This window comes from Streptomyces sp. NPDC050528, assembly GCF_044457795.1.
In the GTDB taxonomy this organism is placed as follows: domain Bacteria; phylum Actinomycetota; class Actinomycetes; order Streptomycetales; family Streptomycetaceae; genus Streptomyces.
In genome coordinates, this window is the sequence record NZ_JBITHH010000016.1 from 56378 (window position 1) to 112198 (window position 55821).

Consider the following 55821-nt stretch of genomic DNA (forward strand, 5'->3'; position numbering starts at 1 on the left):
CCACAGACCCGCAGCCAAGGGACGAACCGGAATGACCACACTCAACGAACCCCGCTCCCCCACCCGCATCCCCTTCCCCACAGTCGACGAAATCGCCCGCCACTGCCACCAGTCCACCGAACCGGAAACCGTCCACATAGAGGTCCACCTCCCAGGCCCCATCAACCCGGAACGGCTCCGCACCGCATTCACCGAGGCCCTGCACCACCACCCCCGCATCCTCATGCGCGAGGCCCCGGGCCCCTGGTACCGCCGCCGCTACGAATGGGAGTTGACCACCACCCCAGACATAGAGCCGGTCACCTTCCCACCCCCCACCCGAGACGCCCTGAAACAGGCCCGCACCCGCTCCCTGGACCACACCCCACCCCTGACCGCCTCCCCACCCATCCGCCTCGAAGCAGTAACCCACCCCCACGGAACCGCCCTGATCCTCACGGTCAACCACACCGCACTGGACGGCCCCGCCTGCCTCCGCATCCTCGCCACCGCAGCGGAGCTCTACGGAGGCAAGGACAACACCCCGACCGCCCCACCAACCCGCCCCCCAGACACCCCGGACCTCCCCGAGAACACCCCGTCCACATGGACCCCACCCGCCCGAGTAGCCCCCGGCACCCCCACCCTCGCCCCCACCCCCGGCGGGAACGGCCTCCTCCTCACCGAACTCCCCGTCCCCCACCGCCCCAGGAACTCCCCCTACACGGTGAACGACCAACTCATGGTCACCACGGCCCTGATGATCGCCCACTGGAACCGCGAACACGGCGAACACCCCCGCCCGATGCGCATCACGATGCCCGTGGACGACCGCCCCCGAGGCACGGACATGCCGATAGGCAACGGCACGAGACTCGTCGAAGTCACCTTCGCCCCGGACGAGTTGACCACCGCCCCCGACCACCACATGGCCGAACTGCTCCACCGCACGGCAACGAGAACCCGCGCCCTCAAAGCCCTCCCCCGCCCTCAACTGGGCCACGGAGCAACCCTGTTGACGACCCCGGTCGTCCCCGTCGCCTGGCGGGCCACCCTCACCCGAAGCCTGCGCAAGGCGGCGGCCCCCTGGACCTCGACCACCCTCCTCAGCAACATCGGCCGCATCCCGTACACCCTGGACTTCGGCGACCCGGCGGGCCGCGCGCACGCGGTGTGGTTCTCCGCCCCCGCCCGCATGCCCCGAGGCCTCACCGTGACGACGGCGTCCACCGCGGGGAAACTCCACGTGGCCCTCCGCTGGTCCCGCACCCTCCTCGGCCCCGCCGACGGAGCCCACCTCCGCGACCTGTTCGAGCACTACCTGCACACGACGGAGCAGACGGAGGAGCACCCGGTATGACGACCACGACCCCGCGCCCCACCGGCCTGCGCGACTTCTACGAGAACCCCACCACCCCCGTCGCCTCCGGCAACCCCCGCACCCTCCGCCAGGCCCACATCCTCGCCACCGCCCTCGGCCCGGCCACCCCCGAACACCCCCGCACCGTCCTGGACATCGGCTGCGGCGACGGCACCGCGGCCGCCACCGCCGCCCCCCTCCTCACCGGCCACCGAGTCATCGGCGTCGACTGGTCCCACGACGCCCTCACCCGCGCCCGCACCCACCTCCCGTACACGATCCGCGGCGAACTCACCGCACTCCCCCTCCACACGGCCACCGCCGACGCCGTCCTGTTCAGCGAGGTGATCGAGCACCTCGTCGACCCGGACACCGCCCTCGCCGAGATCCACCGCGTCCTGCGCCCGGGAGGCCATCTCATGCTGTCCACACCGAACTTGGCGGCCTGGTACAACCGCGCTCTACTGCTCGCCGGCGTCCAGCCCGTGTTCTCGGAGGTGAGCCTGCGCGCGATCCACGGCCGCCCGGGCAAGGAGGTCGTAGGACATCTGCGGCTCTACACCCCGCGTGCGTTACGGGAGTTCGTGTCGGCGGCCGGCTTCGAGGTCGTAGGGCTGAAGGGTGCGCCCTTCCACGGTGTACCGCGATCGCTCCGCCCCCTGGACCGACTGGCCTGTGCCAGACCGCAGTTGGCGTCGATCCTGCTGCTGCACGCGCGGAAGACGTAGGGGGCGCGGCCGTGTGGTGGGGAGTGGCGGCGGCCCTGTTGGCGAACGTGCTGTACAGCACCGGCTTCGTCCTGGAGAAACGGGCGCTCGCGGCCCTCCCGGAGGTGACGGTCCGTCAACCAGCAAGGCTGTTGCGGCTGGTGCTGGGCAGCCCGTTGTGGATCGGCGGGTCGATCGCGCTGGCGTCCGGGTTCGGCGCGCAGCTCGCCGTGTACCGGACGCTGCCGATCGCCGCCGCGCAGGGCATCTTCGTGTCCGGCCTCGTGCTGCTCGTGCTGCTGTCCGCGCGGATGCTCGGCGAGGAGACCAGCGGCCGCGAACGGTACGCGCTCGGGGCGATCCTCGTCGCCCTGCTGATGGTCGTGCTGTCCCTCAAGGAAGGCTCGGACCACGTCAGCCGCAACGCGCCCTATCCGCTGATCCTGCTCGTCTGCGTACCCTCGCTCGCCGCCGGCGTCTGGCTGTACCGGTCCACCGAGCGCAGCGCGGGCCACCGCCACCGGCTGCCCACCACGGGCGTCGAATACGGCGTGGCGGTGGGCCTGTTGTACGGGGTCAGCTCGCTCGCCATCAAGGGCGTGTCGAGCTACCTGACGACAAGTGACCTTGGAGGAGCGGTAGTCGGTCTGCTCCGGTCGCCGTACCCGTACCTCCTCCTCTTCACCGGCGCGTTCGGCCTGGTCATGTCCCAGGCGGCGCTGCAGCGTTGCCGGGCCTCGCTGATCGTGCCGGTCTGCACGACGGTGACGAGTCTGTTCACGGCGATACTCGGCACGCTCGCGTTCGGCGAGGCCCTGCCGCACGACCCGGTGCGGCTGGGCCTGCGGATCGGGGGCACGGCCCTGGCGGTCACCGTCCTGCTGACCATGCCGAAGCACGACGACGCGCCTCAACCACCGGTCGAGGCCAAGGAGTTGACACCCCCATGAACCCGGACGACCCCCTGCTGAAGATCCTGGCCTGCCCACTCGACAAGGGCCCGCTGCACCTGCTCCCCACGGACGCCCTCTACAACCCGCGCCTGCGCCGCCGTTACCCCATCGTCGACGGCATCCCGCAGCTGCTCCCCTCGTCCGGAGAGCAAGTGACCGACGACGCCGAGCACTTGGAACTCCTCAAACGGATGGCCCCATGACCCCCACGAACCCCGGGAAGCCCACTCCCCGCACCCTCACCGCCCGTCTCGCACCCCTCCTCCCCACCCGTCTGGTCGCCGCCACCGCCCGCGCCGTCTACCCCCGCTTCGAACCCGAACTGGCCCGCCTGACCGACCTGTTGCCGCCCGACTGCGGCACGGCGGTCGACGTCGGCGGCTGGTACGGCCCCTGGACGCACCGGCTCTGGAGACACGCCCGCGAGGTGGTGACCGTAGAGCCGGTCCCGCACCTGGCACGGCTCCTCACCGCCGCCGCCCCCGCGCACGCCCGGGTGATCCCGGCCGCCGCTTCCGACCGCCCCGGCACCGCCCGCCTGTGGCTGCCGCCGGACGACGAGGGCGACCGGGGTGTGTCCTCGCTGGTGCGCCGGGACATCCACGCCCGTGCCGTGCACGTCCAGTGCGTCACGCTCGACGGTCTGAACCTCCGTGACGTCGGCTTCATCAAGATCGACGTGGACGGCAGCGAACTGGCCGTCCTGCACGGCGCGACCGGCCTCCTGACCCGCGACCGCCCCGCGCTCTTCGTCGAACTGGAGTCCCGTATCCAGCCGATCGCGCCGGTGGTGCGGTATCTGTCGCTGCTCGGCTACGAGGGCTGGGTCCTCCCGGACCGGGACAGGGACTGGGTCCGGCTCGCGTCCTTCCCCTTGGAGAAGCATCAGGCCCGCAACTCCTACGTCGTCTCCCAGGGGTTGCTGCGCCGGGTGCTGCCCTTCGCGCGCGGGCCCCGTTACATCAACTCGGTGCTCTTCCTCGCCGACGGCCGCACCCCCGGCTCCAGGCCCGACGGCAGGCCCGATGTCAGTGCCGTGCGCGACGATGGATCACATGCCCGAAGCGAACCGTCCAGCCCGCCCCTTCAGCCCCCTCGACTTCCAACTCGTCCTGCTGCGCCGTATGGCGGACCACAACCCGGACCTGGTCGAGAACGCCCGTCATGAGCTGGGCGTCTCGATCGCCGACATGCGCGAGGCCAACAAGCGCTGGCAGGCGATGCTGCACTCCCCGCGCGGGCGGGCCGCCGCCTCCCGCTACCGGTCGATCCTCGGCACCCCCGAGTCGACCGTGAAGCGCAAGATCGGCGACCTGGACTGCGAGGCCTGGCAGTGGCCGGTCCCGCTCTGGCCCGACCTCCGCTTCGAGGTGCTCACCGCCCCGAACGGCGCCGTGTGGAACGAATGGCTGGTCCGCGCCCCGGGTGTCGAAGGACCCGCCCTCCACACCCTCGACGACCTGACCCCCTGGTCCTGCACGGTCGACGAGGCGGCCCGCGCGTTCGCCCCCGCCCGCCCCCTGGAGGGCACGGCCCCCACCCGCTGGGGCCTGGCCTTCACGGCCCCGGACGCGCAGGGCGTACGCCACAGGTGCGCGGCCGAGTTCACCTGGGGCCTGCTCCAAAGAACGGCGATCAGCGACTAGCGGCGGCGAGCACCGCGTCCACCACCGCGGCCAACGACGACTCCGGATGCAGATCGAGAAAGAGGTTCGGCTCGACGAGTTCCAGCTCCATCACACACGGCTGTCCGTCCGGCCCGTCGACGAGGTCCACGCGCGCGTACAGCAGCTCCGGCGCATCCGGTACGGCGGCCAACGCCCGCCCGGCGACGGAGAGTTCGGCCTCGGTCGCGGTCCACGGTTCCAGGTCGGGGTGGGACACCTTGTCGTCGTCGTACGCCGTCCCGCGCGCCAGCACGGCCCCCTTCCGCGAGGCGTGCACGAACCGCCCCCCGAAGTACAGCAGCGCCCGCTCCCCACTCACATCCACATTCGTCAGATACGGCTGCACCATCGCGGTGAGCCCCTCCGCATGCATGCGCTCCAGCTGTCGTACGGCCGTCTCGTGCTCGTCGGGCGTGTAGCGGGCGGCGAAGCGCGCGCCCGCGCCGGAGGTCGGCTTGACGACGTACTCGTGGTCGTCGGGGAGGTCGGCCGGGTCGCCGGGGGCGAGATACCGGGTCGGTACGACGGGCACACCGGCCGCCGCGAGGTCCCCGAGATACCGCTTGTCGGTGTTCCACCGCACGACCTGCACCGGGTTCGCCAGCCGGGTCGCCTTCGCGGTCCGCTCGGCCCACGCCACGAACTCGGTGGGCCGCCAGCTGTAGTCCCAGGTGGAGCGGATGAGCACGAGGTCGAACGCGCCCCAGTCGGTCCCGGCGTCGTCCCACGGCGCGGCAACCGCCTCGGCCCCGGCCGCCCGCAACGCCTCCACCAGCACCGGGAGGTCACGGTCCTTGCTGGGCCGGGGTCCGGGGTCGTAGGTGGCGAGGGCGATTCGGGGCACGGGGCCTCCATCGTCGTACGGACTGCGGACAGAACCGCAGGTTAACCGGCCGCCCCGCAACCGGGGCAACCGGATTGACCTTCCCCTTTGGTGAAGCCCCAGCATCGGTGACGGAACCGAAGGAGGCCGAGGTGCGCGTGAAGGGCACGGACATGCTGACGATCGGGGCCTTCGCGCGGGCGTGCAGGCTGTCGCCGAAGGCGCTGCGGCTGTACGACGAGCTGGAGCTGCTGCGGCCGGCGCGCGTGGACCCCGACAGCGGATACCGGTACTACGCGGTGGCACAGCTGGAGCGGGCGCGGCTGGTCGCGTGGCTGCGGCGGCTGGGCATGCCGCTGGCCGGGATCCGTGAGGTGTGTGCCCTCGAACCGGCCGCCGCAGCCCGCGAGATCCGTGCCTACTGGGCCCGGGTCGAGGCGGAGACGGCGGTGCGGCGGGATCTCGCCGGGTTCCTCGTCGACCATCTCGCGGCCGGACCGGCCGTACCGGGAAAGGACACCACCATGCTGGAACTGCGTTATGCCGCCCACTCGGACCGCGGCCGGGTCCGCCCCTCCAACCAGGACACCGCGTACGCGGGCACCCGGCTGCTCGCGGTCGCCGACGGCTTCGGCCCGGCGGGCGCGCCCGCGAGCGGCACGGCGGTGGAGGCGCTGCGCTTCCTGGACACGGAGGAGGTGCCGGCGGGCAATGTCCTCAACCTCCTGGAGGACGCGGTACGGGGCGCCACCGACGCGGTCCGTGACGTGGCCGATCCCGGCGAGAACGGCACGACCCTGACCGCGCTGCTGTGGACGGGCTCGCAGCTGGCGCTCGTGCACATCGGGGACTCGCGCGCGTATCTGCTGCGCGACGGCGGGCTGTTCCGGATCACGCACGACCACTCGGTCGTCCAGTCGCTGATCGACGAGGGCCGGCTGACACCGGAGGAGGCCGGCTCGCACCCCCAACGCGCGATGCTCCTCAAGGCGTTGACGACCGGCACCCCCGACCTGAAACTCCACGACACCCGCCGCGGCGACCGCTACCTCCTCTCCTCGGACGGCCTGACCGCCGTCGTCCCGGAGCACCGGATCCGCGAACTCCTCACCGCGAACCCGGACCCGGAGGAGGCGGTAAGGGCCCTGGTCGACGCGGCGAACGAGGCCGGGGGTCCCGACAACGTCAGCTGTGTGGTGGCGGACGTGGTGTAGGAACGGGGGTGTCCCCGGTACCTGGGGACCGTTGCCCCGACGGCTAAGGAGTGCGCCGCGTGTCCACCCTCTTCCCGGCCCTGACCAACCCGGGCGAGCAGCCCGCTCTCCGGTTCGGTGACCGGTCCCTGACCTACGCGGAGTTGGGCGCGGCGGCGGACGCCCTCGCGGCCCGGTGCGCGGGCACCGGCCGGGTCGCCGTGTGGGCCACCCCCTCGCTGGAGACGGCCGTCGCGGTGATCGCCGTACTGCGGGCGGGAGTCGCGGCCGTCCCCCTCAACCCGAAGTCGGGCGAGAAGGAACTCGGCCACATCCTGACGGACAGCGCCCCGACCCTGGTACTGGCGGCTCCGGGTGACGAACTGCCTTCTGCGCTAGGGCACTTGGAGCGCGTCGACGTCGACGTGCAGGGTGCAGGGGTGGACCGTCCGGACGTCTCCCCCGACGACGAGGACCCCGCGCTCGTCGTCTACACCTCCGGCACCACCGGCCCGCCCAAGGGTGCCGTGATCCCGCGCCGGGCGATCGCCGCGACGCTGGACGCGCTCGCCGACGCCTGGGAGTGGACCGGCGACGACGTGCTGGTGCACGGGCTGCCCCTGTTCCATGTGCACGGCCTGGTGCTGGGCATCCTGGGCCCGCTGCGGCGCGGCGGCTCGGTGCGGCACCTCGGCAGGTTCAGCACCGAGGGCGTGGCACGGGAGTTGAACGACGGCGCGACCATGATGTTCGGCGTCCCGACGATGTACCACCGCATCGCCGAGACCCTCCCCGACGACCCCGAACTGGTCAAGTCCCTCGGCCGCGCACGCCTGTTGGTCTCCGGCTCGGCCGCGCTCCCGGTCCACGACCACGAGCGGATCACCTCGGCGACCGGCCGCCGCGTCATCGAGCGCTACGGCATGACGGAGACCCTGATGAACACCAGCGTCCGGGCGGACGGCGAGCCGCGCGCGGGGACGGTGGGGGTCCCGCTGCCCGGTGTGGAGTTGCGGCTGGTCGAGGAGGACGGCACGCCTCTTGCCTTGTACGACGGCGAGAGCGTGGGCGAGATCCAGGTGCGCGGCCCGAACCTCTTCACCGAGTACCTCAACCGGCCCGACGCGACGGCCGCCGCCTTCACGTCCGACGGCTGGTTCCGCACCGGCGACATGGCCGTGCGCGACCCCGACGGCTACGTCAGGATCGTCGGCCGCAAGGCCACCGACCTGATCAAGAGCGGGGGTTACAAGATCGGCGCGGGTGAGATCGAGAACGCCCTCCTCGAACACCCCGGCGTCCGCGAGGCCGCCGTCACCGGCGAACCGGACCCCGACCTGGGCGAGCGGGTGGTGGCGTGGATCGTGCCGACGGATCCCCAATCCCCGCCGGAGCTGGGTGAGTTGGCCGACCATGTGGCGAGCCGCCTCGCCCCGCACAAGCGCCCTCGGGTCGTCCACCACATCACGGAACTCCCCCGCAACGACATGGGGAAGATCCTGAAGCGCTCCCTGACCCATGACTGAGCGCCACTCGGCCCGCGAGACCCTGGCCCTCATCACGGACGACACCACCTTCACCGAACTCCCTTACCCAGCACGGGAGTCCAAGCCGGACGGCCCCCTCGCCTGGCAGGGCTACGACGCCTCGCGCGCCCGCGCCGCCGACCGCACGGGTGAGTCGGAGTCTGTGATCTGCGGCACGGCGACGGTCGCGGGCACGCAAGCGGTGCTGATCGCCTTCGAGTTCGGCTACCTCGGCGGCTCGCTCGGCGAACGCACCGGGGACCGGCTGGAGGCGGCGTACACGTACGCCCGTGAACACCGGTTGCCGGTCGTGCCGTTGGTCGCCACCGGGGGCAGCCGGATGCAGGAGGGCATGATCGCCCTCGCCCAACTCCAGCGCGTGGCACGCCAGTCGGCACTCACGAGGGAGGCCGGCCTCCCCCAGATCGCGGTACTGCGCGACCCGACCACGGGCGGCGGCTGGGCCACGCTCGGCGCGGGCGCCGATGTGATCCTGGCCCTGCCCGAGGCCCAGGTCGGCTTCGCGGGCTCCCGCGTCCGGCCCCCGGACGCCGACCCGACGGCGTACACGGCGGAGGCGCAGGTGGCGGCGGGCGCGGCCGACGCGGTCGTAGAACCGGAGGAGTTGAGGGAGACCCTGGGGAGGTGGCTGCGGTTGCTGACCACGCCGTGGGTGGGGCAGGCGCCGGTGCCTGCTGCCTTCGGGGCGACCGATCTCCCGGCCACGGGATGGGAGGCGGTACGGCGTGCCCGTTCACCCCAACGCCCGCGTGCCGACGCCTACTTGGACGGCTACTTCACTCACCGGCTCGCGATCAGCGGTGACCGGTGCGGTGGCACCGATGCGGGGATGCTGTGCGGGTTCGGGGAGCGGGAGGGGCGGACGGTCGCGTATGCCGCGCAGGCCGGGACGGCGACCCGGCCCGCCGGTTATCGCACCGCCGCCCGGCTGATCCGGCTCGCCGACCGGCTCGGCATCCCGGTGCTGACGCTGGTGGACACCCCGGGTGCGGCGAACGACGCCGAGGCGGAACGGCAGGGCGCGGGCGCGGCGATCGCCGATCTGTTCGGCGCGGTGGCGTCCGCCCGGACTCCGCTGACCACTCTGCTGATCGGGGAGGGCGGTTCCGGCGGTGCGCTGGCGCTGGCCGCACCGGGCAACACCTGGGCCACACCGGACAGTTACTTCTCGGTGATCGCCCCGGAGCTGGCCGCCGCGATCCTGAAGCGCGCACCGGAGGAGACAGAGCCGACGGCTGACCAACTCCGCATCCGCCCACAGGACTTGGCGGAACTGGGCGTGATCCGCACCCGGCCCGCATGAGCAGGAGAGCGCCGCCCCCTCTCCCAAGGAGGCGGCGCCGGCTTGCGTCACGCGCCCCAAAGGGGCGCGGGGAACTGCGCGACCAGCCACAACGGCGCCGCACTGGAACGACGACACATCGCGGCACTTCCAGCGGAGCGCCCTAGCGGACTCCCACCGCTCGGGTGATCTCCTGCCGCACGGAGCCGCCCTTGTCATCGCCGGCGGAGGCCCGCAGCGAGATGTACCGGGCGCCGCGCGGCACGGTCAGCGTCCCGTGCCACTTCGCGTCCGCCCCGCCGAGCCGTACCGACCGCCACGACTTCCCGTCGTCGTACGACACTTGGAGCGTGCCGCCGACGATCGTCCCGGTGTCCGGCGCGCCCACCACGTACGAGGCGCTGATCCCGACCGGCACCCGGCCGCCGCCCCGGACATCGCCCGCGAGGTTGGTGTCGATGTCGAAGGCGAGGTTGAGGAGGGGCAGGAAGGTCCAGCGATCGGCGGGCGTGGCCGAGGAGTTGAAGGTCCACTCGGCGTGGCCCTTGGTCGAGAGTTCCCAGCGGTCGGGGTCGAGGGCGGTGTCGGTGACGACCTTGTAGGTGTGTTCGTCGGCGGGCGCGTCCCAGTCGTAGGCGCCGGAGCTGGTGCGGCTGTCGACCAGGGTGCCGTCCCGGTACACCTGGGTGGTCTGGGTCATGCCGCTGTCGGCGCTCCACGCATCGCCGAATCCGGTGTGGTCGGGCCCGGAGTCGCCCCACCCGGGAGTGTTGAACTGCAGCTGGTTTCCTGATCGTTGCTGCCCCCACCCGAGCCCGGTGCCGAGCCACGGATGCCACACCGGCTTGAACCAGTCGAGGGTGCGATGCTCCCCGGCCGTGTACTGCACCAGTCCGCTGCGTTCCTCCAGCGTGCCGTCCCCGACCGTCACGGACTCCGACCACCGCTGGCCAGGGCCGGTCGACACGTAGTCCGTCCGCTCGGCCGGGTAGTCGATCCGTTCCCGGAAACCGAGGCCGATGGGGAAGGCATCGGTGATCGAGTAACGGAACTCCCCGCCGCTCACCGGCTTTACCGCATGGAACTTCGTGTCCAGGACGGCGAGTTGACTGCGACTGGGCGCGTAGGTCAGATCGGCGTCCGGGATCGCGCCCTGGTGTCCGGCCGAAAGGTCGTACGTGTAGGGCGTGTTGCGCGTCCCCGTCATGTCGACCGTCTTCGCCGCGCGCAACCGTGCCGCGTCGGCCGCGTTCACCGAGGCGATCTGCAACGTGCGGTCGGAACCGTCGTCCGCACCCCACCACGCGCTGAGCCGCCCGGCCACGTCGTCCGTCACGAACAACGCCTTGACGCCCGCGTCTTGGGCGGCCTGCGCGAGTGCGACCGGATCAGTGCCGTCGCCATCGCCGTCGTCATCGGCGAGGTGGACGAGCACCGCGCGGCCCCGGACGGCACCGGTGATGGGACCGTCCCCGACATCCACCAAGGGCAACCGGCCGTGCCCCTCGATCAGCGTGCCGCCCGACTGGACGACAGCCTCACCGACCCCCTTGACCTCCAGCAACGGTTTCCCGAGCCGCCACACGGTCCGGTACTCGAAGCTGCCCTGGGTAACCTTGTCCGTCGGGGCGGCGAAGACGCTGTCGTACATCACCGGCACCTGAACCGCGTCGAAGAGATCGGAGCCGTTCGCGTTCCGGTCGTACTCCATGACCAACTGCCGTGTCTCGACCCGCTGTTGGACCTTCGCACTGACCTCCCTGAGCCGCCGCCCGTCGAGCGTGACCTCACGATCCCGGTCGAGGGTGATCTGCGGCGCCGCGAGGAAACCGAGCCCGAGGGAGTCCGCGCCGTGGCTACCGCGCACGTCGAGGAAGGAGGTGAGGCTGTAAGTCCCGGGCTGGAGAAGGAGTTTGAGCGTCCCGGAGTCGCCGACAGCCTCCGGGTACGGGTCGTAGCCCTGCGCCAGCCGCTGCACCACCAGGTCGGCGGCCGTGGCAGCCCCGTCCCGGTCCTTCACGTGGACGGTGAGCGTGTACCGCTCCTCCTCCTTGACCAGCCCGAATGCCGTGTGCGCTACGGGAGTTCCGGCGACGGAGGCGACGATCTGCCCGCTGGTGTTGCCGACCTCGGCCTGCGCACCGTCGCCGGTCACGGTGGTGGAGGCGGTGCCGTGTGCGGGCACGGTGAGGGTGGAGTCGGCGAGGGTGGCGACACCGGCCGGGGCACCCTGGGCCACAAGGCTCAACTGAACAGCACTGTCGGATGAGTTGGCGTAGGTGAGGGTCTTGGTGACCGGCTTGTTCGCGTCGTACGGCCAGCTGTAGAAGCCGAGGTCGGCGCTGCCGGTGGCGGTGATGCGGGCATCGACGGCATCGGGCACGTTCACCCGACCGGCGCCCAGCTCATAGACCGAAGCGTCGAGTTGCCTGGACGTGGACATCAGCGCGTCCTTGATCTCCGCGCCGGTCCAGTCGGGGTGTTCCTGGGCGAGCAGCGCGGCCACGCCCGCCACATGCGGGGTCGCCATCGACGTACCGCTCATGGAGGTGTAGTACCCACTGCCGGCGACGAGTTGGGAGCGGGCGGCGAGGATGTCGACGCCGGGGGCGGAGAGGTCGGGCTTCAGGGCGTTGTCGCCGTAGCGGGGTCCCGCGCTGGTGAAGTAGGCGGCCTGGTCGTTCGCGTCGACCGCGCCGACGGTGAGCGCGGAGTCGGCGGCGCCGGGTGAACCGATGGACGAGGGGGTGCCGGTGTTCCCTGCGGCGATGACGAAGAGCGCCCCGGTCTCGCTGCTCAGCGTGTTCACGGCCTGGGCCATGGGGTCGGTGCCGTCGCTGGGTTCGGTCGAACCGAGGCTCATGGACACGACCTTGGCGTGCACGTCCCGCGCGGCCCACTCCATCCCGGCGATGATCTGCGACTCGCTCCCGGACCCCTGGTCGCTGAGCACCTTGCCCACGGCGAGGGTCGCGTCCGGGGCAACTCCCTTCTCCTGTCCGGCGGATGCGGCTCCGCTGCCGCCGACGGTGGAGGTGACGTGGGTGCCGTGTCCGTTGCGGTCGGCGACGTCCTCACCGTCGATGAAGCTCTTGGTGACGGAGACCCGTTGGGCGAGGTCGGGGTGGGAGAGGTCGACTCCCGTGTCCAGTACGGCGACTGTGACGCCCTTGCCGGTCAGCCCGGCCTCCCAGGCGTGCGCCGTACCGATCTGCGCGTTGCTCTCGGCCATGTCGGCGGTGACCCGCCCGTCGAGCCAGACCTTCCGCACCCCGTCCTGCCGGGTGAACGCGCTCCAGAACCCGCGCCCCTTGTCCGCCTCGACGGCCGCCCCGCGCACACTCGCGAGGGTCCGTATCCGCTCGGCGTCGCGCGGGGTCGCGGCCTGTGCCCCCTTGTCGTAGGTCACGATCAGCGGCAGCTCGTCGGTCGTCCGGTCGGCGAGGCCCTGCCGCAGCAGCTCGCTCACGTCGAAGAGCCGACGGTCGAGGGTGCCCGCCCGTAGGTAGGGGAGCACCTCGTCCGGTACGACGGTGATGTCGCCGTTGGCCATCCGGGTGCGGACGGCGCCGGTGGCGCCCTGGGCGCGCTCGACGCTCACGGCCTTCCGGCCGCCCGCGAGGTCGGTGACGGTGACCTTGTCGCCGGTGACGAGGGTGACGGTGCGGGTGGTGTCGGTGGTGCGGGTGATGTTCGCCGTAGGAGTGGCGGTGGTCGTGGGAGTCGCGGTGGCCGCCTGCGACTGTGCGGCCGGCAGCAGCGCGACCACGAGCCCGGCGGAGAGCAGCACCGCCCCGCGCCCGACTGGTCCCCTGCTTCCTCCGCGTCCTCTGCGTCCTCTGCGTCCTCTGCTCATGCACGCCCCTCTTCGTCGCATCGCCGAGTCGTCGAGTGCTGCGAAGAGTGTCGTGTGCCGTGTGGCGCAAGGGAGTTGAATGGGGCTGGCGGATTGACGCCCCGGCGGTTTTCCGCCAACGCGGCGTCACGAGGACGGCCCCCACTGCCCTTTACGCGCCCTTTAAGTCGGGCATTACGGACAAATACCCCCATTCAGCGGCACCCCACCCGGCCCACCACAAGACGCGCCCGCTCCCTCACCCCCGCACGATGCGAAAGAGGCCCGCCGCCCGGCGAAGCCCCGGTCCGCGCTCTCGGGAGAACCTGCCATGACCGTCAGTCTGGAGCAGTTGCGACGCTGCCATTTCGCCGTCGACCTGGGTGCCGCCCGTACCCGTGTCTACGTCAAGGGCGCCGGGCTCGTCGTCGACCAGCCGTCCGCCGCCGCCGTGAACACCCGGACCGGCGCGCTGATCGCCGTAGGAGAGTTCGCGGAGAAGATGACGGGCCGTACGCCCGACTACATCCGGGTGGTCCGGCCGGTGTCCGGCGGGACCGTGGTCGACATCGAGATGGCGCAGCGCATGCTGCGGCACCTGATCGGCGACAAGGTGCGCCGCGCGCTGCGCCGCAAGCCCCGGCTGCGGGCCGCCGCCTGCACCCCGCACGACGCCGATCCGCTGGCGCAGCGGGCCGCGATCGAGACGCTGGTCGGGCTCGGGGCGCGCCGGGTGGAGCTGGTCGACACGCTGATCGCCGCCGCCGTGGGCTGCGGGCTGCCGGTCGAGCGGCCCGAGGCGACCATGATCATGGTGTGCGGGGCAGCCGCGACGCAGGTCGCCGTGCTCTCCCTCGGCTCGATCGTCACCGCCGAGCGCATCCCGGTGGGCGGCGAGGCCGTCGACCACGCGATCGTCCAACACCTGCGCCACGAACACGAGTTGATGCTTCCGAGCCAGTCCGTACGGCCGCTTCAGGTCGCTCTGTCCGGCAACGGACTCACCCCGCACGGCCCGACCACCACCGAGATCCACGGGCGGGACGTGGCGAGCGGCCTCGCGCGTTCCGTACGGGTCGACACCGCGGCCGTGCGGGACGCGATCGAGACCCCGCTGACCGCCGTGCTCGACGGGATCGGCCGGGTGCTGCGCAACTGCCCGCCCGACCTGGTGGCCGACCTCGCCGACCGCGGGATCATGATGGTCGGCGGCAGCGCGCTGCTCCCCGGCTTCGACCAGATGCTGCGCGCGGCGACCGGGATGCCGGTGCACATCGCCGAGCGGCCGGACGTGTGTGCCGTACAGGGCCTGGGTTACATGCTGGAGGGCAAGATCGAGCCGCTGGTCCTGGACCCGCTGGCCACCACCTGAGCCCCGATCCGGCCGAGGTGAACGACGGCGTCCCCGATCTCTCGCGCCTCCTCGAAGCCGTCCTGAGCGTCGGTTCCGAGCTCGAACTGCGCACCACGCTCCAGCACATCGTGGACGGCGCAGCCGAGCTGACCGGCGCGCGGTACGCGGCGCTGGGGACCACGGACCCCGGGCAGGACGGCCTCACCGAGATCCGCACGGGCGGGGCCGAGCCGCCGCCCTCGGGGGTGCTCAGCGTGCCGATCAACGTCCACGACGAGGTGTTCGGCCACCTCCATCTCGCCGGTAAGCGGCACTCCGCGCCCTTCACCGCCGAGGACGAGCAGCTCCTGCACGTGCTCGCCGCGCAGGCCGGCATTGCGATCGGCAACGCCCGCCTGTACGAGACGGCCCGGCAGCGCGAGCGCTGGATCGAGGGCGCGGCGGCCGTCACCACCGCCCTGCTCACCGGCGAGAGGGCGGCCGACGCGCTGAAGACGGTCGCGGAGGGCGCGCGGGCCCTCGCCGACGCCGCCGCGGGCGTGATCCTGCAGCGCACGGCGGCGGGCGGCATGGAGATCGTCACCGCGTCCGCCCACGACGACCCGGGCGACATCGTCGGTACGACCATCGAGCCCGGCAGCCCGGTCCTGGTCCAACTCCTGGGCGGCGAACCGGTGTTCATCGACGACTCGGCGACCGACCCGCGCATGACGACGCATGTACGGCACCGGTTCGGCCCGAGCATGATGCTCCCGCTGCAGGCGGAGGGCCGCCTCATCGGCACGCTCGCCCTCCCGCGTCGCCAGGGCGACCGTCCCTACACGGCCGTAGAACGCCTGCTGGCAACGCAGTTCGCGTCCCAGGCCGCGCTCGCGCTGGTGCTGGCCGACGCGCAGCACAGCCGGGAGCGCCTCGCGGTGTACGAGGACCGTGACCGGATCGCCCGCGATCTGCATGATCTGGTGGTCCAACGCCTGTTCGCCACAGGCATGATGCTGGAGTCCACGCAGCGCAGAACCGGGGAATCGGACGCGGCCCACGAGCTCCTCGGCCGCGCGGTGGACGAACTCCAGTCGACGATCCAGGAGGTCCGCACGGCGATCTTCGCCCTGCAGCAGCCTCCGGCCGAGGCTCCAACGTCCTTGCGCGGCAAGGTGCTTCGCGAGACGGCCGCCGCCTCGGCGACTCTGGGCCTCTCCCCCTCGACCCACTTCACGGGCGCGGTGGACACCGTCGTCCCCGACCGGGTGGCGGCCCACCTCCTCGTCGCCCTCCGCCGCGCCCTCGCCCTCGCGTCCCGCCATGCCGGCGTCTCCCGCCTGGAGATCACGATCGACGTGACGACACCCCTGCCGGACGGCAGGGGCGCCGTACGGCTGAGGGTGTACGACGACGGAGGGACCGGCGGTACGACGGTGGACTGGCAGTCGCCCCTGGGGAGTTAGTTCCGGGGTCTCAGTACGGCAGGAGGCGCCCCGACGGCGTCCTGCGGTCGATGGTGTCGTCGCGAGGCGTGATGGGCCGACGATTGACGCGAACACGGATCTGTCGGTTCATGGCGCCCTCCCGAGGCTCATATCTCCTATGCCCCTCTCCTATGCCCCACACTCGCCCTCGCGACTCCCAACAACATCAAGTCCGTACGGTGAGACCCATGACGACCACGTTCACGCTGCTGCATCCCGGCGCCATGGGCGCGAAAGTAGGCGGTCAGGCGACCCGTACGGGCACCCGGGTGCTGTACGTCCCCGCGGGCCGCAGCCCCGCCAGCCTCCAACGCGCCCGGGAGGCAGGCCTGGAGCCCGCCGAGTCCCTCGAATCCGCCCTGGCGGTAAGCGACTTCGTGCTGTCGGTCTGCCCGCCGCACGCGGCGGAGGACGTGGCACGGGAGGTCCTCGGTCACCCGTTCCGGGGCGTGTACGTCGAGGCCAACGCGATCAGCCCGGACCGTACGCGGCGCATCGCGGCGGCGTGCGCGGAGCGGGGTGTGCCGATGGTGGACGGTTCGATCGTCGGCGGTCCGCCGGGACCGGGCAGCGCGCCGCGCCTCTACCTGAGCGGCGACGGGGAGCAAGTCGCCCGCGTGGCAAGGGCGTTCGAGGACACGCAGGTCGTGGCCCGCCCCCTGAACGCCTCGCTCGGCGCCGCGTCGGCGCTGAAGATGGCGTACGCCTCGTACCAGAAGTCGGCCCGTGTCCTGGCCGCCGTGTCGCACGCCCTCGCCGCACACCACGGCGTGGCGGCCGAACTCGCCCGCGAGGCAGGGTCGTTGACGTCCAACATCCTCGCCGAGACCGACCAGCTCCCCAGCGTCGCCGCCCGGGCCTGGCGCTGGGCACCGGAGTTGGAGGAGATCGCGGCGACGCTGCGCACGGCGGGACTGCCGGCGGAGATGGCGGAGGGAGCGGCGGCGGTGCTGGGGCGGTGGGCGGACGACAAGGACGACTACGACCTGCCGCTGGAGGAGGTACTGGCCCACCTCAAGGCGGAGGACTGACTCAGGGCGCAGGCGTCGGCCCGACGCTCCGCAGCTCCCGCACGGTCCCGCCGAGCCGGGAGCGGAACCCCTCCAGCAACTCGGGCACCGCACTGACGACCCAGCGCGTCCCGACGAGGTACTTGCCGCCGTAAATCGCGGCACTGTCAAGCCAGGTCACCTGGAACCGTTCCTCCGGGAAGGTGGTGATCCGGTACTCCCCCTGCTTCGTACGGCACACCCCTTCGCGCAGCTCGTCGGCGTCGATCCGGATCTCGGCGGTGCACCCGGTCAGCCCGGCGATGACCTCGACCTTCGCGGGGGCGACAACTCCGGCCTCGGGGGCGGCGGTTACGGCGGTCCGGGTCGCCGCCGCCCGCTTGCGATCGGCGGCGTCGTCGCCCTCTCCGCCACCGCACGCGACGGCGAGCGGAAGCAGGGCGAGCGCGGCGCCCCGGCGGAGGCGGGCGGTGTGTCGTCGGGTGGGCTGCTGTGTGCGGGGGGTCATGTCAGGGGGTACGGGTGCGTTTTGGTGGCCGTTCAAGCCCGCGGATGCGAATTCAATGTCCCGTGGACGCCGGTCGGGGGTCGGTTCCGGCCCGCGGGAAGGAATGCATGACGTATCGGACGACGGACAGCGCCACCGCGATTCTCGAAAGCCTGCTCGGCGACGAAGGGGCGGCCGATCCCTATCCGTTGTACGAGCGGGCCCGGGCGCTCGGGCCCGTGCTGCCGGCCGGGGACGGCACGCTGCTGGTGACCGGTTAAGAGGAGGCGGAGCGACTGACGCGGGACCGGGCTTTCGGGGTGCTGAGCGCGAAGACGCGCGGGGTGATCGACCCCGGTTTCGCCGAGCAGCTCTCGCAGCGCATCATCAACTCCTCGCTCCTGGAGACCAATCCGCCCGATCACACCCGTCCGAGGGCCCTGGTCTCGCCGTTCTTCGCGGCCCGCGGGATTCCCGCGCTCGCACCGCGGATCGCGGCGGCGGTGGACGACCTGCTCGACGAACTGGCGGAGGCCGTCGCCTCGGCCGTGCTCGCCGAGCTGATCGGCGTCGCCTGCCGCACCCTCAACGAGTTCCGCGCGCGGCACGGCGTCGCGGGCATCGAGCAGCCGCCGTTCGTCCCGCCCGACACCTGGAACCGTTTCTTCCTGCCGCTCGCGAACCAGTACCTGTCACCGTTCCAGCACCAGGCGGTCCAGCTGCTCGCCATGTTCCAGAGCTACACCAGCATGGCGACCCCCTTCGAACCCACACGAAATGTGCACAACCCCGGGGCGGTCATGGAGACGGCGGTACGTCACTGGGCCGCGCGCAAACCGCGGTTGGCGCCGGCTCGGCCGCATCCGTGGACTCTGCTCGCGACGTAAGGGGGCCTCTCCGCACGGCGCCGGGGACATCGGCATATCGACACGGTCAACACCCCTTACGGAGCGCACATGTTGACTCCGTGTTAACCCGATGGAGTGACCTCTGGGGCCACGGTTGACGGTGATAGCATTCCGCCGTCTGCGACCTTGATCCACTTTTGTTCGGGCCCTGAGCCCGAACGCGCTCATCTCCTCGCGTAGATCAGTCATGCAGTCCCCTGGACGGGTTGCGGATTCCTGCAAGGCGTACTCGACGACGCCTGCATGCCACGCGCCGGGAAAGGTTTCCATGACTCAAGACGTGCTTCTTTGGTGCCTGGTTGCGATAGCGGTGATAGCCACAGCCGCAGTCGTCGCACTGGTGCTCCGCAGCAGAGCCCTGGGGAGAAGGAAGAAGGAGTCCGAGGCCACGCTCGAAGCGCGGCTGCGGTATGCCCAGGGTGAACTCGACCGCGTCCAGGCCGCGTTGGTGAAGATGCGGGACGAGCAGGACGATGTCATCCGCGAGGCGGGTCAGGCCGCCGAGGAGAACACCAAGGCGGTCCTCAAGGGCGCCGCCCGCTTCCTGCAGAGCCTCGCGGCCGAGCAGACCACGCTGCTGGACGGGGTCCAGCGCGAGTACGGCGGCCACGCGGTCCTCTCCGACCTGATGGACATCACCCACGCCAACGCCCAGATGGCCCGCAAGGCACAGGGCATCGCCGTCATGTGCGGCGCCCCGCTGGGCCGCCGCAACCAGCCCGCGAGCGTCTACGACGTCGTCCGCAGCGCCCAGAGCCAGATCCGCAACTTCCAGCGGGTCGAGATCATGCAGCCCAGCGGTATCGCGCTGAAGGCCTCCGCGGTCGCGCCGGTCGCCCTGGCCGTCGCCGAACTCCTCGACAACGCGGCCAGTTTCTCCCAGGCGGACGCACCCATCGAGGTCACGTTCCGGCAGGCGCAGAAGAACCTGTGCATCGTCATCGACGACGCCGGCGTGGGCATGAGCGACGAGGACCGGCAGCGGGCCAGCGCGCAGCTGTCCGGCGAGGGTCTCCCCCGGCTCTCCCAGCTGGGCACCCAGCCGAAGTTCGGTTTCCCGGTCATCGGTCTGATCGCCCGTCAGCACGGCTTCACGGTGGATGTCACCGGTGTCTCCCGGTACGGCGGCGTACGGGCCGTCGTCCTTCTGCCCGAGGAGCTGTGGACCATGGAGGAGGCCCTGCCGCCGGCCACCGAGGCGCCCGTGAGCAGCATCCGGCCGATGGAGACCGGACGCTCGGCGCGTACGGCGGGCGGTCTGCCGAAGCGCGGCTCCCGCATATCGCCCGCCGGTGTCCCCACGGGTGGGGAGACACCCCGCCGCAGTGCCCGGCGCGGCTCCGGCAGCCTGGCGGCCCTCCAGCGCGGTACGCAGTCCGCGCGGGACACGGCCTCCTTCGACACCTTCGACACCCAGACGCCCGGAGGGTCCGAAAACGCATGAGTACAGGAGACCTGTCCTGGATGGTCCAGGACATCGTGGACAACGTGCCGAGGGCGCGGCACGCGGTGGTGTTGTCCGCGGACGGCATCCCGCGCGGGTCCACGGACGACCTGACCGGCCAGGACGTGCGGACCATCTCCGCCGCGATGGCGGGGATGCAGTCGCTCAGCCGGGCCACCGCCCACTTCGCCGGGCTGTCCCGGGACCGGAACTGGATCCAGACGGTCATCGAGTTCCAGCACGGCTGGGTGTTCCTGATCGGGGCCGGGCAGGGTGCCTATCTGGCCGCCGCCGCGGAGCCCGACGTCGACATGGAGCAGCTCTCGTTCCGGATGAACCGGCTGGTCTCCCGGCTGGGCAACAACCTCACGGCGCCGCCGCGGGTGACGGCCGGCGAGGCGGCCCAGAGCGGGGACACCTCCGCCGCGCTGCGGGACGGCGGGGGCGGGAACGTCTTCGTGCTCGCGGAGCTGGACAAGGCGGTGGCGTCGGTGCCGGGCGCCCTGCACGCGCTGCTGCTCGGCGCGGACGGCCTGCCGCGCGGGGCGAGTTCGGGGATCGGCAGGAACCTCGCGGACACGATCTCGGCGGCCATGACCGGCATCCACGCCTACAGCCGGGCGACCGCGCCGTTCGCGGGCGGGCAGCAGGACGACGAGTGGATGCAGACGGTCATCGAGTTCGAGCACGGCTGGGTGTTCCTGATCGCGGCCGGCGAGGGCGCCTTCCTCGCGGCGGCCGCCGAACACAGCTGTGACATCGAGGAGTTCACCGTACGACTGGGCGACACGATGACGGCCCTGACCGCCGGGTCGGCGGCTCGGGGAGGAAGGACGGGCGATGAGTGACGAACTGGACGGCGAGCTGGAGCTGACGGCTCCATTAGTTCCACTCTTCGTCATCGCGCAGGGTCGCGCGCTGCCACGGGAGAGCGAGTACGAGCACACCACGATCATCACGGCCCAGGAGGGTGCCGTAGCGGCAGCTCGCACGCTGGCGCCGGAGGCCCGCACGGTCATGGACCTGATCGCGGACGGGTTCCTCTCGGTCGCCGAGGTCGCCGCGCACACCCGGCTGCCGCTGGGCATCGTCCGCATTCTGCTGGCGCAGATGGCCGAGGACGGTCTGATCCATGTGCGCAATCCGGTGCCCCACGCCGAACGCCACGACCCCGTCCTGCTGACCGCCGTACTCGACGGCCTGATGCGCATTCGAACCGGAGCGTAGTCCCGTGTATCTGGATCCCGACGTCTCCCGCTCCGTGAAGATCCTGGTCGTGGGCCACTTCGCGGTCGGGAAGACCACGTACATCGGAAGTGTCTCCGAGATAGAACCGCTGCAGACAGAGGAGGAGATCACCGAGGCCAGCGAGGGACTCGACGATCTCTCGGAGACCCCGGACAAGACGACCACGACCGTGGCGATGGACTTCGGGCGGCTCACCCTCGGCGAGGACCTGGTCCTCTACATCTTCGGAACGCCCGGGCAGGAGCGGTTCAAACAGATGTGGGAGGGGCTGTCCCGGGGGGCGCTGGGGGCGCTGGTCCTGGCGGACCCCGAGCGGCTGGAGGAGACGTTCCCCGTCCTCGACCTGGTCGAGGCGTTCGGTCTGCCCTATGTCATCGGCGTCAACACGTTCGAGGGGAAGCACCAGTTCCCGCTCGACGAAGTGTGCGAGGCACTCAACATCTCCGAGGAGACCCCGGTCGTCCACTGCGACGTCCGTGACCAGGACTCCTCGATGCAGGCACTCATCACGCTCGTGAAGCACCTCTTGTCCTCACTCGGCTAGGAGCCAGCATGCAACAGTCCTTCGACCCGTCCGGGGCGCCGGCCGGCTGCCCCGCCCACGGCAACGTCCCGCTGTACGGGTCCGAGTTCGGCTCCGACCCCGAGAGCACCTACGCCCGGCTGCGCACGCTGGGGCCGAGCGCCCCGGTCGACATCGCGCCGGACGTCGAGGTCGAGCTGGTGACCAGTTATGACGCCAGTCTGTACATCCTGCAGAACCCGACCCTGTTCGTGCGGGACTCGCGGCGCTGGAACGCGCTGAACGAGGGGAGGGTGCCCGCGGACAGCCCGGCCGTGCCCATGATGGGCTACCGCCCCAACGCCATGTTCAGCGACGGCGCGGCGCACGCCCGGCTGCGGCAGGCGGTCACGGACAGTCTCGCGACCGTCGACCAGAGCCGGATCGTCCGGCTGACGCAGCAGTCGGCCGACTACCTGATCAGCCAGTTCGGCTCCGAGGCCCTGGGGCAGGCGGAGTTGATGTCCGCGTACGCCCAGCCGCTGCCCCTGCTGGTCTTCGGTGAGCTGTTCGGCTGCCCGCCCGAGCTCGGCGACCGGGTGATCGCCGGAATCACCGGCGTCTTCCAGGGCGTCCCGGGTTCCGACGAGACGCTGGGCGGCGCGGTCGCCGAACTGATCGCCCTCAAGCGCCGGCAGCCCGGCGAGGACATCACCACCCGGCTGATGGTGCACTCCTCCCGGCTGACCGACGAGGAGGTGCTGCACCAGCTCGTGACGCTGCTGGGCGGCGGAACCGCGCCCCTGGCGGCCTCGATCGGCACCAGTGCCGCGCTGTACCTCAGCGACGACTGGCCGACCGGTCTGCCGGTCGAGGACGCGGTCGTGAAGACGTTGTGGAACTACTCGCCGATCGCCAACTACGCGGGCCACTACCCCACGCAGGACGTCGAGTTGGGCGACCGGACCCTCCGGGCGGGCGACCCGGTCGTGATCTCCTTCGCGGCGGCCAACACCGACCCCAAGCTGACCGCGCACCGCGAACAGCTCAGCTCCAAGGCCCATCTGGCGTTCGGCGCCGGCCCGCACGGGTGCCCGGCGAAGGACCCGGCCTTCATGATCACGGCCACGGCCGTCGAGTCCCTGCTCAACCGGCTGCCCGACGTCGAGATGCGCGTCCCCTTCAAGGAGCTCTCGTGGGTGCCGGCGCCGTGGAGCCGCCAGCTGGTGACCGTGCCCATCCGCTACACCCCGCGCGCCGTGCCGTCCTCGGCCAGGACCCAGCCCGCACGGCCGGCCTCCGCCCAGGCCGGGCAGCCGCCCATCGCGATACCTCAGCCGTCCGGCGCCGGCCGGCCGTCCCACGCCGCCCCGCGCCCCAAGGGCGGGATGTTCAGCCGCTTCCGCGCCTGGGTGAATGGCGAGTGACGCAAGCAACCCTACGAAAACACCGTGTTACTCGATGATTCAGACACCCTACGGATACGGATGGCGGCCGGCAGCGAGGAGCCACCCTCACGGGAAGCGTCACGCCTCCGGCATCCGACCGTCGGGCCACCGTCTCCCTGCTCCCCCGTCTTCGGACGGCTGACGAACGTCTTCGGACGGCTGACGAACAGGCCGATCCCTTCCCCGCGTACGCGGACCTCAGGGCGCGCGGCACCATGAGCCCCGCGCCCTGGGGCGGTCACCTCGTGACCGGCTACACCACCTGCGCCCACGTACTGAGCAACGGCTTCCGGCTCGAACCGGACACCGATTGGCGAGCACGGCAGGGGGCGCGCAGCGGCTAGCCCCCTCCTCACGCGAGATCAGCCGGACCCGGACCCTGCTCGCGCTCAACCCACCGGAGCACAGCCGGGTACGCCGGTTGTTCGGTACCTTCGACCGGGCGAGCGTCGAAGAGATCGGCTGCGGGGTGGGCCCCGTCGTCTACGGTCCCCTCGCCTCGCCACCTTGCACGAGCGCCTGCCCTCGTAGGCGGCCGACTTCATGGCACTGGTCGGCGAGGAACCCCGGCCGCGACCATCGCCGGACGGCTCGGGCTCACCAGCGCCGGCTGGTCCCGCCTCGCCTGCGCGCACTGACGCACGAGCAGGTCTTCTCCCAGGAGCCGCTCCCGAACTCCGGCCAACCGGCCCGGTCCGACGCCGCCATGGTGGAACTGCGGTCCTATTTCCGGGAGTTGGTGCACGACCGGCGCGCACACCTCGGGGACGATCCTGTCTCCGGGTGGATCCGCACCTGGGACGAACCGAACTCGAACCGGACCGGGACAAGGCAGACGAAGCCGTCTACTTCCTCGCTCTGTTCGTCCTGCTCTGCCAGCTCTGGAGCCGACCGCGACCATGCTGTCGAGCGTGGTTCTCCGGCCGGTCGAGGACCCTGGCCGCCGGAGCCCGCTCGCCGAACACCCGGAGCACGTCCCCGAGTTCGTGGAAGAGGCCCTTCGCTACGACTCTCCTCTTCGCCTCATCGGCCGGGTCGCTTCCGCGGACTGCCTCCCGGAGGGCGCCGAGATCCGGGCCGGGGAGATGGTCTACCTCATGGTGGGCGCCGCCTATTACGACCCCGTCCGGTTCACCGACCTCGCCCAGTTCACCGACCTTGACTCCTTCGCCCGCGTACGCACCCCTGGTGGCGTTCAGGCGACTCCTCAATTTGGACGTTGCACTGGCATGAACCCGCAATAACGCCCAGTACGGCCGCCCCCGCCCCGCCCCCATCTGGGACCCCGTGGACAGTACGGAAACCGCGCTCCCCGTCGGCTCCGCCGTGCTGGACGCACTCATCGCCGGGAGTTCCAGGAGACCCTGGCCGCCGATCCGACCGGGATCACGCTGCGGCGCATCGCGGGCAAGGCCCACCGGCTGTGCCAGGCGCTGGAGAACACCCACGCCGTCACCATCGCGCGGCTCCACGGGAAGGTCGTCGGCGCCGGCCTCGGACTCGCCGCCTACTGCGACCTGCGCGCGGGCGCGGACACCTGCCGTTTCCGTATGCCGGAGATCGGCCTCGGAAGGGCACCCACCTGGGGCGGCGCGATGGGGCGCCTGATCTCGGAGGCCCGCGCCGCCCGGGTCCGTGAACTCCTGCTCACCTGCGAGGAGTTCGACGCCCCCGCCGCCCACCGCCTCGGCCTCCTCCATCCACAAGGTCGCGCCCCTCGACGAGTTGGACGACGCCATCACCGCCTGGACCAGACCCCTCGCCCGGCGCTCCCCCAGGCGCTCGTCCTGACCCAACATCTGCTCGCCGGCTACGCGAAGGCCGCCCGCACCATCGACACCGCCCTCCTCGACTCCCACCACCTCGCCGCGCAACTCGCCCAGCCCCGCTGACCGGTGTCACGGAGAGGCGGCGGGCCGGGTTGAGGTGGGGCGGGTGCGGGGGGATACGGAGGGTGGTGCTCCGCGCGGTACCTCTGGTTTCCCTCAAGTCCTAGTGACACAGGTAATTCACATGTGATCAGATCTGGACGTTCCAGCAGGTCAGACCGCTGGACGTCCATCTACTTGCACCACAGAAAGGGACTCCATGAGAGTCCGGACATCCCGCCGCACGCACGCGGTCATGATCACCGCTGCCCTTGCCGGGAGTGTCGTCGTTCCGCTGGCGGGCGCACAGCCGGCCGCGGCCGCCGACTGTCTCACCTCCGTGCCCACCTACGTGTGGCAGCCGAACACCACCGGCAACATCGCAGCACCGCGCGTCCTGCACAAATACATGGACTGGGGACCCCGGAGCGGCACCGCGGACACGCTCGTCGACACCCTCGCCACGGCGAACCTGCCGACGCTCAGCAAGGTGTTCACCGGCGGCGGCGACGGCATCATCTACGAGGCCACCCACGCCGGGCAGGTGAAGTCCTACAAGGACAACACCGCGACCGGCGGGTCGCTGCTGACACCGGTCAAGACGTACAGCCTGAACTGGTCGTCCGCGAAGCGGATCGTCACGAACGGCACGTACATCCTGGTCCTCGCCGCCGACGGCACGCTCGACTTCTACCAGCAGTCCGGCCCGGCCACGGGCAACGGCACGATCACGAAGATCGGCTCGACCACCTCGAGCGTGACCAGTGCGCTGGCGTCCGCGACCGACGTGTGGATGGTGAACTCCGGCCTGTTCTGGCTGAAGGACGGCACGATCACGCAGACGACCCTGCTGCCCTCGGGCTCGTCGCTGAAGCTGTTCGGATCGTTCGAGGTCGCGACCGGTGTGAGCGCCTCCCAGGCGTGGAGTCCCGGCGCCGGGGCCGTCAACACGCAGACCACCACCGACGACCCGGCCACCACCGGGCAGATCGCCAAGTACGCCACCGGACCGTGGACCGAGCTCGACCCCGAGGTCCGCGGCGGCATCGTCGGCGAGATCATGGCGGACGCCGGACCGTGTCTGGCGGAGCCGGACCCGGACCTGCAGCCCTACTTCGCCACCCCGCCGGACGAGAGCGGCGGTGAGGCGGCCGTGGACCCGGCCGAGGAGACCGCCCCGGCCCCGTCGAACACGGTCACCGGCAAGTTCACCCTCGGCAACGGGAAGCCCGCGGGAGGCCTTCCGGTCACCGTGACGGCGAACGACCTCGGCGACGACGCCACCGGCGAGACCCGGATCCCGGTCCTCGGCACCGCGACGACCGCCGCGGACGGAACCTGGTCCCTCACCCTCCCGGACACGCTTCCGGTGGACGTCCAGAAGACCAAGGACGACAACGGCGGCATCCTCAACCTGGAGGCCACCGCCGAGGGCATCACCACCACCACGAGCACCCCGATGCTCGGCGTGGACACCCTCTCCAGCACCACGGCCGAGCACAGCGCGACGGTGTCCGGGCAGGGTGACGACGGACACACCACCCTGCTCGCCCCGAACATCGTGGGCGACGCGACGAAGGACACCTTCTCGACGTCCACGGGCGGCGCCACCCTCGCCGAGAAGATCGAGTCGAACCCCGCTCCGGCCCCGGACACGGTCCCGCTGTGGCAGAGCGACAACAGCACCCTGGCCGCCGACTACAACCCCTACCTGGTCAACGGCACCGACGTCAGTGCCGAAGCGGTACGCGCGCCGGTCACGCCGATGGCTTCCGGCAACTGCTGGGACACCAAGGAACAGATCGGCACGACGACGCCGTACACGGTCGTCGGCGAGGCGCACGCCGGGTGGGACTCGAAGGCGACGTTCGAGTACGAGGACTCGATGTCCAGCAGCATCGACACCGCGATCAAGAGCACCGGCAACTGGACCCTCGGCGCGTCCAAGGAGCTGTCGCACAGCATCGGCGTCTCGGTCGGCTACACCAACAGGGGGCCGCACTTCGCGCGCCAGTACAAGGTGCCGATCCTGTACAAGAAGTGGCAGAAGAAGCACTGGTGCTCCGGCACGGTGCGCTCGGCCTGGCAGAAGATCGAGGCGAGCAAGTACAGCGTTCCGCCCAACGGCGCGGTCGGGAAGATCGGCAACGACGTGTCCGGGAAGGACGGGTCGGAGAACTTCAAGAAGGCCCCGGCGTCCCGTCGCGCCTACCTTCAGCCGGGCGGCAACACGCTTCAGCTCTCCCACGGCCAGAGCGTGAAGTTCGGTGCCGCGGTCAAGGCGTTCAACATCGAACTCGGTGCGAAGACCAGCTATGACAGCAACCACAGGCAGCGGATCACGTCCGGGAACAAGGCCGGCAAGCACTGGATCTGGGGCAGGAATGGATCGATCAGCAGTGGCAAGGCCGGTGTCTTCTACTCCAAGTAGGCGCGGCCTGCTCATCGCCGCGACCGCGCTGCTGATCGTGGCGGCGGCCCTCGCGGCCTGGCTGGTCCCGCAGGACCGGGACTCCGCGAGCACGCGGACCGGTCACGCGCTCGACGGGGGCGTGGCCTCCCAGGCGGAGTTGCAGTACTCCAATCTGCGGGTCGGCAAGGAGTACTGGCTGAGCCTGCCGCAGGCGACGAACATCAGCGGCGAACCGGTGACGGTGCTCAAGGCACAGTTCGTCGGCCTGCCCGACGGACTGGAACTCGTCGGCTACAAGGCCGTCAGCGTCGAGGACACCGACGGGTACGGGGTCGGCGTACTCCCGGTGAAGGGGACGGCCGACGACGTCAGCGGCCTGCCGGACCGGTCGGGCACACCGTTCACGGTGAAGTCCCACCAGCCGGCCGAGGTCTACTACACGGCCCGGATCAAGGCGACCGGACCGGTGACGGGCGACACGTCACGCTGCCGGTTCTGGTACCGGCAAGGATCGGTGCAGTACCGGCAGGACCTCCGGTGCGTCAACCAACTCCGCCTCGCCGGGCGATGACACAAGCGGGGCGCCCCCAGAGCAGGTACGTCTGGGGGCGCCCTGATGTCGCGGCCCATCGACGAAGGACAGCGGGCCCCTGCCCGAACTGCCTCTGCCGTACGAGCACTTGGTACCGCAAGGACACCGAAAAGCCCCTCACCGCCCGGCTCACCCACTGGCTCTCCGCCGGGACGCCAGCCTCCCGGGCGTGACCCACCCCCCTCGTCCCCCGCGATTCATCACGCGGCTCGTCGACGGACACATCTGCGCCTACGACCTGACTTCCGCTGCCCGGGGCGTACTGTCGCCGCTCCTGGCCTGCCGGCCGTCCCCCGTTCCCGCGAGATGGCACGCGGTGCCTCGTCCGTCAGTTCGCTGGGGTGGGCCTCGACGATTTCCTCTGGGGCCGCCTCGCAGAAGCGGGCGAACCGCCGGTGTGAACGTTCCAGGTCTCCATAGCCATCGGCTGTCGTAGCGGGTGGGACGGAGAGCGGCTGAGGGCGCGGCGGGCCAGGCCCGCGGTTCCACCTCGGACGGTTCGGACGGATCCTCGTGCGACGGCGGCAAGGGGTCGGGGCAGCACCGGCGACGCCAAATCGAGCGGGATTCCGGCACGGACACCCCGGCTCGCGATGTCCCGTGCGGCGGCGCCAACACCAAGGTGACCGCGCAGACCGTCAGTCACCCCGTCGACCACACGCTGCTCACGGTCGCCAACACCCGCTCCACGATCTGCGACCTCCACCCCTACGCGGCCGTCAACTTCGGCGAGTCCCGTCCGTGCCGCCGGTGACGAACGCGTCCCAGCCACAGGGTGACCTCCCTCGCGCCCGGGCAAGTCGGGTTACGCCGATGTGGTCTACGGCAACGGCGCCAACGGACCTACGGCGAAATCGCTTTCCGTCTGCGCCGGCGACGACTCGCGTCGGACGTGCAGGACACCCCGACCTGCTGAGCCGTGTTCCCGCACTTCGACCACAGCCGAAAAGCTTCGGGGTGGATTGGGGGTGCATGTTAGGGTTCTATGAGACTTTTCGAAGGTCGACTCACGGGGGAATTACGGTGACGGAAATTCCTGGTGGAGAGAAGCCACCCCGTCTGGCGCTGCATCTCATGATTGCCATCCAATGCAGCGTGGTTTTTATGATCGCTCTGAACCTGCTGGCATCGCATCCACGGCCCTGGCAAATCATCGGTTTCCTGGTCGCTCTACCACTGGTCGGCGCCGTACAGGCCATACATTGCGCTCCCGCGACGCTTTGGATACGCGAGCGCTACGGAAAGTTGACCCTGATATTACAAGCCCTGTTGACCTTTATACCAACGATGCTTTTCGGCCTTAATTGGGTGGGGCTCGCGGGTCTGCTGGCCGGTTCGATCCTGCTGGTCCTCGAACCGCCTCTGTCCATAGGGCTATTCGCCGGCGTGTGTATGACCGCCAGCGGCATCGCGGTCCTCTTCGGGAGCCGAATTTTCGGCGCGTCCTGGCTGGTTGTTTCGATATTGATGATCGGCACGATGATCTACGGCCTCGGCCGTATCGCCGAACTCGTGGCCGAATTGCATCGGGCCCGGGGCACGGCGACCCGGCTGGCCATCGAACAGGAACGGCTGCGGATGGCCCGGGACCTGCACGACCTCCTCGGCTACAGCCTGTCCGTCATCACGCTCAAGAGCGAGCTGACCGTCCGGCTGGTGGGATCGAGCGACGACCGGGCCCGGACCGAACTCCTCGACATCCTGCAGACCTCGCGCCAGGCGCTCTCCGACGTGCGCTCGATGTCCCGCGGTTACCGGAACATGCGGATCGCCGACGAGTCCGCCTCGGTGCGCGGTGTCCTGCTCGCGGCGGGCATCGAGGTGTCGATGGACATGTCCGTACGCGGTCTCCCCGTCGACAAGGAGACGGTTCTGGCCACGGTTCTGCGCGAGGGTGTGACCAACCTGCTGCGGCACAGCCGGGCGAAACGTTGCCGCATCGACCTGCGCGAGGTGGACGGCGGCGTACGCCTCACCGTCTCGAACGACGGGCTCGCCCCGGGCTCCGCGAGCACGAACCGGCCGGGCGGCGGGCTGGACAACCTCACCGAGCGGCTGACCCGCGTGGGCGGCCGGCTGCGCGCGACCGCGGATCCGGACGGCTGGTTCTACCTGGTCGCCGAGTGCCCGACCGCATGCCCGACCGGCCCCCGGCACGGCGCGGGTTCAGGCGATCCAGCCGGCGTCACGGGCGATCCGCACCGCGTCCAGACGGTTGCGGGCACCCAGCTTGGTCACCACAGAACTCAGGTAGTTCCGGACGGTACCGACGGCGAGGTGCAGCTGGGCCGCTATCTCCGGGACCTCAGCACCTTCCGACGCCAGTGACAGGACGTCGGACTCCCGCTCGGTCAGCGGATGGTCGCCGCGCTGCCAGAAGGTGAAGGCGAGCCGGGTGTCGATCACCCGCTGACCGTCCGCCACCTTGCGGATCGCCGCGGCCAGTTCGGACGGCGGGGCGTCCTTGAGCAGATAGCCGTAGACCATCGCCTCCATCGCCCGCCGCACGGTGCCGGGCTGGTCGGTGCCGGTCAGCATCAGGGTCCGGCACTCCGGCAGGTGTTCGTGCAACTGGGTCGCGGCCGCGATGCCGTCCACTCCGGGAAGGCCCACGTCGATCACGGCGACGTCGGGGCGGTGCGCCAGACCGGCGGAGAGGACCTCGCGGCCGTCGGCCACCTGCGCCACGACGCTGAGGTCCTGCTCCATCTCCATCAGCGCCACCAGCGCCCCTCGCACCATCCCCATGTCCTCGGCGAGCAAGACGCGAATCACCCAAGCCTCCCCGTTTTCCGCAGCCCTGATGCTCCGTTTGTCACTCAGTGTCCGTGGCGCGTGCCGAACGGCACAATAGGGCCCGGTGCCGTGCGGGTGCGCGACGCTCCGCCGGGCCGCGTCCCGGGGGTTCCGGGTTCGAGTCGTACTCGACCCGCTGCGGCGAGGGTCGTACCGCAACCGGACCCCGCGACGACCGCGGCAGCCCCTCGGGAGGCCCCTGTGACGACACCGCGTGCGACATCCGACGAACGGCGGGGCCTCGCGGCCCCGGACGACGCGTGGCTGGAGGAGGTGGCGGACGGCGTCTTCGCCTACGTCCAGCCGGACGGCGGCTGGTGCCTGAACAACGCGGGCCTCGTCGTCCACGACGGGAGGGCAGCCCTCGTGGACACCGCGGCTACCGAGACCCGGGCCCGGCGCCTGCGGGAGGCCGTGCGCGGGGTGACGGCGGCGCCTCCCAGCGTCCTGGTCAACACCCACTTCCACGGCGACCACACCTTCGGCAACTTCGTCTTCCCCGAAGCGCTGGTCGTCGGCCACGAACGGACCCGCAGCGAGGCGCTGGCGGCCGGGCTGCACCTCACCGGTCTGTGGCCCGAGGTGCGTTGGGGCGCGCTCGAACTGGCGCCCCCGGCCCTCACGTACCGCGACGGCGTGACCCTGCACGTCGGCGAGGTGCGCGTCGAGGTGCTGCACCCGGGTCCGGCGCACACGACCGACGACTCCGTCGTCTGGCTGCCCGACCAGGGGGTGCTGTTCACCGGAGACATCGTCATGTCGGGTGTCACGCCGTTCTGCGCGATGGGGTCGGTCAGCGGATCGCTCGCCGTCCTCGACCGTTTGCGGTCACTGGGCGCCCGTACCGTGGTGCCGGGCCACGGGCCGGTCGCGGGCCCTGAGTTGTTCGACGTCACCGAGAGCTATCTGCGGTGGGTCCAGGAGACGGCACGGCAGGGCATGGCCGCGGGACTGAGCCCCCTGGAAGCCGCCCGCGCCTGCGACCTGGGCGACTTCGCCGGACTCCGCGACTCCGAGCGGCTACTGCCGAACCTGCGCCGTGCCTACGCGGAGGAGCGGGGCGCGGCTCCGGGAGCGCCGCTGGACATCGGGGCCCTGTTCGCCGAGATGATCGAGTTTCACGGCCGGCTCCCGACCTGCCGCGCCTGAGGGTTCCACACCTCGAACTCCCCCTGGTGGTAGAGCACGGGCGACCGCGGCAGCACCTCGGCCCCCTCCACCCGGCCGATGAGGATCCAGTGGTCGCCCGCCTCCACCGTCTGTACGACGACGCACTCGGCGTACGCCAGCACGGCGTCGACGAGGACGGGGGCGCCGCCCGCTACGGCCGACGGCATCCACCGCAGCCCGGCGAACTTCCGCTCGGAGCGGCCCGCGCAGACCCGGGCCGCCTGCTGCCCGCCGTCGGCCAGCACGTTCACGACGAACGCCCCCGACGTCAGCAGGGCGTCCAGGGTGTGCGACTGCTTGTCCACGCAGACCAGCAGCAGCGGCGGCCGGGCCGATACGGCCGACACGGCGTTGCAGGTCAGTCCGCGGGGTCTGCCGTCCGCGTCGATCGCGGTGACGATCGAGACCATCGTCGGGAACGAGCCGAACAGTTCTTGAAAGCGCGTCACATCCACGGCCATGCCGTCTCACCTCACGTCGGTGGGTCGGAACGTCGACGACCTTTTCGGCCGCTGCTGGAACCCCGCTGGACCGCCCCTGGAGGACGGCTGCGGTCCACCCGCCTTCGACCCGGCGTCTAGGCGGGCGCCGCAGAGTCGGTACCCGGACGGACAGACCGTCCGGGCGCCGACCAGGAGGCATCCGATGACGACCGCTCAGGAAAGGCCGCCGGCCATCTCGCCCCAGCGGCGACTCGTGGCGGAACTGCGCACCATCCAAAACCAGGCACGGCAGGGCCCGAGCGAGAGGGCGACCGAGGCGCAGCACGCCAAGGGCAAGCTGACCGCGCGGGAGCGCATCGACGTGCTGCTGGACGAGGGATCGTTCACGGAGACGGAGCAGCTGCGGCGGCACCGCGCGGTGGGCTTCGGCATGGAGGCCAAGAGGCCCAGCACGGACGGCGTGGTGACCGGCTGGGGAACGGTGCACGGCCGGCCGGTCTTCGTGTACGCGCACGACTTCCGCATGTTCGGCGGCGCCCTCGGCGAGGCGCACGCCGCCAAGATCCACAAGGTGATGGACATGGCCATCGCGGCCGGGGCCCCGCTGGTCTCCCTGAACGACGGCGCGGGTGCCCGTATCCAGGAGGGCGTGGTGGCGCTCGCCGGCTACGGCGGCATCTTCCGCCGCAACACCAGGGCCTCCGGCGTCATCCCGCAGGTCAGCGTCATGCTGGGCCCCTGCGCGGGCGGGGCCGCGTACTCCCCGGCCCTGACGGACTTCGTCTTCATGGTCCGCGACACCGCGCAGATGTTCATCACCGGGCCGGACGTCATCCAGGCGGTGACCGGGGAGCAGGTCGGCCAGAACGCCCTCGGCGGCGCGGACGTGCACGCCGGTACCTCCGGGGTCTGCCACTTCGCCTACGACGACGAGGAGACCTGCCTCGAAGAGGTCCGCTATCTGCTGTCCCTGCTCCCGCAGAACAACCGCGAGCACCCGCCGGTGACCGCGTCGGCCGACCCCGCCGACCGGCGGTGCGAGGCGCTGCTCGACCTGGTGCCGGCGGACGGGAACCGGCCGTACGACGTGACCCGGGTGATCGAGGAGATCGTCGACGACGGCGAGTACCTGGAGGTCCACGAGCTCTGGGCCCGCAACATCGTCTGCGCGCTGGCCCGGCTGGACGGGCGGGTCGTCGGCATCGTCGCCAACCAGCCGCAGGTGCTGGCGGGCGTGCTCGACATCGAGGCGTCCGAGAAGGCGGCGCGGTTCGTGCAGATGTGCGACGCGTTCAATGTCCCGCTGGTCACCCTGCTGGACGTGCCCGGGTTCCTGCCGGGCGTGGACCAGGAGCACGACGGGATCATCCGGCACGGCGCGAAGCTGTTGTACGCGTACTGCAACGCCACCGTGCCGCGGATCTCCCTGGTGCTGCGCAAGGCCTACGGCGGTGCCTACATCGTGATGGACAGTCAGTCCACCGGGGCCGACCTGACCTACGCCTGGCCGACGAACGAGATCGCGGTGATGGGCGCGGAGGGCGCGGCCAACGTCATCTTCCGCCGGGAGATCGCCGCGGCCGGTGATCCGGACGCCGTACGGGCCCGGTTGGTCAAGGAGTACAAGGCCGAGCTGATGCATCCCTACTACGCCGCCGAGCGGGGTCTGGTCGACGACGTCATCGACCCGGCCGACACCCGCGAGGTGCTCACCCGGTCCCTGGCGATGCTGCACACCAAGCACGTCGACCTGCCGGTCCGCAAGCACGGCAACCCGCCCGTCTGAGCCTGACGCAGTGTCAGAAAGCCGTGGTGAGCGGCGGTTTGTGAGGAACTCACGTGCCGGGTGAGGTGTTCACGGCGGAGTCGTGACGTGCGCACTGGGCCCCGCGCGGCACTGAGTGACAAGCTCGGCTACGACCGAACACGACATGAGAACCTGACGCGAATGGGGGCACTCTCGGTGAACATCGAGGTGTTGGGACAGTTCTCGGTCCGCGAACGCGGCCTGTCGATCGTGCCGAGCGCCGGAAAGCCCCGGCAGATCCTGTCCCTGCTGACGCTGCGTGCCGGGCACTTCGTGCCGGTGCCCACGCTGATGGAGGAGGTCTGGGGGAACGACATCCCGCGCAGCGCGCTGACCACCCTCCAGACGTACATCCTCCAGCTGCGCCGCAAGATCACGCGGACGCTGCCGCCCGGCTCGGACCTGTCCGCCAAGGACGTACTGGTCACCTCGCTCGGCGGGTACAAGCTGGCCGCGCCCCTGGAGACCTTCGACCTGCGGGAGTTCGAGCGGCTGGCCGCTCGCGGCGGAGCGGCCCTGGAGGCGGGGGACGCGCGCGCCGCGTCCATCGGCCTGGGCCGGGCACTGGCCTGCTGGAAGGGTCCGGCGCTCGCCGACGTTCCGGTGGGCCGGGTGCTGGAGATGGAACTCCTCGGCATCGAGGAGAGCCGGACCCAGGTACTGGAACGGCGGATCGAGGCCGACCTGTGCCTGGGCCGCCACGCCCCGCTCCTCGGCGAGCTGCGGACCCTGGTGGCCCGCCACCCCATGAACGAGAACCTGTGCGCCCTGCTGATGATCGCCCTGTACCGCTCGGGCAGCGGCTGGCGAGCCCTCTACGCCTTCCGCCGCCTACGCGAAACCCTGACCGAGGAACTGGGCGTGGAACCGTCCGCCCGACTCCAACGCCTCCACCAGGCCGTACTCAACGGCGACCCCACACTGGAGACACCGGACTGGGAACGGACGGGGCGGCTTGCGGGCTGAGCGTTGAGCGGTCGGGGCGCTGGGCTGCCGGGCCGTTGAGGCGCTGGGGCGCCGGGCAGTTGGAACACTGGGGCGCCGGACTGCCGAGCCGTCAGGTTGCCGGGCCGCCGGTTGTTGGAGCACCGGGCCGTCGGGTTGCCGGGCCGTCAGGTTGCCGAGCTGCTGGTGCGCCGAGTTGCCGGGTATCGGGTCTCGCGCTGCCAGACCATCGGGCCGTTGAGCTGTGGAAGCACCGGGCCGTCAGGCTGCCGGGCCGGCCAGCAGCCGGGTCGCCCGGGTGTGCTCGTCTGCCGGGGCGCAGCGCCGCTCGGGCGTTGATTGCCGAGGCCCCTTGCCGCTGGGGCACCGATCGTAAACAGGGGACGGGGGCGGGAGTTCGTGTTCCTTGGACTCCCGCCCCCGTTTCTTCCTTGGGCCCCGCCCCGTCCCCTCCCGCCCTCAGAACATCTGGTCGTGGGTGACCAGCCTCGACCTGGTCAAGATGCCCTCCTCGGTGGGGACCAGGACGTCGTGTACGACGCAGCTCGGGGCTATCTCCGGCTTGGTGTCCGGGCGGACCGTGACCACCAGGGCGTAGACCGTGGAGCGGATCGTGCCGTCGGGCTGTTGCTCCAAGGCGATGTGGTTGAACCAGTGGCGGCGCTGGACCGGGTCGTTCTCGAACCGGCGGTGGAACTCGACCAGTTCGGCGACGATGGCCGGCCGGGTGACCGCGGGCGTGGCACCCGGTGAGTGCTGGAAACTGCCGTCCTCCGTGAAGGTCGCGGCGTAGTCCGCGAAGCGGCCGGCGTCCAGCGCCTGCATCTGGTGCGCGTAGAAGTGCTGGACCTGCGAGTACAGGTCGGTACGGACCGGGGTGACGGTCATCGGCTCCTCCAGGGCTCCGGTGCGAACGGCTGCTGCCGCGCCCACCGTGTCCGGCCCGCCTAGAGGGCAGCTCGAAGGATGGTGAAGGGCGGTGATGGACGGTACGGCGCCCAGCGGATCCGCGGTTGCACACCGGCCGCCCGGCTCCATCCGCCTTCCACCCCGCCTCTAGTCCCGCCGGTCAGTCTCGGTCCGCAGGACGCGCAGGCCCCGCAGGGGGCGGGCCGTCGTCGAGGACGTGCAGGGAGGCAGCATGACGGAGGCAGTGCGGCCGGTGGCATTGGTGACCGGCGCCACCAGCGGGATCGGCCTGGAGATCACCACCCGGCTGGCGAGCCGCGGCGCGAGCGTCTTCATCTGTGCCCGCCGCTCCGAGGAACTGACCGCCGTGGTCAAGGAGTTGCGGGACAAGGGCCTGGAGGTCGACGGAACCGTCTGCGACGTGGCCGACCCCGAGCAGATCCGGGGATTCGTCCGCGCCGCGGTCGAACGGTACGGCCCGGTCGACATCCTCGTGAACAACGCGGGCCGCAGCGGCGGCGGCGCCACCGCCGAGATCCCCGACGAACTGTGGCTCGACGTGATCAACACCAACCTCAACAGCGTCTTCCTCATGACCAAGGAAGTGCTCAACGCCGGCGGCATGCTGGCCCGCGAGCGCGGCCGGATCATCAACATCGCCTCCACCGGCGGCAAGCAGGGAGTCGTCCACGCCGCGCCCTACTCGGCGTCCAAGCACGGAGTCGTCGGCTTCTCCAAGGCCCTCGGCCTGGAACTGGCCCGCACCGGCATCACGGTCAACGCGGTCTGCCCCGGCTTCGTCGAGACGCCGATGGCAGCTCGGGTCCGCGAGCACTACGCGGCGATCTGGGGCGTGGACGAGCAGGAGGCGCACGACCGCATCACCACGCGCGTGCCGCTCGGCCGGTACGTGGAGCCCCGCGAGGTGGCCGCCATGGTCGAGTACCTGGTCGGCGACGACGCGGCCGCCGTGACGGCCCAGGCGCTCAACGTCTGCGGCGGACTGGGGAATTACTGATGACGGTCGCACCGGTAGCAGCAGCCGCAGGGGCCACACCGGTAGCAGCGGCCGCACGCGTCGCTCTCGTCACCGGCTCCTCCTCCGGCATCGGCGAGGCCGTCGCCCTGCGCCTCGCCGCCGAGGGGATCCGCGTCGTCGTGAACTCCGCGCGTTCGGTGGAGGCCGGCGAGAAGGTCGCCGCCGCCCTGCCCGACGCGATCTACGTACAGGCCGACGTCTCGGACGAAGCCCAGGCCCGCCGGCTCGTCGACTCCGCCGTCGCGCACTACGGACGGCTCGACATCCTGGTGAACAACGCCGGCGTCTCCCGTCCCGTACCGCACGCCGACCTGGCGGCGGCCACGCCCGAGCTCTGGCGGGAGATCCTCGGCCTCAACGTCATCGGCACCTGGCAGACGACAGTCGCCGCGATGCCGCACCTGGCCCGGACGGGCAGTGGATCGGTGGTCAACATCTCCTCGATCGCCGGCAGCCGCCCGGCGGGCAGTTCGATCCCGTACGCCGTCAGCAAGGCGGCGATCGAGCACATGACCCGGCTGCTGGCGAACGCCGTCGGGCCCGAGGTCCGCGTCAACGCGGTCGCTCCCGGCCTGGTCGAGACGCCGTGGACGCAGGGCAAGGACTTCTTCGTGCCGATCGCGCAGAAGGTGCGGGAGAGCACGCCGCTGCGCCGGGTGGGCTGGCCCGAGGACGTCGCCGAGGCCGTACTGGGCCTGGCCGACGCCGCGTACACGACCGGACAGGTGCTGCTCGTGGACGGCGGCGCGCACCTCATCTGACGGGGCGTGCGCTCAAGGACGAGCGAAGAGTTCCGCCAAATCCTGGATCCTCAGAGGGAGTTGACGATGCGGCTTGCCGCGAATCTGGTCTACCAGGGCGCCGGCGAACTCGCCCGCGCAGCCGAGACCCTGGACTACGGGCTCGTGCTGGCCCCGGAGGGCTACCGGTCCGACGCGGCCAGCGTGCTGGGCCTGGTGGCGGGCCGGACCGAGCGGATCGGCCTGGCCTCCGCCGTCATGCAGATACCGGCGCGCCCGCCGGGCCTCGCCGCGCTCACCGCGGCCACGCTGGACGCGCTGAGCGGCGGCCGGTTCCGGCTGGGCCTCGGGGTGTCCAACCCCGATGTCTCGGACGGCTGGTACGGAGTGCCGTTCGACCGCCCGCTGGAGCGGACCAGGGAGTACGTCGACATCGTCCGCCAGGCGCTCGGCGGCGCCCCCGTGACCTACCAGGGCCGGCACTTCCAGCTGCCGGCCGACGGCCGTGACGGGGCGCCGCTGCACGTGCTGACCGAACTGCCCCGGTCCCGGATCCCGGTCTACCTGGCGGCCGTAGGACCCCGCAGTCTGCGGCTCGCGGGCGAGATCGCGGACGGCTGGCTGGGGGTGTTCACTCCGCCCGAGGCGGCGGCCAAGGCCGTCACCGAGATCCGGGCGGGCCGGGAGGCGGCCGGGCGGGACATGACCGGCTTCGAGATCCTGCCGAGCCTGCCCGCGTCGGTCGCGGACGACGTGCCCACGGCGGTGGACGCGTTGCGCGGCCAGTACGTCTATCTGCTGGGCATCGGCGACCCGGCGCACAACTTCTACTGCGCCCTCGCCCGCGAGATGGGCTACGCCGACGAGATCGAGGTCTTCCACCAGCGGCTGGCCGACGGCGACCGGTCCGGTGCGGCGGCCGCGCTGCCCCTGGACTTCATCGACAACACCTCGCTCGCCGGCCCGGTACCCCGCCTCGCCGACCGGATGCAGGCGTACGCCGAGGCCGGCGTGACCACCCTGGGCGTCATGGTGTCCGCGGCGGCGACGTCCCTGGACGGACGACTGCGGATCCTGCGCGCGGCGGCGGAGGCGCTGGAGGCGTCGGGCGTCGGCGACTGACCCGACGTCATGGCGCGCACGAGCGGACAGCGCCCGGGCGGAGCGCGGGAGACAGGAGGCACGGTGACGTACACACGACACAGCGGTACGGGCGTTACGACGGACGCCCAGGACGAGTTGGTCTTCGTCGACGAGTTCCGGCCTGCGACACCGGACCGGGAACCCGCCGGGCCGGCCGCCGGCGACGGAAACGCCCAGATCACCCCCGGGGAACTCGTCGTAGCACCGCCGGACCGCGATCCAGCAACCGACCGACCCCGGTTCACAGCCCCCACCGCCCCGGACGCCAGCGACCGGGAACCCGCCGGGCCGGCCGCCGGCGACGGGATCGCCCACGTCACCCCGGAGGAACTCGTCGTAGCGCCACCGGGCCGCGATCCGACGACCGACCGACCCCGGTTCACGGCCACCGCCTCCCCGGACGCCGGGGACCAGGAACCCGCCGGGCTGCCGTCGGGGTGGCTCGTCCGTCCTGCGGCCGGGCTGGCCGCTGGGGACGGGACCGCCCGCGTGACCCCGGAGGGTCTCGTCGTGGCGCCGCCGGGTCGTGATCCGGCGACCGGGCGGCCCCGGTTCGCGGCCCCCGTGTCCTCGGAGGCCGCGGGCCACCTGCGCTGGGTCGCCTTCGCCGGCACCGCCACCCCACCGGGCTTCGCCCTGCGCGACGGGTCGGTGCTCACCGCTCGCATGGAACTCGCGGCCGAGATATACGGCCCGGCCGGGCCGGTGAGCGGTACCGGCGTCGCCGAGACCCGGGCAGGGATGGGCGGGATGCTCTGCGTGGACTTCGGCTCCGGCCTGGTTCTCGACTTCCTGCTCACCAACGACCGGGTCTGGGCGCTGTACGAGCGGCTCGGCCGGCCCGGCACCGGCCACGGCACCTTCACGTACGAGATCCCGGTCGCCGAGCGTTCGCCGGACCGCCGTCATCGGTGCGCGGTACGGGTAGACCGGGCGCGCGGCACAGCGGTGTGGTCGCTGGACGGCGAGGAGGTCCTCGCGGTGCCGAACCTGGGCCACCGCCTCCCGTCCCGCTCCGCCCACTCCGCCCACCTCACCCGGTCGACCGACGGTCCCGAGGAAAGCGTCCGGCCCGACCGACTCGCCCTGGGTATCGGCCTGTTCAGCGAGATCCCGGAGTCCTCCGGCGTACGCGTGACGGTGCGCCGGACCTCCGTGTCGCGCTCCGCCCCCACCCGCTGACACCGCTGACACCACGGAACCCGCCCTCCTCCCGTATCACCGGTGAGGAGGGCGGGTTCCGTGTGTCGTACCGCTGCTCAGATCTCCCGTACCGCTGCTCAAGTCTCCCGCTGTGCCGCCAGCACCGCCTGCGCGTAGGCCGTCGCCGCCGGTTCGAAGCGCAGCACCAGGTGGCTCACCGCGGCGCTGACGTCGCGCCAGCCGCGTTCGAACGGGCTTCCCTCGACCTGTGCGGACGTGCCCGCGGCCCTGAACAGCTGGTCCGCCGCGGCCAGCAGCAGTTCCGCGGCGAGCGCGCAGTCCCGGCCGCCGCGCGCGGTCACCAGCGGGTCGAGCGGGCCCGCGTCGGCCGCGCGGGCGGTGCGGTCCAGGAGCAGCTCGGCCCCGTCCACCTCCCCCGCGGCGCGGGCCAGCACCCCGTGCCGGAGCGCGTTCTCCGCGAGGCGGGGATCGCCGCCGCCGGTCGCCGTGATCCTGGGTGCGGCCCAGCGGGTCCACTCGGCGAGCAGCGCCCTGGTGGCGCCCAGCACCGGCGCCGCGAAGGACAGGCCGTTCACCGCTTTCAACGGCACCCGGGTACAGGTGGCGGGCCCGTCGGGGCACTCGCCCCCCAGCACGGCCGCGCGGGTGCACACCCGGTGGTCCGGGACGTACACGTCGTCCACGGAGAGGGTGTTGCTGCCGGTGCCGCGCATCCCGACGGTGAACCAGCTGTCCCGGATCGTGTACGCCTCGCGCGGCAGCGCGAAGTAGCGCGGTACTTCGGCACCGTTCTCCTCGGCACCGTTCCCCTTGGCACCGTTCCCCTCGGTCCGGGCGCACACCAGGGCCCAGTCGGAGAAGTCGACGCCGCTGACGTACGACCAAGTGCCGGTCAGCCGCCAGCCGCCGGCCGCCCGCTCCGCCCGGCCGAGCGGCATCAGCGCGCCGACCAGCAGCGTGTCCGGGCCGTCGGACCAGATCTCGCCCTGTCCCTCGCGGGGCAGATGCGCGGCCATGCGCGGTACGGTCGCGGCCAGCGCGGCGACCCAGGCGGCGGACGTACATCCTTCGCCGACGCGGGCGACCGCGCTCAGCAGGTCGGCGAAGGTGCCCTCGGTACCGCCCCAGCGGGCCGGGACGAAGTGCCGTCCGAACCCCGCGTCCGTGACCGCGCCGACCACGTCGGGGTGGAGCCGCCGCTCCCTGTCCGCGTCGGCGGCGTGCTTGCCGGCCAACGACGCGAGGTCACGGGCGCGCTCGGCGAGAGCGGGCGAAGCCGTCGGGGCGGTCAGGGCCGTCGGGGCGATCGGGGTCGCCGGAGCCGTCGAGGCGGTCGAGGCGGTCGGCGTCATGGCTGCCCGGGTCTGTCCGTCGTCGTCGGACATCAGGCACCGTCCCCGCTGGCCGGCAGCGGCCGCCGCGCCGAGGCCGCGGCGGCGATCACGAGGCCGCCGAGCAGGCTGACGTTCTTGAAGAACTCGTTGCGTTGCATACGCCGTCGCGCCGGGTCCGCCTGGCGCCAGAAGGCGTGCACGGTCAGCGTCGTCGGCACCAGGCAGGCGATCAGCGTGCCGCCGCCGAGCACCGGCGCGATGCCGCTGCCCAGGGCCAGTCCGCCGACGACCATGCCGGTGGCGGTCGCCCGGGTGGCGGCCTCGGGCAGCGGAACGCCGTGCTGCCGGGCCAGTTCGGGCAGCGGGCCCGGTTCGCGGAGCACGCCGTAGCCGCCGGCGACGAAGCTCGCCGCCAGCAGTGGCCGGGCCAGTCGGCTGATGAGCTGGGGTCCTTCAGGCATGGGCCGCCTTCTCCTTAGCGTTCAGCGATTCGTCTCTCGGGGGCTCGGGTCACGGGTCACGGGCTCTGTCGCCGGCGCGCCAATCCCTCGGCAAGGCCCTCGGCAAGGCTTCCGGCGTGGTCTCGAAGAGCGCTCGAAGACGGCTCGCACTCCGTACCGGCGCTCATCTCAAGTCGGATTCGAGCGGTGGCGGTGACGCTGGCCGCGCGGCGCACCGGCGTTCCGCGGCGCAGCACTCTGGCTATCCGAGGAGACCGCGATGACGGCAGACGACAAACGATGGATCCTGGTCCTGGGCGCGACCGGCCGCCAGGGCGGCAGCGCCGCCCGGCATCTGCTGGACCGGGGCTGGCCGGTGCACGTGTTGGTGCGCGACCCCGACAAGCCCGCCGCCCGTGAACTGGCCGCAAAGGGCGCCGTGTTGGTGCCCGGCGAGTTCGACGACCGCGAGGCGGTGCGGTCGGCGCTGGCCGGTGCCCACGGTCTGTTCACGGTGTTCACCCCGACCCACGGCAACGGCCTGGACGGTGAGGAACGGCATGCCCGGCTGTTCGCCGAGGAGGCCGGGCGGGCCGGTGTCCGCCACCTCGTGCACAGTTCCGTGGGCGGCGTGGAGAAGCCGGGCGGTGTGGGCTGGCGGGAGACCAAGCTCCGCGCCGAGCAGGCGATCGGCACGGCGGGCGTACCCACCACCTTCCTGCGCCCGGTCTACTTCATGGAGAACTTCCTGGACCTGCCGCCCGAGCCGGACGCGGACGGCACGCTGGTGTTCCGCCGCGCCCTGTATCCGCACACCAAGCTGCAGGTGCTCGCCTCCCAGGACATGGGCCACTTCGTCGCCGACGCGTTCGACGACCCGGAGTCCTTCGTGGGGCGCAGCCTGGAGGTCGCCGGTGAGGCGCTGACCGGACCGGAGATCGCGGACGCCTTCGCGGCGCACACCGGCCGCCCGGCGCGCTACGAGTTCATCCCGCTGGAGGAGCTGGCCAAGAAGGACATCTGGATGGCGAAGACGTTCGAGTGGTTCAACGACATCGGCTACAAGGCCGACATCCCCGCGCTGCGCGCCGCCCACCCGGACCTGCTGACCTTCGCCGACCTCCTGCGCCGCAGCGGCTGGACGCCGTCGAGCAGCTGAGGGGGCGGGACATGGAAACGATCGGTTCCGTGGAGACGGCGGCGCAGTCGCGCCGCCCCGCCCTGCCGACCCTCACCGGAATGCGGTTCGTCGCCTCCGGGATGGTCTTCTTCTCGCACGCCTTCTTCGTCCTGCTGCCCGCGAGCTGGATCTCGGGCACCGGCCCGGGCTTCTGGTGGAGCGCCGCCGGCTCGACGGGGGTGTCGTTCTTCTTCGTGCTCAGCGGCTTCGTCCTGACCTGGTCGGCGCGGCCGGGCACCGCGGCCCGTGCCTTCTGGCGGCGCCGGCTGTGCAAGATCTACCCCACCCATCTGGTGACCGCGCTGGCGGCGGTCGTGCTGATGCTGGGCTTCGGCGACGCGTTCACCGCCGGGCAGCTGGTGCCCAACCTGCTGCTCGTGCAGTCCTGGATCCCGAGGTACGACGTCCTCACCGGCATCAACCAGGTGAGCTGGTCGCTCTGCAGCGAGCTGGTGTTCTACGCCGCGTTCCCGTTCCTGCTGCCGCTGGTGAACCGGCTCTCCGCCCGGGCGCTGTGGTGGGGTGCGGCGGGCACGGTCCTCGCCGTGTGGTGTCTGCCGGTCGTGTCCTCCCTCTTCCTCGACGACGGCCCGCATCTGTCGCCGCGGATGGACTACTCGGTCACGCAGCTGTGGTTCGTGTACTTCTTCCCGCTGGCGCGGGCCTTCGAGTTCCTGCTCGGGATGTTCGTGGCCCGGCTGGTGGTCCTCGGCCGCTGGCTGCCGGTCGGGCTCGGACCGGCCGCGGTGCTCTTCCTCGCCGGTTACGCCGGCGCGCTGTACGCCCCCGGCCAGTACGGCACGGTCGCCCTGACCGTCATCCCGCTGGCCCTGCTCATCCCGGCCGGCGCGGTCGCCGACCTGAGCGGGCGCTACTCGCCACTGCGCGGACGGGTGGCGGTCTGGCTGGGCGAGGTGTCCTTCGCCCTGTACATGGTCCATCAGCTGGTGCTCGCCTACGGCAGCCGGGCGATCGGGTTCGGCATGGGACTGTCCGGCTGGCAGGCGGCGGGCCTCAGCCTGCTGTTCCTCGCCGCCTGTCTGCCGATCGCCTGGCTGCTGCACTCACTGATCGAGATGCCGGTGATGCGCCACTGGTCCCGCCCGCGCGAGCCCGCGACCGTGCCGGGGCCGCGGGAGCGGGGGACGATGCCGCAGCCCGAGCGGACCACGGCACCCTCGTCGGACACCGCGTGAGCGGGACGGCACGGCCGACGACCCGCTCAGGCCGTACCGACACCGTCCACAACGGGCCACCCGCGGTCCTTCGCTGACACCGAGCCCTGCTGACGACGGCGCTCCACGGCCGCCATCAACAAGGCCGACAGCACGGCCTGAGCGGGATGGCACGGCAGACAGCCCGCTCAGGCCGTACCGACACCGTCCACAACGGGCCACCCGCTGTCCTCGGCTGACACCGCGCCCCGCTGACGACGGCGCTCCACCGCCGCCAACAACAAGGCCAGCAGCACCACCTGAGCGGGACACCGCGACCGACGACCCCGCTCAGGCCGTACCAACACCATCCACGGCGGCGGGCCGCCCGCTGTCCTCCGCTGACACCGTGCCCTGTTGGCGGCGGCGCTCCACGGCCGCCATCAGCAGGGTCGGCAGCACGGCCAGGACGGCGGTGCCGAGGACCCACCAGAACGTGGTGCCGAACGCCGCCGCCTGGTCGGACGGTCCGGTGCCGCCGGCCAGCTGCCGCTGGAGCACCACGACGAACACGGCCGTACCCATGGACCCGCCGACCCGCTGGGCCATGTTGAGCTGCGGTGTCGCGTCGCTGATCTGGCCGGGGTCGAGGGTCTGGAAGGCGGCCGTCATGGCCGGCATCACGGACAGGCCGATGCCCAGGCCCCGGACCACCATGGCCAGGCCGAGCAGCCAGTACGAGGTGTCGGCCCCGATGAGCACGAACGGCACGCTGGCGACCACGCTGACCGCCGCCCCGATCACACAGGTGAGGCTGCCGATCTTCTCGAACAGCCGGCTCGACAGGCCCATGGCGACGGCGGCGCCGATGCCCTGCGGGGCGAGCAGCAGGCCGGTCGTCGAGGCGTCCTCGTGCCGGACCACCTGGTAGTAGAGCGGCATGAGGATCATGCCGCCGTAGGTGGCCGCGCCGAAGACGAAGGTCACGAACGAGGCCGAACCGAACAGCCGGTCGCGGTAGAGCCGTACGTCGAGCAGCGGATGCCGTACCCGCAGGGCGCGCAGCACGAACCCGGCGGTCAGCGCCAGGCCCGCCAGGAACGAGCCGAGCACCTGGATCGAGCCGAGCCCGTGGTCGCTGCCCGCCTCGGACAGTCCGAAGGTGATGCCGACCATGCCCAGCGAGACGAGGATCAGCCCGGTCATGTCCAGCGGCCCGGGGTCGTCCCCCCGCCGGTCGGCGGGCAGCAGGCGCAGCGCGAGGGTCAGGCCGGCCAGGCCCAGCGGCAGGTTGATCAGGAAGATCCACTGCCAGCCGGCGTGATCGACCAGCAGACCGCCGACGGTGGGGCCGAAGACCGGGGTCAGCACCATCGGGATGCCGACCGCGCCCATCACCCGGGCCAGCCCCTGCTGCCCGGCCGCGGTGACCAGGATGATCTGCCCGGCCGGGATCATCATGCCGCCGCCGATGCCCTGGACGGTGCGGGCGGCGATGAGGGCCCAGGCGCTGTCGACCAGTCCGCAGGCCACCGAGGCGAGGGTGAACAGCAGCAGCGACGCCACGTACAGGCGCCGTGGGCCGACCTTCCGCGCGGCCCATCCCGTCATGGGGAGGACCGCCGCCTGGGCGAGGAGATAGGCGGTGACCACCCACTGGATGGTCTGGAGGGAGCTGTGCAGCGCCGACGACAGCGAGTCGAGGGCGACGTTGACGATGGTCGCGTCCAGGAAGGCCAGGACGGCGCCGACGAGCACGACGATCACGGCTCGCCGCGCCTCGGGCGTCAGTCCCGGCTTTTCCGTCGCGCGGTCCGGTTCTTTGCTGGGGGAAGCAGTCACACCAGCAGTCTCAACCGGACGTTCTCCTCTGTCAAACGGCTGGTTGATTAAGGCTGAGAGTTGGCTGATTCAGTCAGGTACATGGTTGATACGTTTGCTAGGCTGGCGTCATGAGCCCGACGACCGGCCCGACGGCCGAGGAGACCCCACCGACAGCGAGCGGACGGCAGGGGGCACGCCGTTCCCCCGCCCCCGAGGAGCGACAGCGGGACGCCGAGCGATCCCGCAGGGCACTGTGCGAGGCGGCCCTGGACGAGTTCGCCGAGAAGGGCTTCGCCGGCGCCCGTGTCCAGGACATCGCGGCCCGCGCGGGCGTCAACAAGCAGCTGATCAACTACTACTTCGGCGGAAAGGAAGGGCTCTACCGCGAGATCCAGCGCGGCTGGGCGGAGCACGAGACGGTCTTCGCCGACCCGGACCTGCCGCTGGAGGAGATCGCCACCCGCTACCTCGGCGCCGGCCTCGCGGACCCGCGCCCGGCCCGGCTGCTCATCTGGCGGGGCCTGACCGGCGAGTCGACGGCGGACACGTACGACGACGCCACGCTCGGCCAGGACGTGGCCAACCTGGGCCACGCCCAGGAGCGGGGCGAGATCGCCGACGACCTCGACCCCGGTTTCGTCCGGCTGGCGCTCATGGGCGTCATCCTGGCCCCGATCATGCTCCCGCAGACGGCCCGTCAGGTGACCGGTCTGGACCCCGACTCACCGGAGTTCAACGAGACCTACGGCGAGCAGCTGCGCCGCCTCGTCCGCCACCTCGGAGCCACCGCACCGCAGCCGCAGGAAGAAGAACCCGTGCCCGAACCCGACGAGGGGAGCGCCCGATGACCGTGCCGTTCAGCGAGGCGGAACTGAGCTATCTGGCCACGCAGGGACACGGCCGCCTGGCGACGGTCGGCCCGTCCGGCGAGCCGCAGAACCGTCCGGTCAGTTTCGTCCTCGACACGGACACCGGCACCATCGACATCGGCGGCCCGAACCTCGCCGCCAGCCGCAAGTACCGCAACATCGAGGCGCACCCGGAGGTCTCGTTCGTCGTCGACGACTTCGCGGCCGCCGGGAGCACCACCTCCCCGTTCCGCGGCCGGGGCATCGAGATCCGCGGCCGTGCCGAGGCGCTGCGCGACCAGACTCCGCCCAACCCGTACTTCAGCGGCGAGCTGATCCGCATCCACCCCGCCCGCGTCGTCGCCTGGAACCTCGTCCCGGACACTCCCGGCGTGCACGCCCGGGACGTGGCGACGGACGCCGGCTGACCCCCGTACCCGGTGATGGCGACGGGGGTCGGCCGGGGTGGCGCTCCGGCGTCACCAGTCCTGTCGGGTCAGCTCCACGAACCGGGCCAGCCGGGCGATCTCGGCGTCCGCGCCGCCCGCTCCGCGCCGGTTGGACAGCGAGACGTGCGTGGCCCCGGCGTCCCGCCAGGTGGCGAGGCGCGCGGCCCACTCCTCCTCGGGCACCAGCTGCAGCGGGATCCGCGCCTCGATCCCGAAGGCGTCCGCGTCCCGGCCGTACCCGGCGACCAGTGCGCGCAGCTCCGCGACGACCTTCATCCCGGCCTCCGTGTCCCGCATCAGCGGCCCGAACATCCGGAAGCCGTCCGCCAGGCGCGCCATTCGGTCCAGGACGGCGGGCCGCGGCACACCGCCGCCGGCGAAGTCGCCGCCGCCCATCCACACCGGCAGCCTCCGCGCGGGGCGGGGATTGAGCGCCACGTCCCGCAGCTGCACCAGCTCACCGCCGTAACTGACCGCCGGCTGCTCCCACAGCAGCCGCATCGCCTCGATCTGTTCCTCGATCAGCCGGCCGCGGACGGCCGGATCCACGCCGAGGGCGCGAACCTCCTCCCGGTTCCAGCCGACGCTCACCGACAGCCTGAGCCGCCCGCCGGACAGGATGTCCACCTCGGCGGCCTGCTTGGCGGCGAGCGCCACCGGCCGCTGCGGCAGCAGGACGGCGGCGGTGAGCTCCACCCGGGAGGTGACCGCCGCGAGATAGGCGGCCTGCGTGAACGACTCGTGCCAGGGCGCGCACGGGGAGATCTCGGAGGGCCAGTCGTCCGTCCGGGCCGAGAGCACATGCTCGCCGAAGCCCAGATGGTCGTAGCCGAGATCCTCGAACGCCTGGGCGTAGTCGCGGAGTTCGGCCGGATCGTCGAAGTACGGCAGATCGCCGCCGACCCGCAGCCGACGCCGCGCCGGGCGGTCGGCGACGGCAGCCGGATGGGTGTCCTGCCGCTGAGCACCAGTCACTGGGAACGACCTCCGTTCGTCGGTGCGGTGGTGCCGCACGTCCGTCGTCAGGCTGGCCGAGCGGACTCGACCGGGGCTCAAGCATGGCTCGTGCACGGCGGGCCGAACGAGGCGCGGTCCCGCCCGCCGACGGCTTTCGGCCGCTTCCAGCGGAAGTCGAGCGGCACCTGACACAAGTGGACGGCGGCCGGCATCCGGCGGCCGGACGGAGACCCGACACACGGACACCCGACACAGGGAAGGGAAGGGGAGCACGCATGGGCGAGCTCGACCAGACACGACTCGGCGGCGCACCGCCCCAGGGCGACGGACGCCGGCTGCCCGAGGGCGTCGGACTGACGGCGGTCGGCGTGGCGCTGGCCCGGGCACGGGAGAGCGCCCGCGAGGACCGGCTCTTCGACGACACGTACGCCAAGGCGTTCGTGGACGCGGTCGGCGACGAGACGGTCGCCGGCATGAAGGTGTTCGGCAGCTACATCGCGCTGCGGACCGCGCTGTTCGACGACTACCTGCTGGCGGCGGCCCGGAGCGGCTGCGCCCAGGTCGTCATCCTCGCCGCCGGCCTGGACACCCGCGCCCTGCGGCTCGACTGGCCCGCCGGAACCCGGGTGTTCGAGATAGACCTGCCGGACGTCCTCGCCTTCAAGTACGACGTCCTGGGCGAGGCCGCCGGGCCCGCCGGACGCGGACGCACGACCGTTCCGGCCGATCTGCGCGAGGACTGGGGCGCCGCCCTGGTGGACGCCGGATTCAGTCCCCAGGCGCCGACCGCGTGGCTCGCGGAGGGACTGCTGCCGTATCTGACCGAAACCGACAACGACCGGCTCGTCGACCGGGTGGGCGAGCTGTCCGCGCCCGGCAGCCGGCTCGGCATCGAAGTCGTCAACCCCACCACCACCTACCGCGGCGACGTCAGCGGCTTCAAGCGCATGCAGTCCTCGATCAACGCCCCGTGGCGCTCCACCCAGCCCGACCCGTCGGGCTGGCTGCTCCGGCACGGCTGGCGTCCTGCCGACGCCCCGACCATGGAGGAACTCCACCGGCGCTACGGCCGGGAGGCCCTCCTCGACCCCCGCACCGGCACCGGCGCGGGCGGACTGGTCACCGCCGTGCGGGAAGGGTGACGGAATGGCCGCGCCCACCACCCCGGCGGCCGCGACGGTCGCGCTGACCTGCCAGGTCTACACCGAGCCCGCCGGTGACACCCATGACATCCCCTACCGCCTCGGTTTCGCCGTCACGGCCCCCGAGGCGGTGCGTCCCGGCGAGTCGTTCACCATCGCCGTACAGCCCGAACCGCTCACCTTCAGCCCCCGGTTCAGCAGCCTCGTCCGGGACCTGCGGCTGGGCTTCGTCCCGCCGCGCGGAGCGGACGCGAGCGGCGGCACCCTGTCCGGGGGCAGCGGCCTCGGCGCCACGGAGCCGTACACCGAGCAGGCCGGCGGTGTACTGCTGCTGCACGCTCCCGGGCCCTTCGTGTCCGGTACGACCTTCGCCCTGCCGTGTCTGACCTGGACGGCGACCGCCGGGCCCAACGGCGTGGTCGAGGTCGCGCTGGGCGGCCCGGACGGCACCGGACCCGCATGGGGATATCGCTGGGAGCAGCCGTCGAAGGGCATGAACGGCGTCGTCACCGGCCGCCCCGACGGACCCGCCTTCCTCGTCCGGACCCGGATCACGGAAGGCTGAACGGCGAGGGCCCCGGCGGTGGTTCATCGCCGGGGCCCTTACCTCTCTCGTGTCCGGCTACCGGGCCGGAGCCTCCTGCCCGGCGGCGTGCGACAGCGTGGTGCGGCTGTTCGCGCCGAGCAGCTCCCGCACCTGCCGCCGCGCGTCGGCGATCGTTCGGCCCGCGCCCAGCACCCGGGACACCGCCTCCGGGTTCAGGGCCACCGTGTGACTCGCGGTGGCGAACGGCCCGTCCGGACCCTCGCCGAACGTCCACAGCCCGCTGTGCCCGAGCAGCAGGTCCGGGGTGACGAGCTGCTTGTACGCGATCCACTCCGGCGGCCGGCACACCCGTACCGAATGGGTGGTGTGGGTCGAGCCGTCCGCCGTCGCCGTCTCCATCCGCAGGTCCTGCACCCCGGGCGCGGTCTCGGTGAGCGTGACCCCGGCGACGTGCGGAAGCCGCTCGGGCCACAGGTCCGCCCGCGCCACGAACTCGTAGGCCGCCTCGGGCGATCCGGACAGCGCGAGGGTGTCGGTGAACGAGAACACGGTCTCCCGCGGCGGATGCCCGGTCTCCACGATCCGCGCGAGCGCGGCGAGTTCGGCCGCACTGTTGCGGTCGAGCGCCTCGTGCACCCAGGCCACGGCGGACGGTTCGTCCTCCACGACCGTGAAGTGGTGCCGCAGCACCACCTCGGTCCGGCCGCCGTCCAGCTCACGGAAGAGCCACTCGCCGCCCATCGAGGCGACCGGCGGAGTGCTGACCTCCTGCTCGAAACCGACCGTGCGCCCGTCGGCGTCGAGGGTCCGGCGCGACACCCAGTCGTTCACCCGCCCGTTCACCGTCGCCCAGAGCCGGATCCGCTCGCTGTCCCGGTCGCCTTCGATCCGGAGGGCGTGCACGGTGGGGCCGAAGATGGCAGGCCACAGCGTCACGTCCGCCACCACGTCGTACAGCGGCCCGGGCGGCGCGTGCACCACCCGGGTGTGCTCGGTGTGCCGCAGGCCGGGTACGGCCGTCATCGGGCGTCCGCCGGCACGGCCCGGTTGACCAGGTCGAGCAGGTCGCGCGGTGTCCCCGCGTCGGCGATCACGTCGTCCGCGAGGGCGACTCCGTAGTCCCGCTCGATCCGGGCGGCGGTCTCCATCAGGGCGAGCGAGTCATATCCCAGGTCACCGAAGGGAGTGTCGAGGATGTCGCCGCTCAGGTCGATGCCGTCGTCCTCGCCCGCGCAGGCGACGAGGATGCGCCGGAGGTCGTCCATCTGGATCTGTGCCATGACTTGGTCTCCTGCCAGGAAGGAATGGGTCGAAGTACAAGAAGGGGAACGTCAGTTCGCCGGACCGGTCACGACGACCGCCGAGTTGAAGCCCCAGCGCCCGCGGGCGAGCACGAGTGCGGCCCGGACGGGCAGCGCGCGGGGTTCGCCGAGGACGAGGTCGATGCCGTAGTCGGCCGGCACCGATGTGGTGTGCGCGGTCGCCGGGACCACACCGTCCCGGACGGCGAGCAGCGCGGCGACCAGGTCGGCCGGTCCGCCGCCCGCGTACATCCGGCCGGTGAGGGATTTGGGCGCGGTCACCGGCACGGCGCCCGGCCCGAACAGGCCGCTGATCGCCTCTGCCTCGGCCCGGTCCAGCTCCGGCACCCCGGCCGCGTCGGCGAAGACGACGTCGATGTCGCCGGCCGCCAACCCCGCGTCGGCCAGCGCCAGTTCGGCCGCGCGGCGCAGCCCCGGCGGGCGGTCCGAGCCGGGCCGCGGATCGAAGGTGGACGCGTACCCGGCGAGCGTGCCGTAGATCCGCTCCGCACCGCGCAGCCGGGCCGAGTCGGCGTCCTCGACGACCAGGATCGCGCCGCCCTCGGCGGGAACGTGCCCCGACGCGGCGGTGTCGAAGGGCAGATACGCGCGCGCCGGGTCGGTCACCGTCGTGAGCCGCCCGCTCGCCGACTGCGCCACCCATCCCCACGGATCGAAGGCGGAGTCCACTCCCCCGCTCAGCACCAGCCGGGTGCCGCGCCGCACGGTACGGCGGGCATGGCCCACGGCGTCCAGGCCGCCCGCCTGCTCGGCGACGAGGGCGGCACTCGGTCCGCGCATGCCGTGCCGGATGGAGATCTGGCCGGTGTTGACGGCGTAGAACCAGGCGAACGACTCGTAGACGCTGACGTGCTGCGGGCCCTTGCTCCAGAGCTTGTTGAACTCCCGGTGGGTGAACTCGAAGCCACCCTGCGAGGTGGAGGTCACCACGCCCATGTCGTAGTCGGGCAGGGTCTCGGCGCTCACCCCGGCGTCGTCGAGCGCCCATGCCGCGGCGGTCAGCGCGTACCGGGTCGAGACGTCGGTCTGCGGCAGCAGCCGGCTGGGCAGGTGCTCGGCGGCCTCGAAGTCCCTGATCTGCCCGGCCAGTTGCGTCGGGTAGCCGGAGACGTCGAACCGGGTGAGCTCCCCGATGCCGTTGCGGCCGGTGAGCACGGACTTCCAGTACTCCTCGGTGCCGAGCCCGCCCGGCGCCACCACCGAGACGCCGGTGACGACCACGGCGGAGGCATCGCGTCCAGGGGCGTCGGCCGTCGCCAGACTCGCGCGCTCGCTGATACGGCGGCTCATGCGGCCACCTCCGGCCGGTGCAGCACCATCGCGCTCTGGAACCCGCCGAACCCGCTGCCGACCGAGAGCACGGTGTCCACCCGCTGGTCGCGCGCGGTCAGCGGCACGTAGTCCAGGTCGCACTCGGGATCGGGGGTGTGCAGATTGGCCGTCGGCGGTACGACGTTGGTCCTGATGGCCAGCGCGCAGGCCGCGATCTCGATGGACCCGATGGCGCCGAGCGAGTGGCCGACCATCGACTTGATGGAGCTGACGGGCACGTCGTAGGCGTGCGCGCCGAGGCTCCGTTTGAGCGCGGCGGTCTCGTGGCGGTCGTTCTGCTTGGTGCCGGAACCGTGCGCGTTGACGTAGTCGACGGCGGTGCGGTCGAGCCGGGCCTCGTCGAGCGCCGCCCGGATCGCCTCGGCCATCTCCCGGCCGTCCTTCTTCAGACCGGTCATGTGGTACGCGTTGCAGCGCGTCGCGAAGCCGCCGACCTCGGCGTAGATCTGCGCACCGCGGGCCCGGGCCGCCTCGAACTCCTCCAGGACGAACATCGCGGCGCCCTCCGCCAGGACGAACCCGTTGCGCGAGCCGTCGAACGGGCGGGAGGCGTGCTCGGGGTCGTCGTTGCGGGGTGTCGTCGCCTTGATGGCGTCGAAGCAGGCGACGACGATCGGCGAGATCGGGGTGTCGGCCGCGCCCGCGAGGACGACGTCGACGCTCCCCTCCCGTATCAACTCGACACCGTGCCCGACCGCGTCCAGCCCGGACGTGCACCCGTCGGACACCATCGTCACCGGGCCCTCGGCGCCGACGCTCCACGCCACCTCGGCGGGCATCACCCCCGGGCTGAGGTAGTCGGCCATGTGCGGGGAGAGGAAACCGTCGTCCACCAGCCACTGCCGCCCGCTGTCGGACAGCACCAGGTACTCCCGCTCCAGACTGGTCGCGGACGCGACCGCACTGCCCAGGCTCACTCCGATACGGCTCGGGTCCAGAGCCGCGGTTTCGAGGCCGCTGTCGGCGACCGCGTCCCGGCCGCAGGCGACGGCGAACTGCGTCGCGCGGTCCATCCTGCGCACCTCGCGCGGGCTGAACCCCTCCGCCTCGGCGTCGAAGTCCACCTCGCCCGCGATCCGGGACCTGAACGGCGAGGGGTCGAAACGGGAGATCCTCCGGGTGGCCGTCCGCCCATCGCTCAGCAACGACCAGAACGCCTTCGTTCCCAGGCCGCCCGGGGTCCGCACCCCGATGCCGGTGATCACAACGCGCCGAGCCATATCGCCTCCGTACATGCAGCCCATCACGGTCCGTTACTCGGGTCCCATGCAGGCTGCGGTCGACGCCTTGAGCCTGGCTCGAAAGCGGATCGGGGAGGGGGTACGGCGGGGCGGCGGGGCCGGAGGCCGATGTGCGGGGCGGGCATCTCGCGGCCCGTTTCAGCACGGGTTCAGTGCGGGCCCTTTCCCATTGCGCCGGTCTGCCTCACGGGCAACGGAGGTGCGTCCGCTGGGTCAAAGTCCTGAGTCCGCACGCCCGATGAGACGTTTCAGCAGTTCACAGGAGTCCATGGTGGGGCGGGTGGGACTCGAACCCACGGCCGACGGATTATGAGTCCGCTGCTCTAACCGGCTGAGCTACCGCCCCATTACGGCGCGTCGCGCACATTTGTACGCGCCGTCTGCCGCAGCATAGCCGCTCATACGATCTCCTGCTTCGGATGGTCGACTTCGCACGACCATGAGGACTGCGGCACGTCACGAGCGGTTCCGGGGGACATGAAAAAGGACCCCAACGGGGTCCTCTTCACTGCTTCCTGACGGCGTCCACACTGTGCTCTCCCGACTGGACTCGAACCAGTAACCTGCCGGTTAACAGCCGGCTGCTCTGCCAATTGAGCTACGGAAGATCGAAGCTCCCCCGACTGGACTCGAACCAGTAACCTGCCGGTTAACAGCCGGCTGCTCTGCCAATTGAGCTACAGGGGAATGCCTCGTTGCATCGAACGTACCTCCCTGGGTATTCGCCAGGGGGCGTGTGCTCGCTGCGACACATACATTAGCGCAAGCAGGGGGGTGCTCCGCCAATCGGTTCCCCCGGCACCGATGCCGCGCCGGAGACCTGGGCAAGGTACCTACGCAAGGGAAGGGTGGCCGTCATGCGCTACAAGCTCACGTTCGTCGTCGGACTGGCTCTGGGTTACGTGCTGGGCACGCGGGCCGGACGCGAGCGCTACGAGCAGCTGAAGAAGTCGGCACGTCAGGTCGCGCAGAACCCCGCCGTCCGCAACACCGCCGAGACGGCGGCGCAGCAGGGCCGCCAGTACGCGGGCAAGGCGTACCACGCGGTCAGTGACAAAGTCGGCGACCGGGTCCCCGACTCGGTGGCCCAGCGCGTACGGTCCCTGCGTGAGCGCAACGCGAACGGTACGGGCGAGGACGACTGGGGCACCAGCAACACATAGGGAGTCCCGACCCGGCGCAGTCACCTCCCGCCGTACGGCAGAATTTCCGCCATGGGGATAGTCGCCGGGTTGGACAGTTCGCCCGATTTCACTCGTATCGTCGTCTGCGACACGGACACGGGGTCCGTGCTCAGGCAGGGATATGCGCCGCATCCGGTCGAAACCGAGACCGAGGGCGGCGGGCGGCCCTCCGATGTCGATCCACAGGCCTGGCTGTTGTCGCTGGGCGAGGCGGCCGGCGGGGGGCTGCTCGAAGGTGTGCAGGCCATCGGTGTGTCCGCGCAGCAGAACGCGCTCGTGCCGGTGGACTCGCAGGGCAACACCGTGCGGCCCGCGATGGTCGGCGGTGACAAGCGGGCGCAGGTCGCGGCGGCCGACCTGATCGACGCGCTCGGCGGGCGCGAGGCGTGGGCGCAGGCGGTGGGTTCCGTACCGCAGGCCGCGCAGCCCGTCACCAAGCTCCGCTGGCTGAACAGGACCGAGCCCGACAACGCACGGCGTACGGCCGCGTTGCTGCAAGCGCATGACTGGCTCGTGTGGCAGTTGCTCGGGCGGCCGGTGCGGAGGACGACCGATCGGGGCGGGGCTTCCGGGACCGGGTACTGGTCCGCCGCCAGTGGTGGTTACCGGCCCGATCTCGTCGAAC

At 71.5% G+C, this 55821-nt stretch carries 54 protein-coding genes, 3 tRNA genes and 2 pseudogenes (2 of these 59 only partly in view); 42 read left to right on the plus strand and 17 right to left on the minus strand.

Going from position 1 to position 55821, the window contains the following annotated elements:
- The 7 genes in view from ACIBK4_RS41880 to ACIBK4_RS41910 are tightly spaced (at most 23 nt apart) and all read left to right on the plus strand, a layout consistent with a single transcriptional unit that may run on beyond the window.
- Positions 1-35 carry the final stretch of an alpha-(1->3)-arabinofuranosyltransferase family protein gene (locus tag ACIBK4_RS41880; RefSeq protein ID WP_399004235.1) on the plus strand. Its footprint begins 4483 nt before the window's first position, so only the last 35 of its 4518 coding nucleotides appear in the window; its start codon lies off the left edge, out of view; the stop codon is at positions 33-35.
- The gene (locus ACIBK4_RS41885) at positions 32-1339 is read left to right on the plus strand and encodes a condensation protein (RefSeq protein ID WP_399003921.1); all 1308 of its coding nucleotides are present in this window, start codon (positions 32-34) and stop codon (positions 1337-1339) included. Before ACIBK4_RS41880 ends, ACIBK4_RS41885 begins: the two co-directional genes overlap by 4 nt.
- Positions 1336-2067: a class I SAM-dependent methyltransferase gene (locus ACIBK4_RS41890; RefSeq protein WP_399003923.1), complete on the plus strand. Its 732-nt coding sequence runs from the start codon at positions 1336-1338 to the stop codon at positions 2065-2067. Before ACIBK4_RS41885 ends, ACIBK4_RS41890 begins: the two co-directional genes overlap by 4 nt.
- Positions 2068-2090: 23 nt before the next feature.
- Entirely contained in the window at positions 2091-2996 is a 906-nt protein-coding gene (locus tag ACIBK4_RS41895) for a hypothetical protein (RefSeq protein ID WP_399004237.1), read from the plus strand.
- Positions 2993-3202, plus strand: a complete 210-nt coding sequence (locus ACIBK4_RS41900; protein WP_019060261.1) for a Trm112 family protein — start codon at positions 2993-2995, stop codon at positions 3200-3202. The genes ACIBK4_RS41895 and ACIBK4_RS41900 overlap by 4 nt, the downstream gene beginning before the upstream one ends.
- A complete protein-coding gene (locus ACIBK4_RS41905; RefSeq protein WP_399003925.1) occupies positions 3199-4167 on the plus strand; it encodes an FkbM family methyltransferase in 969 nt (322 codons plus the stop codon). Before ACIBK4_RS41900 ends, ACIBK4_RS41905 begins: the two co-directional genes overlap by 4 nt.
- A complete protein-coding gene (locus ACIBK4_RS41910) occupies positions 4124-4645 on the plus strand; it encodes a hypothetical protein (protein ID WP_399003927.1) in 522 nt (173 codons plus the stop codon). Before ACIBK4_RS41905 ends, ACIBK4_RS41910 begins: the two co-directional genes overlap by 44 nt.
- Here the strand turns inward: ACIBK4_RS41910 and ACIBK4_RS41915 are convergent.
- Positions 4635-5510 carry a RimK family alpha-L-glutamate ligase gene (locus ACIBK4_RS41915; protein ID WP_399003929.1) on the minus strand — a complete coding sequence of 292 codons (876 nt, stop codon included), beginning with the start codon at positions 5508-5510 and terminating at the stop codon, positions 4635-4637. The genes ACIBK4_RS41910 and ACIBK4_RS41915 overlap by 11 nt on opposite strands.
- A gap of 152 nt (positions 5511-5662) precedes the next feature.
- Between ACIBK4_RS41915 and ACIBK4_RS41920 the strand changes: the two genes are divergently transcribed.
- Genes ACIBK4_RS41920 through ACIBK4_RS41930 form a run of 3 tightly spaced genes read left to right on the plus strand, consistent with a single transcriptional unit; the run spans position 5663 to position 9532 of the window.
- Positions 5663-6703 (plus strand): MerR family transcriptional regulator, encoded by a 1041-nt coding sequence (locus tag ACIBK4_RS41920; protein WP_399004239.1) that lies wholly within the window; start codon positions 5663-5665, stop codon positions 6701-6703.
- Between the two features lie 59 nt (positions 6704-6762).
- Complete coding sequence (locus tag ACIBK4_RS41925) at positions 6763-8208, plus strand: acyl-CoA synthetase (protein ID WP_399003931.1); 1446 nt, start codon at positions 6763-6765, stop codon at positions 8206-8208.
- A complete protein-coding gene (locus ACIBK4_RS41930; RefSeq protein ID WP_399003933.1) occupies positions 8201-9532 on the plus strand; it encodes a carboxyl transferase domain-containing protein in 1332 nt (443 codons plus the stop codon). The genes ACIBK4_RS41925 and ACIBK4_RS41930 overlap by 8 nt, the downstream gene beginning before the upstream one ends.
- A gap of 142 nt (positions 9533-9674) precedes the next feature.
- On the opposite strand, the gene ACIBK4_RS41935 is transcribed toward ACIBK4_RS41930, so the two are convergent.
- Positions 9675-13367: a S8 family serine peptidase gene (locus tag ACIBK4_RS41935; protein WP_399003935.1), complete on the minus strand. Its 3693-nt coding sequence runs from the start codon at positions 13365-13367 to the stop codon at positions 9675-9677.
- Between the two features lie 310 nt (positions 13368-13677).
- Here ACIBK4_RS41935 and ACIBK4_RS41940 point away from each other — a divergent pair, with 310 nt between their 5' ends.
- From ACIBK4_RS41940 to ACIBK4_RS41950, 3 genes are all read left to right on the plus strand, one after another.
- Positions 13678-14718 carry a rod shape-determining protein gene (locus ACIBK4_RS41940; protein WP_262057666.1) on the plus strand — a complete coding sequence of 347 codons (1041 nt, stop codon included), beginning with the start codon at positions 13678-13680 and terminating at the stop codon, positions 14716-14718.
- A gap of 17 nt (positions 14719-14735) precedes the next feature.
- Complete coding sequence (locus ACIBK4_RS41945) at positions 14736-16145, plus strand: GAF domain-containing protein (protein WP_399003938.1); 1410 nt, start codon at positions 14736-14738, stop codon at positions 16143-16145.
- Positions 16146-16354: 209 nt separating this feature from the next.
- Positions 16355-17197, plus strand: coding sequence for a DUF1932 domain-containing protein (locus ACIBK4_RS41950; RefSeq protein WP_399003940.1), 843 nt, complete (start codon positions 16355-16357; stop codon positions 17195-17197).
- 1 nt (position 17198) lies between these two features.
- On the opposite strand, the gene ACIBK4_RS41955 is transcribed toward ACIBK4_RS41950, so the two are convergent.
- Positions 17199-17684 carry a hypothetical protein gene (locus ACIBK4_RS41955; protein ID WP_399003942.1) on the minus strand — a complete coding sequence of 162 codons (486 nt, stop codon included), beginning with the start codon at positions 17682-17684 and terminating at the stop codon, positions 17199-17201.
- A gap of 107 nt (positions 17685-17791) precedes the next feature.
- On the opposite strand from ACIBK4_RS41955, the gene ACIBK4_RS41960 reads away from it, so the two are divergent.
- From ACIBK4_RS41960 to ACIBK4_RS42025, 14 genes and pseudogenes are all read left to right on the plus strand, one after another.
- Positions 17792-17944 carry a hypothetical protein gene (locus ACIBK4_RS41960; RefSeq protein WP_399003944.1) on the plus strand — a complete coding sequence of 51 codons (153 nt, stop codon included), beginning with the start codon at positions 17792-17794 and terminating at the stop codon, positions 17942-17944.
- Positions 17945-17983: 39 nt separating this feature from the next.
- Positions 17984-18550 (plus strand): hypothetical protein, encoded by a 567-nt coding sequence (locus ACIBK4_RS41965; RefSeq protein ID WP_399003946.1) that lies wholly within the window; start codon positions 17984-17986, stop codon positions 18548-18550.
- Between the two features lie 361 nt (positions 18551-18911).
- Entirely contained in the window at positions 18912-20015 is a 1104-nt protein-coding gene (locus tag ACIBK4_RS41970; protein ID WP_399003948.1) for an ATP-binding protein, read from the plus strand.
- Positions 20016-20035: 20 nt separating this feature from the next.
- Entirely contained in the window at positions 20036-20863 is an 828-nt protein-coding gene (locus ACIBK4_RS41975; protein ID WP_399004242.1) for a roadblock/LC7 domain-containing protein, read from the plus strand.
- The gene (locus tag ACIBK4_RS41980; protein ID WP_318018371.1) at positions 20856-21242 is read left to right on the plus strand and encodes a DUF742 domain-containing protein; all 387 of its coding nucleotides are present in this window, start codon (positions 20856-20858) and stop codon (positions 21240-21242) included. The genes ACIBK4_RS41975 and ACIBK4_RS41980 overlap by 8 nt, the downstream gene beginning before the upstream one ends.
- Positions 21243-21246: 4 nt before the next feature.
- Entirely contained in the window at positions 21247-21807 is a 561-nt protein-coding gene (locus ACIBK4_RS41985) for an ATP/GTP-binding protein (protein WP_366434696.1), read from the plus strand.
- Positions 21808-21815: 8 nt separating this feature from the next.
- On the plus strand, positions 21816-23192 hold the full coding sequence (locus ACIBK4_RS41990) for a cytochrome P450 (RefSeq protein ID WP_399003951.1): 1377 nt from the start codon (positions 21816-21818) through the stop codon (positions 23190-23192).
- A gap of 236 nt (positions 23193-23428) precedes the next feature.
- Positions 23429-23557, plus strand: coding sequence for a hypothetical protein (locus ACIBK4_RS41995; protein ID WP_399003953.1), 129 nt, complete (start codon positions 23429-23431; stop codon positions 23555-23557).
- A 567-nt stretch (positions 23558-24124) separates the two neighbouring features.
- Complete coding sequence (locus ACIBK4_RS42000) at positions 24125-24457, plus strand: hypothetical protein (RefSeq protein ID WP_399003955.1); 333 nt, start codon at positions 24125-24127, stop codon at positions 24455-24457.
- Between the two features lie 99 nt (positions 24458-24556).
- Positions 24557-25105 (plus strand): annotated as a pseudogene (locus ACIBK4_RS42005) (enoyl-CoA hydratase/isomerase family protein); the annotation flags it as partial.
- Between the two features lie 232 nt (positions 25106-25337).
- The gene (locus tag ACIBK4_RS42010) at positions 25338-27512 is read left to right on the plus strand and encodes a hypothetical protein (RefSeq protein WP_399003957.1); all 2175 of its coding nucleotides are present in this window, start codon (positions 25338-25340) and stop codon (positions 27510-27512) included.
- Positions 27481-28065: a hypothetical protein gene (locus ACIBK4_RS42015; protein WP_399003959.1), complete on the plus strand. Its 585-nt coding sequence runs from the start codon at positions 27481-27483 to the stop codon at positions 28063-28065. The genes ACIBK4_RS42010 and ACIBK4_RS42015 overlap by 32 nt, the downstream gene beginning before the upstream one ends.
- Positions 28066-28525: 460 nt before the next feature.
- Positions 28526-28840, plus strand: coding sequence for a hypothetical protein (locus tag ACIBK4_RS42020; RefSeq protein ID WP_399003961.1), 315 nt, complete (start codon positions 28526-28528; stop codon positions 28838-28840).
- Positions 28841-29664: 824 nt separating this feature from the next.
- Positions 29665-29832: pseudogene (locus tag ACIBK4_RS42025) on the plus strand (histidine kinase); the annotation flags it as partial.
- A 420-nt stretch (positions 29833-30252) separates the two neighbouring features.
- On the opposite strand, the gene ACIBK4_RS42030 reads toward ACIBK4_RS42025, so the two are convergent.
- Positions 30253-30861 (minus strand): DNA-binding response regulator, encoded by a 609-nt coding sequence (locus tag ACIBK4_RS42030; protein ID WP_399003963.1) that lies wholly within the window; start codon positions 30859-30861, stop codon positions 30253-30255.
- Positions 30862-31083: 222 nt separating this feature from the next.
- Here ACIBK4_RS42030 and ACIBK4_RS42035 point away from each other — a divergent pair, with 222 nt between their 5' ends.
- Positions 31084-32031 carry an MBL fold metallo-hydrolase gene (locus tag ACIBK4_RS42035; protein ID WP_399003965.1) on the plus strand — a complete coding sequence of 316 codons (948 nt, stop codon included), beginning with the start codon at positions 31084-31086 and terminating at the stop codon, positions 32029-32031.
- Here ACIBK4_RS42035 and ACIBK4_RS42040 read toward each other — a convergent pair.
- Positions 32001-32513 (minus strand): flavin reductase family protein, encoded by a 513-nt coding sequence (locus ACIBK4_RS42040; RefSeq protein WP_399003967.1) that lies wholly within the window; start codon positions 32511-32513, stop codon positions 32001-32003. The two genes, ACIBK4_RS42035 and ACIBK4_RS42040, sit on opposite strands and share 31 nt — an antisense overlap.
- Before the next feature lie 184 nt (positions 32514-32697).
- Between ACIBK4_RS42040 and ACIBK4_RS42045 the strand changes: the two genes are divergently transcribed.
- Together ACIBK4_RS42045 and ACIBK4_RS42050 are read left to right on the plus strand one after the other, a co-directional pair.
- Positions 32698-34281, plus strand: a complete 1584-nt coding sequence (locus tag ACIBK4_RS42045; RefSeq protein WP_399003969.1) for an acyl-CoA carboxylase subunit beta — start codon at positions 32698-32700, stop codon at positions 34279-34281.
- Between the two features lie 177 nt (positions 34282-34458).
- Positions 34459-35268, plus strand: coding sequence for a BTAD domain-containing putative transcriptional regulator (locus tag ACIBK4_RS42050; RefSeq protein WP_399004244.1), 810 nt, complete (start codon positions 34459-34461; stop codon positions 35266-35268).
- Positions 35269-35706: 438 nt separating this feature from the next.
- On the opposite strand, the gene ACIBK4_RS42055 is transcribed toward ACIBK4_RS42050, so the two are convergent.
- Entirely contained in the window at positions 35707-36135 is a 429-nt protein-coding gene (locus ACIBK4_RS42055) for a nuclear transport factor 2 family protein (RefSeq protein WP_399003971.1), read from the minus strand.
- Between the two features lie 253 nt (positions 36136-36388).
- Between ACIBK4_RS42055 and ACIBK4_RS42060 the strand changes: the two genes are divergently transcribed.
- The 4 genes from ACIBK4_RS42060 to ACIBK4_RS42075 all read left to right on the plus strand — a co-directional run bounded on the left by ACIBK4_RS42060 (position 36389) and on the right by ACIBK4_RS42075 (position 40260).
- Positions 36389-37174: a 3-oxoacyl-ACP reductase gene (locus tag ACIBK4_RS42060; RefSeq protein ID WP_399003972.1), complete on the plus strand. Its 786-nt coding sequence runs from the start codon at positions 36389-36391 to the stop codon at positions 37172-37174.
- Positions 37174-37956, plus strand: a complete 783-nt coding sequence (locus tag ACIBK4_RS42065) for an SDR family NAD(P)-dependent oxidoreductase (RefSeq protein WP_399003974.1) — start codon at positions 37174-37176, stop codon at positions 37954-37956. The genes ACIBK4_RS42060 and ACIBK4_RS42065 overlap by 1 nt, the downstream gene beginning before the upstream one ends.
- A 66-nt stretch (positions 37957-38022) precedes the next feature.
- The gene (locus ACIBK4_RS42070) at positions 38023-39057 is read left to right on the plus strand and encodes an LLM class flavin-dependent oxidoreductase (RefSeq protein WP_399003976.1); all 1035 of its coding nucleotides are present in this window, start codon (positions 38023-38025) and stop codon (positions 39055-39057) included.
- A 63-nt stretch (positions 39058-39120) separates the two neighbouring features.
- Positions 39121-40260: a DUF6081 family protein gene (locus ACIBK4_RS42075; protein WP_399003978.1), complete on the plus strand. Its 1140-nt coding sequence runs from the start codon at positions 39121-39123 to the stop codon at positions 40258-40260.
- A gap of 98 nt (positions 40261-40358) precedes the next feature.
- Here ACIBK4_RS42075 and ACIBK4_RS42080 read toward each other — a convergent pair whose 3' ends face one another.
- Together ACIBK4_RS42080 and ACIBK4_RS42085 are read right to left on the minus strand one after the other, a co-directional pair.
- Positions 40359-41627, minus strand: coding sequence for a hydrolase (locus tag ACIBK4_RS42080; RefSeq protein WP_399003980.1), 1269 nt, complete (start codon positions 41625-41627; stop codon positions 40359-40361).
- Complete coding sequence (locus ACIBK4_RS42085) at positions 41627-42037, minus strand: DoxX family protein (RefSeq protein WP_399003982.1); 411 nt, start codon at positions 42035-42037, stop codon at positions 41627-41629. The genes ACIBK4_RS42080 and ACIBK4_RS42085 overlap by 1 nt, the downstream gene beginning before the upstream one ends.
- Positions 42038-42296: 259 nt before the next feature.
- Here ACIBK4_RS42085 and ACIBK4_RS42090 point away from each other — a divergent pair, with 259 nt between their 5' ends.
- Together ACIBK4_RS42090 and ACIBK4_RS42095 are read left to right on the plus strand one after the other, a co-directional pair.
- Entirely contained in the window at positions 42297-43175 is an 879-nt protein-coding gene (locus ACIBK4_RS42090; protein WP_399003984.1) for an NmrA/HSCARG family protein, read from the plus strand.
- An 11-nt stretch (positions 43176-43186) separates the two neighbouring features.
- Entirely contained in the window at positions 43187-44392 is a 1206-nt protein-coding gene (locus ACIBK4_RS42095; protein ID WP_399003986.1) for an acyltransferase family protein, read from the plus strand.
- 309 nt (positions 44393-44701) lie between these two features.
- On the opposite strand, the gene ACIBK4_RS42100 is transcribed toward ACIBK4_RS42095, so the two are convergent.
- Entirely contained in the window at positions 44702-46192 is a 1491-nt protein-coding gene (locus ACIBK4_RS42100; protein ID WP_399003988.1) for a DHA2 family efflux MFS transporter permease subunit, read from the minus strand.
- 110 nt (positions 46193-46302) lie between these two features.
- On the opposite strand from ACIBK4_RS42100, the gene ACIBK4_RS42105 reads away from it, so the two are divergent.
- Together ACIBK4_RS42105 and ACIBK4_RS42110 are read left to right on the plus strand one after the other, a co-directional pair.
- Positions 46303-47022 carry a TetR/AcrR family transcriptional regulator gene (locus ACIBK4_RS42105; protein ID WP_399003990.1) on the plus strand — a complete coding sequence of 240 codons (720 nt, stop codon included), beginning with the start codon at positions 46303-46305 and terminating at the stop codon, positions 47020-47022.
- Positions 47019-47450 carry a PPOX class F420-dependent oxidoreductase gene (locus ACIBK4_RS42110; protein WP_399003992.1) on the plus strand — a complete coding sequence of 144 codons (432 nt, stop codon included), beginning with the start codon at positions 47019-47021 and terminating at the stop codon, positions 47448-47450. Before ACIBK4_RS42105 ends, ACIBK4_RS42110 begins: the two co-directional genes overlap by 4 nt.
- Before the next feature lie 51 nt (positions 47451-47501).
- On the opposite strand, the gene ACIBK4_RS42115 is transcribed toward ACIBK4_RS42110, so the two are convergent.
- On the minus strand, positions 47502-48446 hold the full coding sequence (locus ACIBK4_RS42115) for a TIGR03619 family F420-dependent LLM class oxidoreductase (RefSeq protein ID WP_399003994.1): 945 nt from the start codon (positions 48444-48446) through the stop codon (positions 47502-47504).
- Positions 48447-48703: 257 nt separating this feature from the next.
- On the opposite strand from ACIBK4_RS42115, the gene ACIBK4_RS42120 reads away from it, so the two are divergent.
- On the plus strand, positions 48704-49570 hold the full coding sequence (locus tag ACIBK4_RS42120; protein WP_399003996.1) for an SAM-dependent methyltransferase: 867 nt from the start codon (positions 48704-48706) through the stop codon (positions 49568-49570).
- Between the two features lie 4 nt (positions 49571-49574).
- Positions 49575-50135, plus strand: a complete 561-nt coding sequence (locus ACIBK4_RS42125; protein WP_399003998.1) for a hypothetical protein — start codon at positions 49575-49577, stop codon at positions 50133-50135.
- Positions 50136-50192: 57 nt separating this feature from the next.
- Here the strand turns inward: ACIBK4_RS42125 and ACIBK4_RS42130 are convergent, their stop codons facing one another.
- From ACIBK4_RS42130 to ACIBK4_RS42160, 7 genes are all read right to left on the minus strand, one after another.
- On the minus strand, positions 50193-51140 hold the full coding sequence (locus tag ACIBK4_RS42130; RefSeq protein ID WP_399004000.1) for an aromatase/cyclase: 948 nt from the start codon (positions 51138-51140) through the stop codon (positions 50193-50195).
- Positions 51137-51397 (minus strand): acyl carrier protein, encoded by a 261-nt coding sequence (locus ACIBK4_RS42135; RefSeq protein WP_366434719.1) that lies wholly within the window; start codon positions 51395-51397, stop codon positions 51137-51139. The genes ACIBK4_RS42130 and ACIBK4_RS42135 overlap by 4 nt, the downstream gene beginning before the upstream one ends.
- Positions 51398-51448: 51 nt before the next feature.
- Positions 51449-52729, minus strand: a complete 1281-nt coding sequence (locus ACIBK4_RS42140; RefSeq protein ID WP_399004002.1) for a ketosynthase chain-length factor — start codon at positions 52727-52729, stop codon at positions 51449-51451.
- Positions 52726-53991 carry a beta-ketoacyl-[acyl-carrier-protein] synthase family protein gene (locus tag ACIBK4_RS42145; protein ID WP_399004004.1) on the minus strand — a complete coding sequence of 422 codons (1266 nt, stop codon included), beginning with the start codon at positions 53989-53991 and terminating at the stop codon, positions 52726-52728. The genes ACIBK4_RS42140 and ACIBK4_RS42145 overlap by 4 nt, the downstream gene beginning before the upstream one ends.
- A 290-nt stretch (positions 53992-54281) precedes the next feature.
- A tRNA-Ile gene (locus ACIBK4_RS42150) sits at positions 54282-54358 on the minus strand.
- 189 nt (positions 54359-54547) lie between these two features.
- Positions 54548-54620 (minus strand) — tRNA-Asn (locus ACIBK4_RS42155).
- 6 nt (positions 54621-54626) lie between these two features.
- Positions 54627-54699: transfer RNA gene (locus ACIBK4_RS42160), tRNA-Asn, on the minus strand.
- Between the two features lie 170 nt (positions 54700-54869).
- Between ACIBK4_RS42160 and ACIBK4_RS42165 the strand changes: the two genes are divergently transcribed.
- Both ACIBK4_RS42165 and ACIBK4_RS42170 read left to right on the plus strand, forming a co-directional pair.
- Positions 54870-55175 (plus strand): hypothetical protein, encoded by a 306-nt coding sequence (locus tag ACIBK4_RS42165; protein WP_020684218.1) that lies wholly within the window; start codon positions 54870-54872, stop codon positions 55173-55175.
- 51 nt (positions 55176-55226) lie between these two features.
- Positions 55227-55821, plus strand: the 5' portion of a protein-coding gene (locus ACIBK4_RS42170) for an FGGY family carbohydrate kinase (RefSeq protein ID WP_366434722.1). It continues 863 nt past the right edge of the window; 595 of the gene's 1458 nt are visible here — the first part of the coding sequence; its start codon is at positions 55227-55229; the stop codon falls past the right edge of the window.

Excerpts from the sequence above, each read along its gene's own strand:
- ACIBK4_RS41885 (WP_399003921.1), top strand. The coding sequence starts at position 32 with ATGACCACACTCAACGAACCCCGCTCCCCCACCCGCATCCCCTTCCCC.
- ACIBK4_RS41890 (WP_399003923.1), top strand. The coding sequence starts at position 1,336 with ATGACGACCACGACCCCGCGCCCCACCGGCCTGCGCGACTTCTACGAG.
- ACIBK4_RS41900 (WP_019060261.1), top strand. The coding sequence starts at position 2,993 with ATGAACCCGGACGACCCCCTGCTGAAGATCCTGGCCTGCCCACTCGAC.
- ACIBK4_RS41905 (WP_399003925.1), top strand. The coding sequence starts at position 3,199 with ATGACCCCCACGAACCCCGGGAAGCCCACTCCCCGCACCCTCACCGCC.
- ACIBK4_RS41910 (WP_399003927.1), top strand. The coding sequence starts at position 4,124 with ATGGCGGACCACAACCCGGACCTGGTCGAGAACGCCCGTCATGAGCTG.
- ACIBK4_RS41920 (WP_399004239.1), top strand. The coding sequence starts at position 5,663 with ATGCTGACGATCGGGGCCTTCGCGCGGGCGTGCAGGCTGTCGCCGAAG.
- ACIBK4_RS41930 (WP_399003933.1), top strand. The coding sequence starts at position 8,201 with ATGACTGAGCGCCACTCGGCCCGCGAGACCCTGGCCCTCATCACGGAC.
- ACIBK4_RS41935 (WP_399003935.1), bottom strand. The coding sequence starts at position 13,367 with ATGAGCAGAGGACGCAGAGGACGCAGAGGACGCGGAGGAAGCAGGGGA.
- ACIBK4_RS41940 (WP_262057666.1), top strand. The coding sequence starts at position 13,678 with ATGACCGTCAGTCTGGAGCAGTTGCGACGCTGCCATTTCGCCGTCGAC.
- ACIBK4_RS41950 (WP_399003940.1), top strand. The coding sequence starts at position 16,355 with ATGACGACCACGTTCACGCTGCTGCATCCCGGCGCCATGGGCGCGAAA.
- ACIBK4_RS41955 (WP_399003942.1), bottom strand. The coding sequence starts at position 17,684 with ATGACCCCCCGCACACAGCAGCCCACCCGACGACACACCGCCCGCCTC.
- ACIBK4_RS41960 (WP_399003944.1), top strand. The coding sequence starts at position 17,792 with ATGACGTATCGGACGACGGACAGCGCCACCGCGATTCTCGAAAGCCTG.
- ACIBK4_RS41975 (WP_399004242.1), top strand. The coding sequence starts at position 20,036 with ATGGTCCAGGACATCGTGGACAACGTGCCGAGGGCGCGGCACGCGGTG.
- ACIBK4_RS41980 (WP_318018371.1), top strand. The coding sequence starts at position 20,856 with ATGAGTGACGAACTGGACGGCGAGCTGGAGCTGACGGCTCCATTAGTT.
- ACIBK4_RS41990 (WP_399003951.1), top strand. The coding sequence starts at position 21,816 with ATGCAACAGTCCTTCGACCCGTCCGGGGCGCCGGCCGGCTGCCCCGCC.
- ACIBK4_RS41995 (WP_399003953.1), top strand. The coding sequence starts at position 23,429 with ATGAGCCCCGCGCCCTGGGGCGGTCACCTCGTGACCGGCTACACCACC.
- ACIBK4_RS42010 (WP_399003957.1), top strand. The coding sequence starts at position 25,338 with ATGATCACCGCTGCCCTTGCCGGGAGTGTCGTCGTTCCGCTGGCGGGC.
- ACIBK4_RS42040 (WP_399003967.1), bottom strand. The coding sequence starts at position 32,513 with ATGGCCGTGGATGTGACGCGCTTTCAAGAACTGTTCGGCTCGTTCCCG.
- ACIBK4_RS42045 (WP_399003969.1), top strand. The coding sequence starts at position 32,698 with ATGACGACCGCTCAGGAAAGGCCGCCGGCCATCTCGCCCCAGCGGCGA.
- ACIBK4_RS42055 (WP_399003971.1), bottom strand. The coding sequence starts at position 36,135 with ATGACCGTCACCCCGGTCCGTACCGACCTGTACTCGCAGGTCCAGCAC.
- ACIBK4_RS42060 (WP_399003972.1), top strand. The coding sequence starts at position 36,389 with ATGACGGAGGCAGTGCGGCCGGTGGCATTGGTGACCGGCGCCACCAGC.
- ACIBK4_RS42065 (WP_399003974.1), top strand. The coding sequence starts at position 37,174 with ATGACGGTCGCACCGGTAGCAGCAGCCGCAGGGGCCACACCGGTAGCA.
- ACIBK4_RS42070 (WP_399003976.1), top strand. The coding sequence starts at position 38,023 with ATGCGGCTTGCCGCGAATCTGGTCTACCAGGGCGCCGGCGAACTCGCC.
- ACIBK4_RS42080 (WP_399003980.1), bottom strand. The coding sequence starts at position 41,627 with ATGTCCGACGACGACGGACAGACCCGGGCAGCCATGACGCCGACCGCC.
- ACIBK4_RS42085 (WP_399003982.1), bottom strand. The coding sequence starts at position 42,037 with ATGCCTGAAGGACCCCAGCTCATCAGCCGACTGGCCCGGCCACTGCTG.
- ACIBK4_RS42090 (WP_399003984.1), top strand. The coding sequence starts at position 42,297 with ATGACGGCAGACGACAAACGATGGATCCTGGTCCTGGGCGCGACCGGC.
- ACIBK4_RS42095 (WP_399003986.1), top strand. The coding sequence starts at position 43,187 with ATGGAAACGATCGGTTCCGTGGAGACGGCGGCGCAGTCGCGCCGCCCC.
- ACIBK4_RS42105 (WP_399003990.1), top strand. The coding sequence starts at position 46,303 with ATGAGCCCGACGACCGGCCCGACGGCCGAGGAGACCCCACCGACAGCG.
- ACIBK4_RS42110 (WP_399003992.1), top strand. The coding sequence starts at position 47,019 with ATGACCGTGCCGTTCAGCGAGGCGGAACTGAGCTATCTGGCCACGCAG.
- ACIBK4_RS42120 (WP_399003996.1), top strand. The coding sequence starts at position 48,704 with ATGGGCGAGCTCGACCAGACACGACTCGGCGGCGCACCGCCCCAGGGC.
- ACIBK4_RS42125 (WP_399003998.1), top strand. The coding sequence starts at position 49,575 with ATGGCCGCGCCCACCACCCCGGCGGCCGCGACGGTCGCGCTGACCTGC.
- ACIBK4_RS42130 (WP_399004000.1), bottom strand. The coding sequence starts at position 51,140 with ATGACGGCCGTACCCGGCCTGCGGCACACCGAGCACACCCGGGTGGTG.
- ACIBK4_RS42135 (WP_366434719.1), bottom strand. The coding sequence starts at position 51,397 with ATGGCACAGATCCAGATGGACGACCTCCGGCGCATCCTCGTCGCCTGC.
- ACIBK4_RS42140 (WP_399004002.1), bottom strand. The coding sequence starts at position 52,729 with ATGAGCCGCCGTATCAGCGAGCGCGCGAGTCTGGCGACGGCCGACGCC.
- ACIBK4_RS42145 (WP_399004004.1), bottom strand. The coding sequence starts at position 53,991 with ATGGCTCGGCGCGTTGTGATCACCGGCATCGGGGTGCGGACCCCGGGC.
- ACIBK4_RS42165 (WP_020684218.1), top strand. The coding sequence starts at position 54,870 with ATGCGCTACAAGCTCACGTTCGTCGTCGGACTGGCTCTGGGTTACGTG.